47 protein-coding genes and 2 pseudogenes (2 of these 49 only partly in view) are annotated in these 57,671 nt (G+C 71.0%); 22 read left to right on the top strand and 27 right to left on the bottom strand.

The window, feature by feature from the left end:
* Both OG357_RS35155 and katG read right to left on the bottom strand, forming a co-directional pair.
* A protein-coding gene (locus tag OG357_RS35155) for a translation initiation factor IF-2 (protein ID WP_329624954.1) crosses the window boundary here: on the bottom strand, positions 1–225 show its 5' portion. 510 nt of this gene lie to the left of the window's left edge; the window shows 225 of its 735 coding nt (coding positions 1–225); the start codon lies at positions 223–225; its stop codon lies beyond the left edge, outside the window.
* Positions 226–384: 159 nt separating this feature from the next.
* Positions 385–2,574, bottom strand: coding sequence for a catalase/peroxidase HPI (katG, locus tag OG357_RS35160; protein ID WP_329624955.1), 2,190 nt, complete (start codon positions 2,572–2,574; stop codon positions 385–387).
* Between the two features lie 258 nt (positions 2,575–2,832).
* Here katG and OG357_RS35165 point away from each other — a divergent pair, with 258 nt between their 5' ends.
* A complete protein-coding gene (locus tag OG357_RS35165; protein WP_443066774.1) occupies positions 2,833–3,060 on the top strand; it encodes a CsbD family protein in 228 nt (75 codons plus the stop codon).
* An 86-nt stretch (positions 3,061–3,146) separates the two neighbouring features.
* On the opposite strand, the gene OG357_RS35170 is transcribed toward OG357_RS35165, so the two are convergent.
* Entirely contained in the window at positions 3,147–3,569 is a 423-nt protein-coding gene (locus OG357_RS35170; RefSeq protein ID WP_329624956.1) for a MarR family winged helix-turn-helix transcriptional regulator, read from the bottom strand.
* 163 nt (positions 3,570–3,732) lie between these two features.
* Between OG357_RS35170 and eno the strand changes: the two genes are divergently transcribed.
* Positions 3,733–5,040: a phosphopyruvate hydratase gene (gene eno / locus OG357_RS35175; protein ID WP_329624957.1), complete on the top strand. Its 1,308-nt coding sequence runs from the start codon at positions 3,733–3,735 to the stop codon at positions 5,038–5,040.
* A 49-nt stretch (positions 5,041–5,089) separates the two neighbouring features.
* Here eno and OG357_RS35180 read toward each other — a convergent pair whose 3' ends face one another.
* Positions 5,090–5,866, bottom strand: coding sequence for a class I SAM-dependent methyltransferase (locus tag OG357_RS35180; protein ID WP_329624958.1), 777 nt, complete (start codon positions 5,864–5,866; stop codon positions 5,090–5,092).
* 631 nt (positions 5,867–6,497) lie between these two features.
* On the opposite strand from OG357_RS35180, the gene OG357_RS35185 reads away from it, so the two are divergent.
* On the top strand, positions 6,498–6,917 hold the full coding sequence (locus OG357_RS35185; RefSeq protein ID WP_329624959.1) for a TOBE domain-containing protein: 420 nt from the start codon (positions 6,498–6,500) through the stop codon (positions 6,915–6,917).
* A gap of 160 nt (positions 6,918–7,077) precedes the next feature.
* Here OG357_RS35185 and modA read toward each other — a convergent pair whose 3' ends face one another.
* The 4 genes and pseudogenes from modA to OG357_RS35205 form a co-directional block, all read right to left on the bottom strand.
* Positions 7,078–7,911: a molybdate ABC transporter substrate-binding protein gene (gene modA, locus OG357_RS35190; RefSeq protein WP_329624960.1), complete on the bottom strand. Its 834-nt coding sequence runs from the start codon at positions 7,909–7,911 to the stop codon at positions 7,078–7,080.
* 122 nt (positions 7,912–8,033) lie between these two features.
* A pseudogene (locus OG357_RS35195) lies at positions 8,034–8,120 on the bottom strand (MerR family transcriptional regulator); the annotation flags it as partial.
* 127 nt (positions 8,121–8,247) lie between these two features.
* On the bottom strand, positions 8,248–11,028 hold the full coding sequence (locus tag OG357_RS35200) for a molybdopterin-dependent oxidoreductase (protein WP_329624961.1): 2,781 nt from the start codon (positions 11,026–11,028) through the stop codon (positions 8,248–8,250).
* Positions 11,025–11,861, bottom strand: a complete 837-nt coding sequence (locus OG357_RS35205; protein ID WP_329624962.1) for an FAD binding domain-containing protein — start codon at positions 11,859–11,861, stop codon at positions 11,025–11,027. Before OG357_RS35205 ends, OG357_RS35200 begins: the two co-directional genes overlap by 4 nt.
* Before the next feature lie 238 nt (positions 11,862–12,099).
* Between OG357_RS35205 and OG357_RS35210 the strand changes: the two genes are divergently transcribed.
* Positions 12,100–13,674 carry a PucR family transcriptional regulator gene (locus OG357_RS35210; RefSeq protein WP_329624963.1) on the top strand — a complete coding sequence of 525 codons (1,575 nt, stop codon included), beginning with the start codon at positions 12,100–12,102 and terminating at the stop codon, positions 13,672–13,674.
* Between the two features lie 23 nt (positions 13,675–13,697).
* On the opposite strand, the gene OG357_RS35215 is transcribed toward OG357_RS35210, so the two are convergent.
* Together OG357_RS35215 and OG357_RS35220 are read right to left on the bottom strand one after the other, a co-directional pair.
* The gene (locus tag OG357_RS35215) at positions 13,698–14,096 is read right to left on the bottom strand and encodes a TOBE domain-containing protein (RefSeq protein WP_317601780.1); all 399 of its coding nucleotides are present in this window, start codon (positions 14,094–14,096) and stop codon (positions 13,698–13,700) included.
* Positions 14,097–14,279: 183 nt separating this feature from the next.
* The gene (locus OG357_RS35220) at positions 14,280–17,198 is read right to left on the bottom strand and encodes a glycosyl hydrolase family 95 catalytic domain-containing protein (RefSeq protein WP_329624964.1); all 2,919 of its coding nucleotides are present in this window, start codon (positions 17,196–17,198) and stop codon (positions 14,280–14,282) included.
* Between the two features lie 392 nt (positions 17,199–17,590).
* Between OG357_RS35220 and OG357_RS35225 the strand changes: the two genes are divergently transcribed.
* A complete protein-coding gene (locus OG357_RS35225) occupies positions 17,591–19,342 on the top strand; it encodes a glycoside hydrolase family 35 protein (protein ID WP_329624965.1) in 1,752 nt (583 codons plus the stop codon).
* Positions 19,343–19,436: 94 nt separating this feature from the next.
* Here OG357_RS35225 and OG357_RS35230 read toward each other — a convergent pair whose 3' ends face one another.
* Positions 19,437–21,884: an RICIN domain-containing protein gene (locus OG357_RS35230; RefSeq protein ID WP_329624966.1), complete on the bottom strand. Its 2,448-nt coding sequence runs from the start codon at positions 21,882–21,884 to the stop codon at positions 19,437–19,439.
* Between the two features lie 195 nt (positions 21,885–22,079).
* Positions 22,080–23,516, bottom strand: coding sequence for an RICIN domain-containing protein (locus tag OG357_RS35235; protein ID WP_329624967.1), 1,437 nt, complete (start codon positions 23,514–23,516; stop codon positions 22,080–22,082).
* Between the two features lie 375 nt (positions 23,517–23,891).
* On the opposite strand from OG357_RS35235, the gene OG357_RS35240 reads away from it, so the two are divergent.
* The 8 genes from OG357_RS35240 to OG357_RS35275 all read left to right on the top strand — a co-directional run bounded on the left by OG357_RS35240 (position 23,892) and on the right by OG357_RS35275 (position 33,148).
* Positions 23,892–24,875, top strand: a complete 984-nt coding sequence (locus tag OG357_RS35240) for a LacI family DNA-binding transcriptional regulator (protein WP_329625794.1) — start codon at positions 23,892–23,894, stop codon at positions 24,873–24,875.
* A 71-nt stretch (positions 24,876–24,946) separates the two neighbouring features.
* Positions 24,947–25,312, top strand: coding sequence for an iron chaperone (locus OG357_RS35245; protein ID WP_329624968.1), 366 nt, complete (start codon positions 24,947–24,949; stop codon positions 25,310–25,312).
* A 315-nt stretch (positions 25,313–25,627) separates the two neighbouring features.
* Positions 25,628–26,554 (top strand): carbohydrate ABC transporter permease, encoded by a 927-nt coding sequence (locus OG357_RS35250; protein WP_329624969.1) that lies wholly within the window; start codon positions 25,628–25,630, stop codon positions 26,552–26,554.
* A 151-nt stretch (positions 26,555–26,705) separates the two neighbouring features.
* Positions 26,706–27,569 (top strand): carbohydrate ABC transporter permease, encoded by an 864-nt coding sequence (locus OG357_RS35255; protein WP_329624970.1) that lies wholly within the window; start codon positions 26,706–26,708, stop codon positions 27,567–27,569.
* Between the two features lie 88 nt (positions 27,570–27,657).
* A complete protein-coding gene (locus OG357_RS35260) occupies positions 27,658–28,998 on the top strand; it encodes an ABC transporter substrate-binding protein (RefSeq protein ID WP_329624971.1) in 1,341 nt (446 codons plus the stop codon).
* 380 nt (positions 28,999–29,378) lie between these two features.
* Positions 29,379–30,425, top strand: coding sequence for a substrate-binding domain-containing protein (locus OG357_RS35265; protein WP_329624972.1), 1,047 nt, complete (start codon positions 29,379–29,381; stop codon positions 30,423–30,425).
* 93 nt (positions 30,426–30,518) lie between these two features.
* Positions 30,519–32,111, top strand: coding sequence for a sugar ABC transporter ATP-binding protein (locus OG357_RS35270; protein WP_329624973.1), 1,593 nt, complete (start codon positions 30,519–30,521; stop codon positions 32,109–32,111).
* The gene (locus OG357_RS35275) at positions 32,108–33,148 is read left to right on the top strand and encodes an ABC transporter permease (protein WP_329624974.1); all 1,041 of its coding nucleotides are present in this window, start codon (positions 32,108–32,110) and stop codon (positions 33,146–33,148) included. The genes OG357_RS35270 and OG357_RS35275 overlap by 4 nt, the downstream gene beginning before the upstream one ends.
* A 66-nt stretch (positions 33,149–33,214) precedes the next feature.
* Here the strand turns inward: OG357_RS35275 and OG357_RS35280 are convergent, their stop codons facing one another.
* The 3 genes from OG357_RS35280 to OG357_RS35290 all read right to left on the bottom strand — a co-directional run bounded on the left by OG357_RS35280 (position 33,215) and on the right by OG357_RS35290 (position 37,320).
* A complete protein-coding gene (locus tag OG357_RS35280; RefSeq protein ID WP_329624975.1) occupies positions 33,215–35,140 on the bottom strand; it encodes an NAD-binding protein in 1,926 nt (641 codons plus the stop codon).
* Positions 35,141–35,372: 232 nt separating this feature from the next.
* A complete protein-coding gene (locus OG357_RS35285) occupies positions 35,373–36,611 on the bottom strand; it encodes a cytochrome P450 (protein WP_329624976.1) in 1,239 nt (412 codons plus the stop codon).
* Positions 36,601–37,320 carry a tRNA-dependent cyclodipeptide synthase gene (locus OG357_RS35290; protein WP_329624977.1) on the bottom strand — a complete coding sequence of 240 codons (720 nt, stop codon included), beginning with the start codon at positions 37,318–37,320 and terminating at the stop codon, positions 36,601–36,603. Before OG357_RS35290 ends, OG357_RS35285 begins: the two co-directional genes overlap by 11 nt.
* 296 nt (positions 37,321–37,616) lie before the next feature.
* On the opposite strand from OG357_RS35290, the gene OG357_RS35295 reads away from it, so the two are divergent.
* Positions 37,617–38,177: a DM13 domain-containing protein gene (locus tag OG357_RS35295; protein ID WP_443066775.1), complete on the top strand. Its 561-nt coding sequence runs from the start codon at positions 37,617–37,619 to the stop codon at positions 38,175–38,177.
* A gap of 149 nt (positions 38,178–38,326) precedes the next feature.
* The gene (locus OG357_RS35300; protein WP_329624978.1) at positions 38,327–39,889 is read left to right on the top strand and encodes an amino acid permease; all 1,563 of its coding nucleotides are present in this window, start codon (positions 38,327–38,329) and stop codon (positions 39,887–39,889) included.
* 31 nt (positions 39,890–39,920) lie between these two features.
* Here OG357_RS35300 and OG357_RS35305 read toward each other — a convergent pair whose 3' ends face one another.
* The gene (locus tag OG357_RS35305; RefSeq protein ID WP_329624979.1) at positions 39,921–40,607 is read right to left on the bottom strand and encodes a TetR/AcrR family transcriptional regulator; all 687 of its coding nucleotides are present in this window, start codon (positions 40,605–40,607) and stop codon (positions 39,921–39,923) included.
* 204 nt (positions 40,608–40,811) lie between these two features.
* Here OG357_RS35305 and OG357_RS35310 point away from each other — a divergent pair, with 204 nt between their 5' ends.
* Genes OG357_RS35310 through atzF form a run of 4 tightly spaced genes read left to right on the top strand, consistent with a single transcriptional unit; the run spans position 40,812 to position 47,564 of the window.
* The gene (locus OG357_RS35310; RefSeq protein WP_329624980.1) at positions 40,812–41,648 is read left to right on the top strand and encodes an urea amidolyase associated protein UAAP1; all 837 of its coding nucleotides are present in this window, start codon (positions 40,812–40,814) and stop codon (positions 41,646–41,648) included.
* Positions 41,645–42,328, top strand: a complete 684-nt coding sequence (locus OG357_RS35315; RefSeq protein ID WP_329624981.1) for an urea amidolyase associated protein UAAP2 — start codon at positions 41,645–41,647, stop codon at positions 42,326–42,328. The genes OG357_RS35310 and OG357_RS35315 overlap by 4 nt, the downstream gene beginning before the upstream one ends.
* Positions 42,325–45,912, top strand: coding sequence for an urea carboxylase (uca, locus tag OG357_RS35320; protein ID WP_329624982.1), 3,588 nt, complete (start codon positions 42,325–42,327; stop codon positions 45,910–45,912). The genes OG357_RS35315 and uca overlap by 4 nt, the downstream gene beginning before the upstream one ends.
* Positions 45,909–47,564, top strand: coding sequence for an allophanate hydrolase (atzF, locus tag OG357_RS35325; protein WP_329624983.1), 1,656 nt, complete (start codon positions 45,909–45,911; stop codon positions 47,562–47,564). Before uca ends, atzF begins: the two co-directional genes overlap by 4 nt.
* A 96-nt stretch (positions 47,565–47,660) precedes the next feature.
* Here atzF and OG357_RS35330 read toward each other — a convergent pair whose 3' ends face one another.
* The 3 genes from OG357_RS35330 to OG357_RS35340 all read right to left on the bottom strand — a co-directional run bounded on the left by OG357_RS35330 (position 47,661) and on the right by OG357_RS35340 (position 49,771).
* Positions 47,661–48,833: an amidinotransferase gene (locus OG357_RS35330; protein WP_329624984.1), complete on the bottom strand. Its 1,173-nt coding sequence runs from the start codon at positions 48,831–48,833 to the stop codon at positions 47,661–47,663.
* 94 nt (positions 48,834–48,927) lie between these two features.
* Positions 48,928–49,185 carry an SDR family oxidoreductase gene (locus tag OG357_RS35335; protein WP_329624985.1) on the bottom strand — a complete coding sequence of 86 codons (258 nt, stop codon included), beginning with the start codon at positions 49,183–49,185 and terminating at the stop codon, positions 48,928–48,930.
* Between the two features lie 40 nt (positions 49,186–49,225).
* Complete coding sequence (locus tag OG357_RS35340) at positions 49,226–49,771, bottom strand: PadR family transcriptional regulator (protein WP_329624986.1); 546 nt, start codon at positions 49,769–49,771, stop codon at positions 49,226–49,228.
* A gap of 104 nt (positions 49,772–49,875) precedes the next feature.
* Between OG357_RS35340 and OG357_RS35345 the strand changes: the two genes are divergently transcribed.
* Positions 49,876–50,643 carry an alpha/beta fold hydrolase gene (locus tag OG357_RS35345; RefSeq protein WP_329624987.1) on the top strand — a complete coding sequence of 256 codons (768 nt, stop codon included), beginning with the start codon at positions 49,876–49,878 and terminating at the stop codon, positions 50,641–50,643.
* A gap of 137 nt (positions 50,644–50,780) precedes the next feature.
* Here the strand turns inward: OG357_RS35345 and OG357_RS35350 are convergent, their stop codons facing one another.
* The 4 genes and pseudogenes from OG357_RS35350 to OG357_RS35365 all read right to left on the bottom strand — a co-directional run.
* Positions 50,781–51,212, bottom strand: a complete 432-nt coding sequence (locus OG357_RS35350) for an SHOCT-like domain-containing protein (RefSeq protein ID WP_329624988.1) — start codon at positions 51,210–51,212, stop codon at positions 50,781–50,783.
* Positions 51,213–51,244: 32 nt separating this feature from the next.
* Complete coding sequence (locus OG357_RS35355; RefSeq protein ID WP_329624989.1) at positions 51,245–51,505, bottom strand: hypothetical protein; 261 nt, start codon at positions 51,503–51,505, stop codon at positions 51,245–51,247.
* Positions 51,502–51,867, bottom strand: coding sequence for a DUF2089 domain-containing protein (locus tag OG357_RS35360; RefSeq protein WP_329624990.1), 366 nt, complete (start codon positions 51,865–51,867; stop codon positions 51,502–51,504). Before OG357_RS35360 ends, OG357_RS35355 begins: the two co-directional genes overlap by 4 nt.
* 111 nt (positions 51,868–51,978) lie before the next feature.
* A pseudogene (locus OG357_RS35365) lies at positions 51,979–52,086 on the bottom strand (RidA family protein); the annotation flags it as partial.
* Between the two features lie 349 nt (positions 52,087–52,435).
* Between OG357_RS35365 and OG357_RS35370 the strand changes: the two are divergent.
* The gene (locus OG357_RS35370) at positions 52,436–53,041 is read left to right on the top strand and encodes a maleylpyruvate isomerase family mycothiol-dependent enzyme (RefSeq protein ID WP_329625796.1); all 606 of its coding nucleotides are present in this window, start codon (positions 52,436–52,438) and stop codon (positions 53,039–53,041) included.
* A 214-nt stretch (positions 53,042–53,255) separates the two neighbouring features.
* On the opposite strand, the gene OG357_RS35375 is transcribed toward OG357_RS35370, so the two are convergent.
* Complete coding sequence (locus tag OG357_RS35375; protein WP_329624991.1) at positions 53,256–53,564, bottom strand: hypothetical protein; 309 nt, start codon at positions 53,562–53,564, stop codon at positions 53,256–53,258.
* Between the two features lie 137 nt (positions 53,565–53,701).
* Here OG357_RS35375 and OG357_RS35380 point away from each other — a divergent pair, with 137 nt between their 5' ends.
* Complete coding sequence (locus OG357_RS35380; protein ID WP_329624992.1) at positions 53,702–54,205, top strand: GNAT family N-acetyltransferase; 504 nt, start codon at positions 53,702–53,704, stop codon at positions 54,203–54,205.
* A gap of 314 nt (positions 54,206–54,519) precedes the next feature.
* On the opposite strand, the gene OG357_RS35385 is transcribed toward OG357_RS35380, so the two are convergent.
* The 3 genes from OG357_RS35385 to OG357_RS35395 form a co-directional block, all read right to left on the bottom strand.
* Positions 54,520–55,914, bottom strand: a complete 1,395-nt coding sequence (locus OG357_RS35385; RefSeq protein WP_329624993.1) for a M1 family metallopeptidase — start codon at positions 55,912–55,914, stop codon at positions 54,520–54,522.
* 74 nt (positions 55,915–55,988) lie between these two features.
* Positions 55,989–56,888, bottom strand: coding sequence for an ABC transporter permease (locus OG357_RS35390; protein ID WP_329624994.1), 900 nt, complete (start codon positions 56,886–56,888; stop codon positions 55,989–55,991).
* On the bottom strand, positions 56,885–57,671 hold the 3' portion of the coding sequence (locus OG357_RS35395) for an ABC transporter ATP-binding protein (RefSeq protein ID WP_329624995.1). It continues 338 nt past the right edge of the window; the window shows 787 of its 1,125 coding nt (coding positions 339–1,125); the start codon falls outside the window, past its right edge; the stop codon is at positions 56,885–56,887. The genes OG357_RS35390 and OG357_RS35395 overlap by 4 nt, the downstream gene beginning before the upstream one ends.

The raw sequence follows: 57,671 nt of genomic DNA on the forward strand, positions 1-57,671 counted from the left end.
GTCGTGGGTCGAGGTACCCGTCAGCCGCAGTACCTCCACCCCGTCGATGCCGGAAGCGGAGCGCCCGACCTCCTCCGCCGTGCGAGGACGCTGGCTGTGGAGGCGCTCGCTCGCCTTTCTGGCCACCTCCCGTGCGACGTCCGCCGCATCCTCATCGGAGGGCTGCACGACGCCGCAGCCGGCGATGGACAGCAACAGCGGTGCGAGCAGCAGCAGTCGGCGCATGTGTCCACCTTTCCGGCGCCGCGCGCGGCGGGCGACCGTCCGCGTACTCAGACCGGCGTAGGTGATCGTACTCAGCCCCGGTGCGGGCCCATCGGCCAGACCGGATCGTGACGATGTCCCGGTTCGCCGACGGGCGGCGGACCGGGACATCGGTCGGACTCAGGCGAGGTCGAACCGGTCGAGGTTCATCACCTTGTCCCACGCCGCCACGAAGTCACGGACGAACTTCGCTCCCGCGTCCGCGGACGCGTAGACCTCCGAGACCGCCCGGAGCTGGGAGTTCGAACCGAAGACGAGGTCGGCTGCGGTGGCCGTCCACCTGGCCTCGCCGGTGGCGCGGTCCCGGCCCTCGTACACGTTCTCCTTCGACGCCGACGGCTTCCATTCCGTGCGCATGTCGAGCAGGTTGACGAAGAAGTCGTTGGTCAGAGTCTCCGGCCGCTGCGTGAGGACACCGAGCGGGGACCTCCCGAAGCCCGTGTTCAGCGCCCGCATGCCGCCGGTCAGGACCGTCATCTCGGGAGCGGTCAGGGTCAGCAGGTTGGCGCGGTCCAGCAGGAGGGTCTCCGGTGACAGCTTCTCTCCGGCCCGGAGGTAGTTGCGGAAGGCGTCCGCCCTGGGTTCGAGCACGGCGAACGACTCCACGTCCGTCTGCTCCTGCGAGGCGTCCGTGCGCCCCGGCGCGAACGGGACCGTGATGTCGTGCCCGGCGTTCCTCGCGGCCTGCTCGACGGCCGCGCATCCGCCCAGGACGATCAGGTCGGCGAGCGAGACCTGCGCACCGCCGGAGTGCGCGCTGTTGAAGTCCTGCTGGATCCGTTCGAGGCCGCGCACCGTATCGGCCACTTCGGGCAGGTCGTTGACCTCCCACTCCTTCTGGGGGGAGAGCCGGATCCGGGCCCCGTTGGCCCCGCCGCGCTTGTCCGTGCCGCGGAAACTTGCCGCCGACGCCCAGGCGGTGGTGGCCAGTTGGGAGACGGACAGTCCCGAGGCGAGGATGCTGCTCTTGAGGGCGGCGATGTCCTCGTCCCCGACGAGCGGGTGATCGACCTCGGGGACGGGGTCCTGCCACAGCTGCGGTGCCGGGATCCACGGGCCGAGGTAGCGCGAGAGGGGCCCCATGTCGCGGTGCAACAGCTTGTACCACGCCTTGCCGAACGCGTCCGCGAGCTTCTCCGGGTTCTCGTGGAAGCTCTTCGAGATCGGCGCGTAGACCGGATCCAGCTTCAGGGAGAGGTCCGTCGTCAGCATCATGGGAGCGTGGCGCTTCGACGGATCGTGAGCGTCGGGCACCGTGCCCTGCGCCGCGGGATCCGTCGGAGTCCACTGCTGCGCGCCGGCCGGGCTCGTCGTCAGCTCCCACTCGTACCGGAACAGGTTGTCCAGGTAGCCGTTGTCCCACGTCGTCGGCGCGGAGGTCCATGCGCCCTCCAGCCCACTGGTGAGCGCGTCGACGCCGCTGCCGCTGCCGTACGTGTTCCGCCAGCCGAGACCCTGCTGTTCGACGGGGCAGGCCTCGGGCTCCGGACCGATGTACTCGGGATCGACCGCGCCGTGGCACTTTCCGAACGTGTGACCGCCGATGATGAGCGCGACCGTCTCCTCGTCGTTCATCGCCATGCGCGCGAACGTCTCGCGAATGTCCTTGGCGGCCGCGATCGGATCGGGGGTGCCGTTGGGCCCTTCGGGATTGACGTAGATCAGGCCCATCTGTACGGCACCGAAAGGACCGGAAAGGTCCCGGTCGCCGCTGTAGCGTTCATCTCCGAGCCAGGTGTCCTCGGGCCCCCAGAAAATCTCCTCGGGTTCCCAGATATCCTCTCGGCCGAAGCCGAATCCGAACGTCTTGAATCCCATCGATTCCATGGCGCAGTTACCGGCGAAGACCAGAAGATCGGCCCAGGAGATCTTCCGTCCGTATTTCTGCTTGACCGGCCAGAGCAGGCGGCGTGCCTTGTCGAGACTCGCATTGTCCGGCCAGCTGTTGAGGGGGGCGAAGCGCTGAGCGCCGGAGCCGCCACCGCCTCGGCCGTCGGCGATGCGGTACGTCCCGGCGGCATGCCAGCTCATCCGGATGAAGAGCGGCCCGTAGTGCCCGTAGTCGGCCGGCCACCAGTCCTGCGACGTCGTCATCACCTCGATGACGTCGCGCTTCAGCGCGTCGACGTCGAGGGTCGCGAACTCCTCCGCGTAGTCGAAGTCCGCGTCCATCGGATCGGACTGGGGCGAGTGCTGGTGGAGAACCTGAAGGTCCAGTTGATCGGGCCACCAGTCCCGATTCGTCTTCGGCCGGGTCGGCGTGGGCGTGGGGGCGGGGATTACCGGGTTCTCGCTTTCGCTGCCGGACACGTCCGTCCTTCTTCCTGTCTCGGTGTTCTCGTCTGCCGTCTGCTTGCTCTGAACGCTGTACGACCGCGTCAGCGTCCGTATGGTCGCGCACCATGGACCGCACCGTCAGGGGAACACGCAGAGGGCCCCGCATAACACGGTCAAATTCCCAGGGGCGGTGGATCTTCTGATCATCGTGAGAGCGCAACGGAATTGCGAGCGGCGTTCCTCGCGCTTCTCGACGGGCGGGATTCCCGGTGCGTGACTAGCGTGACTAGCGTGACGTGTGGGATCGATCCGCAGGAAAGGGGTGACCCCGTCATGGCCGGCAAGGGCATGGAGAAGGCGAAGGGCAAGCTGAAGGAAGCCGCCGGAAAGGTGACGGGCAACAAGCGCCTGGAGGCGGAAGGCAGGACGGACCAGATGAAGGGCAAGGTCCGGGAGGCGGTCGAGGCGGTACGTGAGCGCGCCAAGGGCGTCCGCGACTCCCTGGGCCGCGACAAGTAGACCCGGCGAGCGGTTGACGCGTCGGTGCCGGCCGCCCCTGCCTCCCTGTGTGAGGCGGGGGCGGCGTCCGTCCGCGACTTCCTGTCCTAGCGCGTGGCGAGTCGCTCCAGGAGGGCGGCGCTCCGTGCCAGCAACTCGCGCTCCTCGTCGGTGAGTTCGGCCTCGATGGCCTGGGCCAGCCAGCCCGCCCGGCGGCCGCGCTCCGCTTCGAGGGCGGCCCGGCCCGCGTCCGACAGCTCGACCAGGGTCTTGCGTCCGTCCGTGGGGTGCGCCCGGCGCGTGATCAGGTTCTGTTCCATGAGCAGGCCCACCGACCGGGCCATCGACTGGGGGCGTACGCGCTGATCGGCGGCGAGGTCGCTGGTGGTCATCGCGCCGTTGCGGTCGAGTGCGCCGAGTACGGCGGCCTGGCCCAGCGGGATGCGGTCCTCGTGCTTGACGCGTCGGGTGAGCTTGCCCATCGCGGTACGCAGTTCGGCGGCGATGGCGGCGGCTTCCGAGGTGGGCATAGGGCACTTTACCCCGCTGGTCGGCAGAGCTGTGCCCCTGACCTGCACAGCAATGCTGTACAGCAAAACTGAGCAGCATTGCTGTAGGATTTGGGCTTGCCGGGCTCAGCGTCAGCGTCGTCGCAGCCGGGGCCACGGCACACGACAACGGGGAGGAACTCCCATGTCCACAGAGGCAGTCGACACCATCGAAGCCGCCATCCAGTCCGTCACCGCCCGCCGGATCATCGACAGCCGGGGTAACCCCACCGTCGAGGTCGACGTCGTCCTGGCCGACGGATCCCTGGGGCGCGCGGCCGTCCCCTCCGGCGCCTCCACCGGCGCCCGGGAGGCCGTGGAGCTCCGCGACGGAGACTCCGGGCGCTGGCACGGCAAGGGTGTCGACCGTGCGGTGGCCCACGTCAACGGGGAGATCGCGGCGTCCGTGCGGGGCAGGGACGCGGCGGATCAGGCGGGTCTCGACGCCGCGCTGGTCGCCCTCGACGGCACGGCCACGAAGTCCCGGCTCGGTGCCAACGCGATCCTCGGTGTCTCCCTCGCCGCCGCCAAGGCCGCCGCTGCGGCCCACCGTCAGCCCCTCTACCGCTACCTCGGCGGCGCCGACGCCCACCTCCTGCCGCTGCCGATGATGAACATCGTCAACGGCGGCGCCCACGCCGACAATCCGCTGGACTTCCAGGAGTTCATGATCGCGCCCGTGGGTGCCGACACCTTCGCCGAAGCCGTTCGCATGGGCAGCGAGGTCTTCCACACCCTGCGCCGCGATCTGCTGGCCGCGGGGCACTCCACGGGCGTCGGCGACGAGGGCGGCTTCGCGCCCGCGCTGCGTACCGCCGAGGAGGCGCTCGACTTCGTCATGGCCGCCATCGAGCGCACCGGCTACCGTCCCGGCGCTGACATCGCCCTGCTCATGGACCCGGCGTCCTCGGAGTTCTTCCACGACGGTGTGTACGACTACAAGGGCGAGGGAGTGCGCCGCACCCCCTCCGAGAACGTCGACTACCTCGCCAAGCTCATCGACACCTACCCGATCGTCTCCATCGAGGACCCGATGGCGGAGGACGACTGGGACGGCTGGCGCGAGCTGACCGCCCGCGTCGGCGACCGCTGCCAGCTCACCGGCGACGACCTGTTCTGCACCAACGGGACGCTGCTGCGCGAAGGCATCGACACCGGCGCCGGCAACTCGATCCTGATCAAGGTCAACCAGATCGGCACCCTGACCGAGGCGCTGGCCGCCGTGGCGACGGCCCAGGACGCCGGCTGGACGGCGGTCATGTCGCACCGCTCGGGCGAGACGGAGGACACCACCATCGCGGACCTGGCGGTGGCGACCGGCTGCGGTCAGATCAAGACCGGCTCGCTCTCCCGCTCCGACCGCACGGCGAAGTACAACCAACTGATCCGTATCGAAGAGGAGTTGGGTGGCTCGGCGCGCTTTGCGGGTCGCTCGGTCCTGCGCCGGTCGTGAACAGCGGGCGGGGGCACTGGCTGCGCGGGGCCTCAGGGGGCAGCGCGCCTCAGGGAGTGGACCGTACGACGACGAGTGAGCCCTCGTAAGCCGGCCGGGAGCGCAGGTGGCCGAAGCGCTCGTCCCAGGCCCCGGATCGCAGGTCGTCGCGGAGTGTTCGGTCGAAGCGTTCGCGGACGCCGTCGTCGACGAAGCTCCAGGCGGAGCACGCCTGGCGGGCGCCGGGGTCGAGGAGCATCTCGGGGCGGCCGTAGTACGCCTCGTTGAAGGCGTCGGTGCAGTCGAAGGGGATGGGGACGGCGTCGACGGTGACCACTCCGCCGAGGGCCGCGGCGATGTCGTCGACGAGCGGGTAGCGGCGGGCCTCGATGTCGAGGGCCTCGGGGGCGTAGTCGTACAGCCAGAAGTGGCGTACGAGTGCCGGGTCGCACGTGAGGACCACGACCGGACCTCGGGTCACGCGCCGCATCTCCCGCAGGCCGGTGCTCACATCGCTCCACTGGTGCAAGCTGAACAGCGTCATCGCCGCGTCGAACTCGCCGTCGGGGAACGGCGGGTCCTCGGCGGCGGCGTCGATCGCGCGAGGGAGTCGGTCCGGCCGCCGGGCCCGCATCAAGGCGGACGGTTCGACGGCGGTCACCGCGCCGGCGATACTCTCGTACGATCCGGCGCCGGCGCCGACAGTGAGGACGGTGCGCGCCTGCCCCAGGCCCTTGGCGACGAGTCGGGCGATGCGTCCGTCCGGACGGCGGTGGGCGGGGTGGCCGGAACCGATCGTGCTGTGGTCGACGTCGCCGACGCTGCCGTCGTACGTACGTGTCGTCATCTGCCTTACCTCGCCTCGTGAGCAGGAACAGCGCAAGCGGACGCGGGGCTCGGGCATGGGAGCTCCGCGCAACCGCCTCAGCTCGGACGGCCACGCCATCCATCCTGCATCTGCGGGCCCAGGATCACAATTGCCTCACGAATGCTTGGCTGATCAGCCATGACGGCAGGTAGATGTGGTTTGGAGGTGCGGACGGGCGTGCAGGCTGACGCCCGTTGGTCGCTCAGCCCTGCAGTTCGGCGCGCGCCAGGAAGTGGCCGACGGAGTGGATCGACGTCGGTCGCCGGGGTCAGGACGATCGCCCCGCGCCGCTCCGAGATGGGCGGGGTGCGGAAGGGCGCCGTATATGCGGTCCGCATCGCCGAGCATCCGCTCATGTGCATTTCATGGAAATAGCCCCCGCGTGGTGGGCGGATGCTTGGTTGCCGAAGTGAGTCCCAGGTCAGCGGGCTCGTGGGGCTCAAGGCAAGGTTCGCGAAACCTTCGTGGAATGAGCGAGGCAGTGGGGTCTGAAAGGCTGGTGAATGCGATGCGCGTTGCCGGCGGGGAATTTCCTTCCGGTAGCGTCGATTGGGACGCAGGCCACAGAAGTGATGACTGTTCGTTTCCGGCTTTGTGAGGCGTGTTCTCCATGACCCTGTCCATTCGCAACCAGCTCCCCGGTACCGTCACGGCCGTCACCACGGGCGAGGCCATGGCGTCCGTGAAGGTGCGCCTGGCCGGCGGCCAGGACATCACCGCCGCCATCACCGCCGATGCCGTCAAGGACCTGGGCCTGACCGCAGGTTCCGCGGTGAAGGCGCTGGTGAAGTCCACCGAGGTCGCCCTCGCGACCGGTCCCGTCGAGGGCATCTCCATTCGCAACCAGCTCGCCGGATCCGTCACCGAGGTGTCGACCGGCGGCGCCATGGGGTCGGTGAAGGTCTCCGTCGAGGGCGGGGAGCTGACCGCCGCGATCACCAAGGAAGCCGTCGAGGACCTCGGTCTGAACGCCGGGACTTCCGTTGTCGCCCTGATCAAGTCGACCGAGATCTCCCTCGCCTCCGCCTGATTCTCCTGCTGTACGAGAGGGCCGCGCACCCGCCCGGGGAGCGTGGCCCTTCCGCATCGGACGGGCTCACAGGCCGTCCATGCGCTCGGTGAACCGACCGGAGCAGCAGGGACCGTCCCCCGGTACGGGCAGCCCTCACCATCCGGCCGGCGCCGGTCGGTTACGGCTTCTGGAAGCCGGCGTCCTGGAGGATCTTCTGGCCCTCGGGCGACGACAGCCAGGCGACGAACGCGGCCGCGGCCTCGGCGTTCTTGGAGTCCTTGAGTGTGGCGGCCGGGTACTTCGCGATGGCGTTCTGCGCGTCGGGGATCTCGACGGCGTCGACCTTGTCGGCTGCGGAGGCGGCGTCGGTCTTGTAGACGAGGCCGGCGTCGGCTTCGCCCAGCTCGACCTTGCTGAGCACGGCGCGGACGTTCGGCTCCTGCGAGACCGGCTTCACCGTGACCTTCTGGGCGTCCAGGACCTGCTTGCTGTACTTGCCCGCGGGCACCTCGGGGGCTGCGAGGACGACCTTGAGCTTGGTGTCGGCAAGGTCCTTCAGCTCGTCGACCTTGAACGGGTTGCCCTCGCCGGTGGCGATGACGAGCCGGTTCTTCGCGATGATCGCCGGGGTGCCGGTGTCGGCCTTGACCTTGTCCATGCTCTTGGTGTCGGCGGTGACCAGGACGTCGGCGGGCGAGCCCTGCGACACCTGGGCGACGAGCTCCTGCGAGCCGGCGAACGAGAAGGTGATCCTCGTGCCCGGGTTGGCCTTCTCGTAGGCGGCACCCGCCGTCTTGAACACGTTGGTGAGGGACGCCGCCGCGAGGACGGTGAGGTTCGCCCGGGGCGCGGCGCTCGCGGAGCCGGAGGGTGTGGAGCCGGAGGGTGTGGAGCCGGCGGTGTCCTTCTTGGTGTCGTCGTTGTTGCCGCACGCGGTGAGGGGGACCAGCAGGGCCGCGGTGAGGGCGGCAGCGGCGGCACGGCGTCTGGTGGGGGCGAGGGTGAAGGTCATGAGGGTCTGAGCTCCTTGGGGACGAACGAGGAGTACGGGGATGGCAGGCCGCGCCGACTGCCGAGGTGCTGCGGTGTCGCAGCGAGGTGGTGCTGTGGTGCTGTGGTGCTGCGTGAGGGTGGTCAGGTGCGATCGATGTGCACGCTGGTCGACTTCACGCGGGCGGTGGCCTGCATGCCGACTTCCAGTCCCGGCGCCTCCACGGCCTGACCCATGGAGGTGAACTGCATGTGCCACACCGTAGGGCGGACTGGATCTCATATGCAACAAAGCTGTGGGACTCTCCATCGCGAATGAGAGAGAGGCTGTAGGAATCGACGAGCGGCGCCGGATCCGTCACCCGACGCTCCGCGCCTCCCGGTCCAGGGCGAGCCAGACGCGGTCGCGGGTGACCGGCAGTTCGGTGAAGCGGATCCCGGTGGCGTCGCGCAGCGCGTTGGCGAAGGCGGGGGCGACGGGGTTGAAGGGGCTCTCGCTCATGGACTTGGCGCCGAGCGGGCCGATCGCGTCGCTGGTCTCCGTGAAGTGGACCTCGGTGCGGGGGACGTCCGCGTACTGGGGCAGCCGGTAGCGGCGGAACGCGGCCGTCGTGACCTCGCCGCGCTCGTCGATCCGGACCGTCTCGAAGAGCGTGGCGCCGAGGGCCTGGGCGACTCCGCCCTCGACCTGGCCGCGGCACTGCATCGGGTTCATGACCTTGCCCGCGTCGGCGGAGTGGACGCTGCGCAGGATGCGGATCTCGCCCGTCCCGGGGTCGACGGCGATCCGGAACCACTGGGCGTTGAAGGCGACCGAGCGGGGCGAGCCGCCCCAGTGTCCGTCCGCCGCGAGCTCCTCCGCGGCACCGAGGGCGTACCCCGCCTCGTACAGCTCCTTGAGGGTGACGAGCCGGCCCGCGCAGTCGACGGCCTCGGCGCCGAGCACGCACAGGTGCCGGGCCGTGCCGGTGTGGCGGGCCGCCAGCGTGCGCAGCCGTTCCGCGAGGGAGGTCGCGGCGAGCAGGACGGCCTTGCCGGCGACGACGGTGCCGGCGGAGCCGAAGGCCCCGGTGTCGTGGCGTACGACGTCGGTGTCGGACTGGCGGATGGTGATGCGGTCCTCGGTGGTGTTCAGCGCGCCCGCGGTGATCTGTTTGTGGACGGTGGTGGTGCCGTTGCCGAACTCGGCGGTGCCGACGGCGATGTCGTACGTGCCGTCGTCGAGGAGCGAGACGCGGGCGTCGGCGTAGTGGCCGCCGGGCGGTCCGGTGGCGATCATGGCCATGCCGGTTCCCTGTCCGACGAGCCACCCTTCGGGAGCCTCCTCCGCGCTGCGATCCTCCGCGATGGCCCGGCGGACGACCTCCAGGCACTGGTCGAGGCCGTACGAGGCGATGTGCAGGTCCTCCTCCTCGCCGATCGGGCTGTGCATGGCATCGCCCGGGCCGATGATGTTCCGCTCGCGGAAGGCCAGCGGGTCCATGCCGAGACGCCGGGCCAGTTCGTCCATGACGGACTCGACGGCGAAGGTGACCTGGCCGAGGCCGTATCCCCGGAAGGCGCCCGCCGGGACGACATTGGTGTAGACGGAGTACGCGTCGACCTTCTTGTGCGGGGCGCGGTAGACGGCGAACGACTCGCCCACGCTGTGGAACATGACGGCCGGACCGTGGTTCCCGTACGCCCCGGTGTTGGACACGACCCGCATCTGTACGGCGGTCAGCGTGCCGTCGGCGCGGGCTCCGACCTTGATCCCGATGGTGAACGGGTGCCGGGTGGTCGCTCCGTAGAACTGCTCGGCCCGGGTGTACTCCAGCTTCACCGGGCGGCGCAGCTTCAGCGCGGCGAGGGTGACGATGTCCTCGGTGAGCATCTCCTGCTTGCCGCCGAAGCCGCCGCCCACCCGGCCGGCGACCACCCGGACCTCGTCCTCCGGCAGCTCGTACAGGGCACACAGCGCGCGCCGGGTCAGGAACGGCGTCTGGGTGGAGGAACGGACGGTGAGGCGTTCGCCCGTGCCGTCCTCCTTGGGCTCGAAGTACGCCACACAGCCGTGGGTTTCGAGGCTGGCGTGCTGCACGCGCTGGGTGCGGAACGTCTCCTCGTACACGACGTCGGCCTCCGCGAAACCCGCCTCGACCTCACCGATCTCGCCGTGCACCTCGCCCGCCACGTTGTCGTCGACGCGGGCGATGCGGACCTCGGGGCCCTTCCCGGCGTGGATGACCGGTGCGCCCGGCCGCATCGCCTCCTCCGGGTCGGTGACGTACGGGAGTTGCTCGTACTCCACCTCGATCCGCCGGCATCCCTCCTCGGCGGCCTGCTCGCTGTCGGCGACCACGGCGGCGACCCGCTGCCCGACGAAGCGGACGACGTCGTCCAGGACCCGGGTGTCGTCGGGGTCCTCGGTGGGGTGCTCGTGGCGTGCGCTGGAGTACAGCGTCCCCGGGGCGTCCTCATGGGTGAGGACGGCATGCACACCCGGCACGCGCAGCGCGGCGGACGTGTCGATGGAGACGATCCGGGCGTGCGGGTGCGGGGAGCGCAGCAGCTTCATGTGGAGGAGGCCAGGGACCTCGACGTCGAAGGTGTAGCGGGCCCTGCCGGTGACGACATCGGGACCGGCCGGGGCGCCGACGTTCCTGCCGACGGCCTTGCCCGCGCAGGGGCGTTCGGTGTGCTTCACACCCCGTACGGCGTCCTCGATCGCGCGGTAGCCGGTGCAGTGGCAGATGTTGCCCTTGAAGGCGCGGGGCAGGTCGTCCAGCTTGCCGTCGTCGTGCGTGGTGCCCCGCTCGGCTTCGAGGGCGGCCGTCGTCATCAGGAACCCGGCCGTGCACATGCCGCACTGGTAGCCCTGTGCGTCGAGGAACTTCCGCTGTACGGAGTGGAGTTCACCGTCAGGAGAGGCGAGGCCCTCGACGGTGGTGACGGCACGGTCCTCCGCCCGAACGGCCGGATACAGACAGCTGTGGACCGGTTCGCCGTCGACGTGGACGGTGCAGGCGCCGCAGTCGCCCGCGTCGCACCCCTTCTTCACACCGAACCAGCCGCGCTCGCGCAGATAGGTGCGCAGGCACTGGCCGGCGCGCGGCTCGTCCTCGAAGGCACGGTCGTTGACACGGATGCGGAAGCTCATCGGGCCCTCTCTTCGAAGCTGTGGGTCAGTTCGCGGCGGACCTCTTCGGCGAGGCGCAAACCCATGTGCCGCCGCCACTCGGGCAGCCCGTGGATGTCGTCGAACCAGTCCTCGTCGCCGACGGTCCCCTCGATGGCCCGTCGCAGCTGCTCGGCGTCGGGCGGCAGCGGGAACCAGAACCGGAACGGGCGTACGGTCGCCGCGCTGATCGTCACCGCCAGCGAGCCGTCCACCGGATCGAGTGTCCCGATGACCAGCGCACCCGAGCGGCCGAGCCCGTACAGCGAGGCCTGCCGGAACGCCGTACGGCATTCCAGTGCCCGGCCGGGGAGCGTGACGGAGCGCAGCAGCTCGCCCTCCGCGAGGTCCTTGCGACCGGCGCCCGTGATGAAGTCGACCACCTTCACCTCCCGCAACGAGCCGTCCTGCGCCTGGAGAAGACAGCTGCCGTCGAGCGCGGCGGTCAGCGAGATCATCGGCCCCGCGGGCAGGCCGTTGCACAGGTTCCCGCCGAGGGTCGCCATGTTCCAGATCTTGAACGAGGCGAGGAAGGCCCGGCAGCACTGCTCGAAGAGCGGCGCCGCCGGGGCGTCGAGGGTGTGCCTTCCGAAGCGGGACAGCTGGGCGATCGTGCAGGTCGCCGCGATCTCCAGCGAGCCGTCCGCGTGCCGGGTGAGCGGTTCCCACCCGGTCCGGCTCAGATCGATCAGCCGGCGCAGGTGCGGCTGCGGCTCGGAGAACAGATACGTGCCCCCGCCCAGCCACGCGTCACCCGGCCGCCACGGCTCGCGGAGCCGGGCGTCCCTCACGTCCGTGATCGTGTTCAGATCCATCCCCGCGCCCCCATGCCCTACGCCTTCCGACCGATGCCTTCCGGCCAGTGAAGCCCGGGGGAGGCGGGCGGCACGACTGGTCGCGAAGCCGGAAAACCACCACCCCGGAACACCGGGTACTGGAGGATCAACCAGGAGCTGTTTTCTGCCTGAGTCCGGGCATCTACGATGTCCCGACTCGCATTCGCCTCGTGAATGTGGGGTGCGGGCTCGTCCCGTGATCGCACAAGGAGCCCGTATGCACGTCGACCATCTCCTCCGACTCGACCGTCTCGACCTCTCGCTCGTCTGGGGCGACGAGGCGTTGCTCGGCCAGGAGATCCGCGGCGTGACGGCGACCGACCTGGAGGCTCCGGCGCGGTTCCTCCAGCCGGGGGAGGTCGTGCTGAGCGGACTCGTGTGGTGGAGCCCGGACGGCGGCTCGGACAAGGCCGACAGTTTCGTCTCCGCGTTGCGCGGTGCCGGGGCGGTGGCGCTCCTCGCCGGCGAGGAAACGCACGGCGAGGTGCCCGGCGAGCTGGCGGCAGCCTGCCGGAGGCATCGGATCGCGCTGATCGCCGTACCGGCGCACACGAGCTTCCGGGCGATCACCGAAGCCGTGTACCTCCGGCAGTGGGGCGAGCTCAGCCGCCGTCCCGACGACCACTTCGCGCTGCCGGAGAACGTCCGACTGGACCTCGACCGCGCCCTGGAAACCGACGCGACGGCAGGCGAGTTGCTCGACCGGGCCTTCGGCCACCTGGGCACGCCCGCCTGCCACCTGCTGACCAGCAGCGGCCGGACGGTCGCCCGCACCACCGGCTCGACGGAACTGGCCGCTCCGCGGGCCGCGGAACACCTGCGCGGTGCGCACGGCACGACGGTGCGGGTCGAGGCGGACGACACGGTCTTCGACGCCTGGCACCTCCATCTGCCCGAGCCGGGGCAGGTGCCTCCGCGGGTCCTTCAGGAGATAGCCGAGCTCCTCGGCCGCCACCGGCGCCGCCAGGACCGCCACCGGGCGGCGCGCATCGCGGCGGCCGCGGAGCTGATGGACGCCGTGGGTGCTCCGCGCGTCGATGCCCGCCGATTGCACGGCGCGCTGGCGTCCTGCGGTCTGGGCGACAAGGCGGCGTACACCGTGGTCGTCGCGGATGTGGGGCCGCACGGCGAGGCCGGTGCGGATGCCGTCGCCGCGCTCACGGAGGCGCTGCATCACCTGTCGTCCGTCTCCGCATCCGTCTCCTTCGCCGTCGCCGAGGGCGGCGTCGGCGGTGAGACGATGGCGGTCGTGGCGCGCGAGGAGGCCGGGACTGGGGACGGGGACGGGCGCGGGCGCGGGTTCGGCGTCCGGGAAGTGCTGGGCGAGGTATGGCCGTTGGTCCACGCCTGCCGCCCGGCCTCCACACCGCGTGCCGGTGTGAGCGAGCCCGTCACCGCCGCGGCGGGGTTGAACAGCGCACTCGCCCAGGCGCGTTACGCGCTGTCGGCGGCCCGCACCGCGGCACCGTCGGCGGCGCGTGTCGCCGGCCTCGGCGACCTCGTCGGTCTCGAGATGTTGATGGCCGGCATCCCGGCCGACGTACGGGCCGTCTACCGGGAGACGGTCCTGGGTCCGCTGCTGGGCTCCGGGCGGGCTTCCCGCGCCATGCTCCTGGAGACGCTGGAGGTCTTCCTGGCGAAGGACTGCTCCTGGGCGAGGACCGCCGAGGCCCTGCACGTCCATGTGAACACGGTCCACTACCGCGTCGAGCGCATCGAGGCGCTCACCGGCCGGGACCTGTCCCGCCTCGACCGCAAGGCGGACCTGCGGGCGGCGCTGCTCTGCCGCTGACGGTCACGTCCGGAGCGGGGTGGTCAGGGTACGTCGATGTGGACGCTCGTCGACTTCACCCGGGCGGTCACCGTGACGCCGACGTCGAGGCCGAGCTCTTCGACGGCCTCGCGCGTCACGAGGGACACCAGCCGATGCGGGCCGGACTGGACCTCCACCTGCGCGGCCACGTCGTCGACGCGTACGGCTGTCACGATCCCCACGAACGAGTTCCGGACGGAGGTCGGCACGTCGTCGTCCGGAACGGCGTGCAGTCCCGCACCCCGCTCCTTCGCGAAGCGGGCCAGGGCCGCACCCTCGATGACCCGTTTCCCGGCCCCGTCGCGCTCCATGCCCAGCTTGCCGCCGTCCGCCCACCGGCGAACGGTCTCCGAACTCACTCCGAGCAGGCTCGCTGCCTGCCCAATGCTGTACGACGACACCCCCGCACTCTAGGTCATGCACACACGCGTTCGCGTTGCCGCGCGGCTCGGAAACCGCGTGGCTGCCGGGTTTGCGGTGCCGGTATCGTCCGGGCTTCCGACCTCAACGCCCACATGGTCGGCGAGGTCCAGGTCGTCCACGAGTTCCGCTGAGGCTGTTCCGGTGACTGTGTGGCGACCTGGTCAGAGGGCGACGAGCGCCCATTCCTGGCCGGCGGAGCCGTCGGCCGGCATCTGGACGATCCTCGCTCCCTCGCTCGTCGAGCCGTTCTCCACGGCCGCGCGGAGACCGCTGGAGCCGTTGACCAGGTGGTAGTGACCGCTTGTCCCGGCCGGCACCAGCTTCCACCACTGGTTGGGGCTGTCCGTGTCCGTCCACTGGTCCAGCGGCTCACCGGGGGACGTGGAGGCCCCCGGGTTGTCGAGGACCTTGCCGCTGTTCACGTTGGACAGCCGGAAGGACCCGTCGTAGTCGGGGAGCAGCCGCCACTGCTGGTTGGTCCCGCCCGACCAGGGCCACTGGATGACCGGAGAGCCGTCGGCCGTGGAGTGGTTCGCCACGTCGAGGACCTTGCCGCTCGCGCGGTTGACCAGGCGGAAAGTCCCCGTGAGCAGGCCGATCGTGACCTGGGTGCGGGCCCCCGCGGTGAGGGACAGTTCCCTGGCGTGGTCGCCGAGCGGGGACGGGGCCGTGGGCGCCGTGGTGGACAGCGACGTGATGCCGCGGCGGCAGACGAACGTGATCGTGTGGCTGATGGCCGAGACGAGGCTGACGGTGGCGGTGCGGGCAGCGGTGTCCCAGGTGAGGCTCTCGACGAGGACCCGGTTGCGGCCCCGTACGCCGCGGATCGTGCCACGGGCCAGCTGATCGGGCAGGGCCGGGAGGATTTCCAGGAGTCCCGGCCGCGTGCAGACCAGCGACTCGGCGACGATCGCCGGCAGCGCGTTGGCGGCGTCGGTGTTGTAGATGTGCAGGTCGGGGTTGTGGGAGGTGACCAGCGAGCGCCACACCATGTTGCTGCCGAGGACCTTGCGGAGGTTGTCGTAGACGCCGGCGCCGTCCTTCAGCCTGCTCCAGGCGAGCGCGCGGTGGAGGCTGCCGTGGGCCGAGCGGTTCTCGTCGCCGCGCAGCCGGAGCGCCTTGCGCGCGGAGCGTACGAGGTCGGGTGCGTCCTCGGGGTTGATCTCGTGCAGGGGCCAGGCCCCGTACAGGTGCTGGACGTGCCGGTGGTTGTAGCGGTCGTTCAGCCCGGGCCAGGACCACTCGGCCAGCGCGCCGTCGCCGTTGACCGTGTACTCGGGCAGCTGGGCCAGCAGCGCCGTCCAGCGGGCCACGCCCTGGCCTGAACCCTGTTCCACGTTCAGCCGGTTGGCGGCGTCGACCGCGGCCTGCAGGGCGTGGCGGCCGGCCATGATGTCGCCCGTGGCGTTGACCGACAGCATCTGCCCCGTGTTGGAGGGTGAGTTCTCCATCGAGAACGACGGAACGAAGATCTTCTTCCCGTGGGAGTCGGTCCGCGTGAGGAAGTCCTCGTAGAACAGCGCGAGTTCCATCAGAGCCGGCCCGAGCTTCTCCCGCAGGAACGCCGTGTCGCCGGTCACCTCGTAGTGCTCCAGGAGCGGGTACAGCATCCAGTCGGCGCCGCCGGTCCAGCACTGGCCCGGGAAGTCGCCGCCGTTGAAGTGGAGCATGTGGCCGTACTCGCCGTCGGTACGGGAGGGCGCGAGGAAGCCCCGCGCGCCGTAGAGGTTCGTGGCGTTCCTGCGCCAGTCGTCGAGCTGTCCCAGGACGAGGTCGAAGTACCCCTGCATGGCGTCGCCGTGACTCAGGATGGTGCCACCGGCCACCTGGAGGTTGATGTTGGCGTCGGTGGTGAAGTCGTCGGCCCAGGCGCCGTTCCAGCTGCCGGCCCACAGCCCGGTGAGGCGTGGGGGCAGGACGCCGCTGGAGCACACGAACAGGTAGCGCCCCGAGTCGTACATCCGTTCCAGGAGTGCGAGGTCGACGACCGACCGGTCGTCGTTCTGCCGCGCGGTCAACTCGGACGTGGACAGTTGCCGGTCGGTGGCGGAGACGCCGAGGTCCAGGCTCGAACCGTCGAACATGGCCTGGTGCAGCGGCGCGTGCCGCCCCAGAAGCGTGGCGTAGTCGGCGGGGAGCGCGGCCAGGGCGGTCTGCAGGGGCTTGGCGTTCCAGTCGCCCGCGTTCTCGTACCGGCCCAGCTTGGTCAGCAGCAGGACCTTGGTCGCGCGGGAGACGACCAGCGTGTCGCCTCCGGCCGACGACACCGACGCCTTGGTGCCCGTGACGACGACCCGGGTGACGCCCTCGTAGCCGTACGCCCCCTGGCCGGCCGGGTAGGTGGCGCGGAGGTCGAGCTGGCCCGTGCCGTTCGCGGCCGTCGCGATTGTCGTGAAGCCGACGTCGGAGGGTACGCCTTCGAGCGCGGTGTCGACCCTGATCGTCGTGTCGACGGTACGGCCGTCGGCGGGGAGCAGCTCGTGGACGACGACCTTGTCGGCGCGGGAGACGAAAGCGCGCCGCTTCCAGACGCCGGCGCTGTCGGTCCAGCTGTGGGTGACCTCGCCGGTACGGAAGTCGGTCGTCCTGGCGTAGTCGTCGGCGGTGGTCGCGCCGGGCGTGCTCAGCACCAGCTCGTACCCGGGGTGGAAGGTCTGGGTCCAGCGGAGGGACCAGCCTTCCGCGAAGGTGCCCGCGGCCCCCCAGTAGTCGCCGGCCAGAGCCCTGTCCCGCACCGACTCCAGACGGTCGGCGAGCACGGGCGGCAGCACGTCGCGGGTGCCGTTGGGCAGGACGAAGCGGTGGTGGTTGAGAACGATCCTCTCCAGCTGCGGCGTTCCGTGGAACACCGCACCGTACTCGCCGTTGCCGCTGACGAAACCGTCGGTCCACGCCCATGCCGGGGCGGTGTCGTGGATGCCCCGCTGCGGGAGCGCGACCTGCGACGGGACGGCGGCCTCGGCCCTCGTGGGGAGGAGGCCGCCGGGGAGCGCGACCGCGCCTGCTGCGGTGAGCGCGGCGGCGGCGAGGAAGCCTCTGCGGTCGAGGGAGGCGGCGCGAGAGGCGTCGGGGGAGGGCATGCATGACTCCTTCATCAGGAGGAGATGGGGGAGGGGGGAAGACGGCTTGCCGGGGCAGCTGGTGAGCGGCGGCGAGTGACGCGGCGTCCCCTCCGGCGTTACTCGTGCGCAATGTGAACGTAAACATTCAGCCCGGGGTCAGTGCAGCATGCGCCGCGACGGCGCGTCAATATCTGTGCGGATTCCCTTGAGGCTTGGGGGAATTTCCCGTCGGTCCGCTTCCGTGATGCGTGCCGACGCCTCGTGAGCGGGGGTTGGGCTGGGGTTGGGCGGGGGTTGAGTCGGGGTCGGCGGAGGGTTGCCAGGCATGCTGTGTTTACGCAAACATAGCCGCATCAGGATCTTCCCGTTCCGCGACAGCGCCCGTCACCCCAGCACAGGAGCATCCGTCCATGCCTCTTCTCCAGATCGACGAGGGCGGCTTCACCCTCGATGGCGAACCGTTTCGGCTCCTGTCCGGCGGTCTCCACTACTTCCGCGTGCACCCCGACCAGTGGGCGGACCGACTCCGCAAGGCCCGGCTCATGGGGCTCAACACCGTCGAGACGTACGTCCCCTGGAACCTCCACCAGCCGCGGCCCGACCGCTTCACGCTGGACGGCGGCCTCGACCTGCCCCGGTTCCTCGACCTCGCCGCCGCCGAGGGCCTGCACGTCCTCCTCCGCCCCGGCCCGTACATCTGCGCCGAATGGGAGGGCGGCGGCATCCCCTCCTGGCTGCTCGCCGAGCCGGACATACGCCTGCGCTCCCGAGACCCCCGCTTCCTCGCCGCGGTCGACGACTACTTCGACCGGCTCCTCACCCCGCTCCGGCCCTACCTGGCCTCCCAGGGCGGCCCCGTCCTCGCCGTCCAGGTCGAGAACGAGTACGGGGCCTACGGCGACGACACCGCCTACCTGGAGCACCTCGCAGGAACCCTGCGCCGCTGTGGCGTCGACGTCCCTCTCTTCACCTGCGACCAGCCCGCCGACCTGGAACGCGGCTCCCTGCCCGGCGTCCTCGCCACCGCGAACTTCGGCAGCCGTTCCGCCGAGCACCTGGCCGACCTCCGCGCCCGGCGCCCCGAAGGCCCCCTGATGACCACGGAGTTCTGGATCGGCTGGTTCGACCGCTGGGGCGCGCACCACGTGGTCCGCGACCCCGGCCAGGCGGCCCGCGAGCTCGACGAACTCCTCGCCACCGGCGCGTCGGTGAACTTCTACATGTTCCACGGCGGCACCAACTTCGGCTTCACCAACGGCGCCAACGACAAACACACCTACCGGCCGACCGTCACCTCCTACGACTACGACGCGCCCCTCGACGAGGCCGGCGACCCGACGCCGAAGTACGCCGCCTTCCGCGACGTGATCGCCAAGTACGCGCCCGTGCCGGACGCCCCCGTCCCGCCGCCCGGCCCCAAACTCGCCCCGCGGACCGTGCCCCTGACCGAGACCGCAGGCCTTCTGGCCCACGCCGCGGCCCTCGGGAGCGCCGTCGAGGCGCGCCGGCCCCTCACCATGGAGGAACTGGAACAGGACTTCGGGTTCGTCCTGTACGAGACGACTCTGCCGCTCACGGGGCCGGCCCTCCTGGAGGTCGAGCACGTCCGTGACCGGGCCCAGGTGTTCGTCGACGGCCAGCCGGTGGGCGTCCTGGAGCGGGAGAACCACGAGCACGCCCTCGCCTTCACGGTGCCCCGGGCCGGCAGCACGCTCACCGTCCTCGTCGAGAACCAGGGCCGGGTGAACTACGGCCAGGGCATCCACGACCGCAAGGGCCTCCTCGGGAAAGTCCTGCTCGACGGCACGGAGCTCGCGGGCTGGACCAGCCGGGCGCTCCCGCTCGCCGACCCGCAGGACGTCCCCTTCGCGCCCGCCGCCGCGACGGTCGTCGGACCGGCCTTCCACCGCGGCACCTTCGAGGTGACCGACCCCGCCGACGCCTTCCTGCACCTCGACGGCTGGACCAAGGGAAACGCCTGGGTCAACGGCTTCGCACTCGGCCGCTACTGGTCCCGCGGCCCGCAGCGCTCCCTGTACGTGCCGGCGCCGGTGCTCCGCTCCGGTACGAACGAGGTCGTCGTCCTGGAGCTCCACGCGGCGCACCGGGCCCGTACGGTCCACTTCCGCGACGCGGCCGACCTCGGGCCCACCGAGGAGTAGCCACGACGGGCGGCGCGAGAAGAGCCGGGCTCCGACCCATCGGTCGGAGCCCGGCTCTTCCGTCCGAGCCCGGCTCTTCGCCTGTCAGCTCAGCTCAGCTCAGCTGCTGTGCGGCGGCGCCGTCGCACGTCCGCTGTTCCACGACCGCGCCGTCCGCCGTGGAGGCGCCGCTCACTGCCAGGCACTTGGCGCTGTGCCGGGCCGTCAGGGTGAGGTGCCCGTCGCCGGTGCTCCGGACCGCCCACTCCTGGTTGCGGCCTCCGTTGCAGACGTACTGGAAGACGTCGGCGCCGTCGGCTGTGGACAGGCCGCTCACGTCGAGACACTTGCCGCTGTGCCGGGCGACGACGTTCACGTATCCGCCGCCGGTCGAGCGCAGCGACCACTGCTGGTTGGACCCGGTGTTGCAGCCGTACTGGACGACGGACGCGCCGTCCTCCGCGCCGGCACCGCTGACGTCGAGGCACTTGGCGCTGTGCCGGAAGGACAGCGTCCGCCAGGCATCCGGTGCGGTGCCCGGGAAGGTCCAGGACTGGTTGGCGCCGGTCGTGGGCTGGTGGACCCCGACGGGTGCCCCGTCGGCGGTCGAGGCGCCCGTGACGTCCAGGAGCCGCCCACTGGCCACGTTGATCAAGGTGCTGTGGCCGTCGCCCGTGGTCGAGCGGATCCACTGCTGAGCCGTGGACGATCCGGGCGACACGAAGGTCAGAGCGCCGCTGGAGACGGCGAGCGCCTTGCCGGTCCTGGCGTTGGTGATCCGATAGGCGGCGGTGCTTCCCCAGTCGGCGGCCGACAGCTTGGTGAAGGTCCACTGCTGCGCGCTGTCCGCCGGGGCCGAGGTGCGCTGGACGGCCGTGCTCTTGCCGCCCACGGTGGCGACGGCGAGCGCTTTGCCGCTGTTGTCGTTGAGCAGCAGGCGCGGTGTGCCGGTGGGCGCGATGGTCGTCGCCGGGTTCACGCCGGTGACGGTGGGCAGGACGAACGTGGTGACGGAGCCGGGGCCGACGGTGGCCTTGAGCGTCCGGCCGCTCACGGCCGCGTCGCCGTCCCGCTGGAGGTTCTTCGTCGCGTCGGTGGTCCACCGCTCGACGGGCCCGGCCGCGGCCGTCTGGAAGCCGTCGAGGTTCAGGGTCACCTCGCGCTCCTCACCGGTCGGGTTGGTGTGGACGACGACCACGCCATTTCCGCCCGGCCGCACCGCCGCCAGCGTCTGCGGGTCGTCGGTGTTGACGATGCGCGCGCCGGGGCGGACGAAGCGGCTGTAGTTCGCCATCGCCCAGTACTTCTTGTTCTTGCGCAGGGGCTCGGTCGCCGCGTCGTCAGGGGTGAAGTCGGTCTGGATCAGGCCCCAGTTGGAGTTCTCGCGGCCCGGCGTCATGTTCTCGTAGTCCTCGACGGCCTGCCAGAGCACCCAGGCGCTCGGTTCCAGCTCACGGATGTCGTCGTTGATGCGCTGGGCGAGGTCGAGCGCGGGGCTCATGGAGGTGAAGCTCTGGGGGACGCTGCCGCCGAGATCGACCTCGGACATCCAGAGGGGCGTGGTCTCGCCCTTGGCGATGTCGCGGACGCCGGTGCGGCCGTTCGTTCCGTACGTGTGCGTGTTGAGCCGGCCCACCGTGTCCCGGACGGCGGGGGCGTACGACTCCCAATTGGAGCGGAACTTCCCCGGGTTCGTCTCGTCCATCCCGGCGATCGGGGTCGTCACGCCCTTCGCGTCGAGCGCGGCGCGCAGCGTCGTGATCATGCGGGCCTGGGAGGCCGGGTCCCAGTGCGAACCCTCCTGGCGGCCGCCCGCGTGCCAGTAGTCCGTGTCCGGCTCGTTGACCGGCGAGAGGGAGTCGAAGGTGACGCCCGTGGCGGACTGGGCCCGCTGGAGCGAGCCCGTGAGGTACGCGGCGAACCGGTCGTACTGGTCGGAGCGGAGGTTGTCCTGCCAGCCGTTGGCCGCGCCCGAGACCAGGCCGCTGTTGGTCATGAAGTACGGCGCCGAGTTGGAGAAGGCCTCGAAGGTGGTGGCTCCGCGTGCCTTGGCGGCGGTGAGCCACCAGCGCTGGTTGGCGTCGGCGCCGGGGTTCCAGTGGTCGGCGCGGTTCGGGTCCCACCAGTCGGGGGCCTCCGCGCCGGGCCGGTTCCAGTAGCCGGGCACGGCCGCGCCGACCCGCATGTAGGGGGTGGTCTCGGGGCTGTCGCCGCCGCCGATGTTGTAGCGGGCGATCGTGAACCCCAGGCCGTCGGCGCCGTAGAGGGCGTCCGCGAGCGCGTCGCGCTGGGCGTCCGGCCATCCGCCGGTGACGTTGGCGAACCAGGCGAGCGCGGTGCCCCACCCCTGGAAGGCGGGGTGCTGGTAACCGGGGTCGAGCCGTACGGTCAGGGCCGCGGCGGGGGTCTCCGCGGCGTTCGCCGGCGTCGAGCCGGGTCCCACCGTGCTGAAGGCCGTGGCGGCGAGGGCCGTGGCGGCGCCGAGGGCTGCCAGGCGCGTGGTGGGCCGAGGGCGGCGGAGTGACGCCGTTCGGTGGCGGGCTCGGTGGTGGGTGGGGAACACGACCTGCTCCTTCGAGAGGGGGGAGAAGGGGGGGGGGGGGGGGGATGAGGGGCGGTGACGCGGGGCGGCCGGGGACGGTGGCCGCCCCGCGTCGGTCTCACGGCGTACGCGCTGGTCTCACGGGGTACGAGCCGGTCTCGCGCGGTACGAGCCGGTCTCATGGGTACGAGGGCGGCCTCACGGCGTACGCGGCGGTCAGACCGCCGAGCGCCGCCACTTCTGGTTGTCGCCCGTGTTGCAGGTCCACTGCGCGAGGGCGGCTCCGTCGGCGCCCGACCAGTTCGACACGTCGAGGCACTTGCCGCTGTGGCGGGCGACGAGCTCGACGTACCCGGCGACGTCCGTAGTCCGGACCTTCCACTGCTGGGAGGCCGAGCCGTCGCAGGTGTTCTGTACGGCGAGCGCGCCGTCCGCGGCCGAGGCCCCGGCGACGTCGAGGCACTTACCGCTGTTCCGGGCCATGATCTGGACGTATCCGGTGCCCAGCTTCTTGATCCAGAAGTGCTGGTTCACACCGCTTCCGCAGCCCCACTGGACCAGTTGGACGCCGTCGGCCGAGTCGAAGTTCGCCACGTCGGCGCACTTGCCGCTGCTGCGGGCGGCCAGCGACTCCCACGGCACGTTCATGCCGCTGACGGTCCCCGCCGCGGCGTCGACGGTGATCTGAGGGGAGTAGTCCATGGTCATGGTGGTGCTGGTGGGGAAGGAGAGCGGCAGCCACACGTACTGGGAGTCGTTGACCGTCCCGCCCATGGAGTTGCCCCAGCGGTCTCCCATGTAGAGGTAGCTGGTGCCCTTCGTGCCCTGGACCGGCAGGACGTAGGCGGTCTGGCTGCGGAAGGTCGTCCCGTCCCCGACGTCCTTCAGGTCGCTCCACGAGCCGGTGATGCTGGTGGCGGTGGCGTACTTCTGCTGGTTGGGGGCCCAGCCGGTGGCGCCGGAGGTCAGGAGGAAGTACACGTCGCCCCGCTTGAACATGGCAGGGGCCTCCCGCCAGTGACCCGCCCACAGCCGCTGGACCTGCGACTCCACAGCCGTGTAGTCCGGGGTCAGCCGGTAGACATGCAGGTCGGCGTTCTCGTTGGCGGCGGAGATCATGTAGCCGGTGCCGTCGGTGTCGACGAAGGTCGTGATGTCCCGGGACATGTGGCCCAGGGGGCGGAAGCTGCCGCGCCAGGTGTAGTCGCCGTCCACCGTGGACGAGACGGCGACGGCGGCGCGCGCCTCCCCGTAGTCCGAGCCGTTCTCCTTGTGCATCCACATGACGAACTGCTGGGTGGAACTGTTGTAGACGACCTTGGGGCGCTCGATGTTGGCCCAGTCGAGCTCCGGATCGGACGCCTCGGTCAGGACGTGGTTGCGGAACTCCCAGGTCTTCAGGTCGGTGGAGCGGTAGGCGGAGACGTAGCGGAAGGTGTTGTCCGTGTTCCGGTTCTCGCCGAACCAGTAGTAGTACTGGCCGACCTTGAGCACACCGCCGCCATGGGCGTGCACGGGGTTGCCGGCCGGATCGGTGAACTGGGTGCCGTTGGCGATGGGCACCGGGGCGGCGTGGGCGGTGCCCGCGGCGGTGACCAGGGACAGGAGGAGGGCGCACAGGAATGCCGCCGTCCCGGAGATCTTGAGTCGCATGGCGCGATACCTCGTGGTGTTGCGTCGGACCGGGCGCTCCGCGCGGAGAGTGCGGCGGACGACCGCGCCGGAGGGGGTCCGGAGCGGTGAGGCGCCTGGAGGGGGACACCGGTCGTTCAGACCGTGTGGAACACCGCGGCCTACGTAATGTTTTCGTAAACACGGTGTAGCCGGAAGTTTCGGAGGAGCCCGGGAGCCTGTCAAGGATTCGGACGAAAGAGATCAGGGTTTTGACCCCGGGACCCTGTTTGCGTCAACATGGCTTGATGGGGCGCGTCGGCGTGCGTCCTCGAGGCCCCGGGGAAGGAACGGTCGAACGTGGCGGACAAGGCAACGAGAACGCCCCGCTCGCGTCCGCCCCGCAAGTGGCCCTCCATGGCGGAGGTCGCGGCGCGAGCCGGAGTCTCCTCGCAGACGGTCTCGCGCGTGGCCAACAACCACGACAACGTCGACGAGACGACGCGCGCCAAGGTGCTGGCCGCGATGCAGGAGCTCGGCTACCGCCCCAACGCGGCGGCGCGCGCCCTGGTCACCGGCAAGTTCGGCGCGATCGGCGTCGTCAGCTTCGACGTGGGCGCGCACGGCAACGCCCGTACGCTCGGAGCCATCGCGGACGCGGCGCGCGAGGCCGGCTTCTCGGTCAACTTCATGGGCATCCGGGCGCAGACCGAAGCCGCCGTACGGCAGGCCTTCCGGCACCTCATGCTCCAGTCGGTCGACGGCATCGTGCTGGTCGAGTCGCAGATGCTCGACACGCCGTCGCTGCACCTGCCGCCCACGATGCCGGTGGTGGTCGCCGACGGCGACACGGGGCACGAGTACCCGAACGTCGACTTCGACCAGGCCCGCGGCACCCAGAGCGTCGTCGGCCATCTGCTGGAGCTCGGGCACCGGACCGTCTACCACGTCAGCGGCCCGCGCGACTCCTTCGCCGCCCGGCGGCGCGCCGAAGCGTGGGAGCGCACGCTCGTCACGGCCGGCGCCCCGGTACGCCCGACGCTGTACGGGGACTGGACCGCCGAGTCGGGCTACCTGGCAGGGCGGACGCTCGCGCAGATCCCCGACGCCACGGCGGTGTTCGCGGCGAACGACCAGATGGCGCTGGGCGTCCTGCGTGCCATGCACGAGGCGGGGCGGTCCGTGCCGGGCGAGATCAGCGTGGCGGGCTTCGACGACGTTCCCGAGGCTCCTTTCTTCGAGCCACCTCTGACCACGGTCCACCAGGACTTCGACGTGGTGGGCCGGCACTGTGTGACCCTGCTGCTCGAACAGATCGAACGCCGAGGCAACGGCCCCCGGCGACTCGCCGTGGAACCCACCCTCGTGGTGCGGGGCAGCACAGCACCTCCGCCCGCCTGACGGACCCCGGCGGCGCCGGGAAGGCGGGCGACCTGTTGATGGCTGCTTCCCATCCGGCATAACCTCACGGAATGGTGCAGAGCGAGGCGAGTGACGTCGACGGCTACCTGACCGAGGTCCCCGAGGAACGCAGGGCCGTGCTGACCAGGATGCGGCGGCTGTGCCGAGAGGAGCTGGTGGGCTTCGGCGAGGTCATGGCGTACGGGATGCCCGCATACGAGCGGGACGGCACGTGCGAGATCGCGTTCGCCAGCCAGAAGCAGTACATCTCCTTCTACCTCATGCGCAGTGACGTGCGTGAGGCGTTCGACGAACGGCTGGCCGGTCACGACATGGGCAAGGGCTGTCTGCGGTTCCGCACGCCGGAGAGCGTCGACTTCGGCCTGCTGCGGGAGCTCCTCATGGCCACGGCTGCCCGGCCCGGCGAGATCTGCTGACACCGCTGGGCAGGCGAGTACCGCTCCCACCCGTTCCGACCTGCGGTCCTTTCTCGCGCCTTCGCCGAGTCGCCATGTGCCGCGCGGCCGCCATGACGGCATGAATCCGCGCCCCGGCGGCGTTCGGCGGCCGAATTCCGCCTGATCGCTACGTCCTTGTGCTTGACGCCCATCTGGGGGTGGTGCAAACATCAGGCCATCGATGATTACGTAAACATCGACTCATCGGCTCAGACTCCTTCCAGCCTTCCGGCCCGGAGATTCTGCTTCCCCGCTCCGTTCCCGACCGGTCGGTCACCGACGCAAGGAACCACCATGACGCTCCTGTCGACGTCAGCACAGGCGGCCCCGCCGCCCCGCCGCCGAGCGCGCTCCCGTCTCCGCAAGGAGGCCTTGGTCGGATGGGGGTTCGCCGGCCCGTTCGTCGCCGTCTTCGGCCTGGTGTTCCTCGCGCCGATCGGATACGCCCTGTACCTGAGCCTCTTCAAGGACCGGCTCATCGGCGGCACCTCCTTCGTCGGCCTCGACAACTACGGCGAGGCGCTCACCGATCCGCGCTTCTGGGACGGACTGGCCCGGGTGGGCCTGTTCCTCCTGATCCAGGTGCCGGTCATGCTCGGCATCGCGCTGCTCGTCGCCCTCGCGATCGACAGCGGCCGGCTCTACGGCAAGAGCTTCTTCCGGGTGGCGGTCTTCCTGCCGTACGCGGTCCCCGCCGTCGTCGCCAGCCTCATCTGGGGCTTCATGTACGGCACGCGGTTCGGTCTCGTCGGCAACATCAACGACGCGTTCGGGATCACGCTGCCCGACCCGCTCTCGCCTTCACTGGTCCTCGCGTCCATCGGCAACATCGTGACCTGGGAGTTCGTCGGCTACAACATGCTGATCTTCTACTCGGCGCTCAAGGTCGTGCCCCGCTCGCTCTACGAGGCGGCGGCGATCGACGGCGCGGGGGAGTGGCGCGTCGTGACCTCGGTCAAGCTGCCGGCGATCCGCAGCGCGCTCGTCATCGCCACGATCTTCTCGATCATCGGCAGCTTCCAGCTGTTCAACGAGCCGAGCATCCTCCAGAAGCTCGCCCCGAACGCGATCACCAGCGACTTCACCCCGAACCTCTACACCTACTCGCTGTCCTTCGCGGGCCAGCAGCACAACTACGCGGCGACCGTGGCGATCGTGATGGGCGTGATCACCGCGATCATCGCCTACGCGGTCCAGCTGCGCGGCATGCGGAAGGGCTGAACCGATGACCACCTCCCTCGCGACGACGGCGTCCAACACGGCCTCCGACACAGGGTCCAGTACGGGATCCACGGGGTCTACGGGATCCACTACGGGCTCCGCCGACGGCTCCGCGTCAGCCGCACCGGCGGCCGGGCGCCGGAAGCGGCGGATGCCGCCGCGGACCCCGCTCAACCCCCGGCCCAGCATCCCGCTGACCGTCGTCACCGGTCTGGTCCTCGTCTACACCCTGCTCCCTCTCGCGTGGCTCCTCGTCAACGCCACCAAGGACCAGAACGGACTGCTCGACTCCTTCGGTCTCTGGTTCGCCGACGACACGCACCTCTGGGACAACATCACCCGCACCCTCACGTACGACGACGGCGTCTTCGTCCGCTGGCTGCTCAACACCCTGCTGTACGTCGCCGCCGGCGCGGGCGGTGCCACGGTCCTCGCCGTCCTCGGCGGGTACGCCCTCGCCAAGTACCGGTTCCCGGGCCGCCGGGCGGTCTTCGCGGTGGTCCTCGGGGCCGTGGCCGTGCCCGGCACCGCGCTCGCCGTCCCCACCTTCCTGATGTTCAGCAACATGGGCCTGACCAACACCCCATGGGCGGTGATCATCCCGTCCCTGATCTCGCCCTTCGGGCTCTACCTGATGTGGGTCTTCGCCGCCGAGGCGGTCCCCACCGAGCTCCTGGAGGCCGCGCGCATCGACGGCTCGGGCGAGCTGCGCACCTTCTTCACGATCGCGCTGCCGCTGCTGATGCCGGGCACCGTCACGGTGCTGCTGTTCTCGATGGTCGCGACCTGGAACAACTACTTCCTGCCGCTGATCATGATCAAGGACCCCGACTGGTACCCGCTGACGCTCGGCCTCAACGCCTGGAACGCCCAGGCCCAGACGGCCGGAGGCGAGGCCGTCTTCGACCTCATCATCACCGGCTCCCTGCTGACGATCGTCCCGATCGTCGCGATCTTCCTGCTGCTCCAGCGGTTCTGGCAGTCCGGCCTGGCCGCCGGCAGCGTCAAGGAATGACGGCTCCACCCCCTCCCTCACTCCCGGCACCGCCCTCCCGCACACCCTCCCTCACGCCCGCCCGCACCACCGACCAGGAGCACACCCCATGAGCACTCGCACCACCCGCAGACTCCTCGCCGCGCTCGCCGCCGTCTCCGCCCTCGCCCTCACCGCCACGGCCTGCGGCTCCGACGCCTCGGACGGCGGCGGTGCCGCAGGCGGCCCGAAGGATGTCACGGCAGCTCTGGAGAAGGGCGGCAAGGTGACGGTGTGGGCCTGGGAACCCACGCTCAAGAAGGTCGCCGAGGACTTCGAGAAGAAGTACCCCAAGGTCGACGTCGAGCTGGTCAACGCCGGTACCGGCGACAAGCAGTACACCGCCCTGCAGAACGCGATAGCCGCCGGATCCGGCGCCCCCGATGTGGCGCAGATCGAGTACTACGCCCTCGGCCAGTTCACGATCGGCAAGTCCGTCGAGGACCTTTCCCCCTACGGCGCCAAGCGGTACGCCACGGGCTTCACGCCCGGCCCGTGGAACGCGGTCTCCGACGACCAGGCCATCCACGCGCTGCCCATGGACTCCGGTCCGATGGCGTTCTTCTACAACAAGAAGGTCTTCGACAAGCACGGCATCAAGGTGCCGACCACCTGGGACGCGTACGTGGAGGCGGCCCGCGCGCTGCACAAGGCCGACCCGAAGATCTTCATCACCAACGACACGGGCGACGCCGGTGCCACCACCAGTCTCATCTGGCAGGCCGGTGGCCGCCCGTACAAGACGGACGGCACCGACGTCACCGTGAACTTCGGCGACGAGGGCACCACGACGTACACCGCCACCTGGCAGAAGCTCCTCGACGAGAAGCTCGTCGCGCCGATCAGCTCCTGGAGCGACGCCTGGTACAAGGGCCTGGCCGACGGCTCCATCGCCACCCTCTCCATCGGCGCCTGGATGCCGGCCAACCTCACGTCCGGCGTCGCCTCCGCCTCCGGCGACTGGAGGGTCGCCCCGCTCCCGCAGTGGACGGAGGGCGCCAAGGCGAGTGCAGAGAACGGCGGCAGCTCACTCGCCGTGCCGAAGGCCGCCAAGAACAAGGAACTCGCCTACGCCTTCACGGAGTTCGCGACCACGGGAGCCGGCGCGAGCGCCCGAGTCGCCGAGGGCGCCTTCCCGGCCACCCGCGCCGACCTGGAGTCGAAGGAGTTCCTCGACGCCGCGTTCCCGTACTTCGGCGGCCAGAAGGCCAACCGGATCTTCGCAGAGTCCGCCCGTAACGTCGGCGCCGACTGGAACTACCTGCCTTACCAGGTGTACGCGAACTCGATCTTCAATGACACCGTCGGCAAGGCGTACGTCTCCCCGACCAAGCTCACCGACGGCCTGAAGGCCTGGCAGGACGCGAGCGTCACGTACGGGAAGGATCAGGGCTTCGCCGTCAACAAGTAGGCGTGTTCATGGCTCCGGTCTCCCCGGGAGGGGCGGCCGGAGCCGACCGGGTGCGTTGAATGGTGTTTTCTGTTTGATTTTCAGGAATTGATGTCATGGGCACGTCATTACGCGCGTCGTGTCAACTCCTCTATTCAGTATGACCATTGATGGGTCGAGGCCGGAGATTACGGACGCATCTCGGCCTTGTTGAGGCCCTTGACGGCGCGGGCGTTGCGTTGTGTCATGGAGTCGAGCGTTTGAATTTGTTTGAGTTCGAGGGATTGTGATGCCCTAGTGAGGCGCCCCGCGCCTCCCGGCCCGTTCCTCTCCTCCCTCCCCGACCGGCCCCGCACGTTCCCCCGCGCGCGCCGGTCGCTGCCTGCATCAAGGAGCCCCCGATGTTCCGATCCGCCCCCCGTCGCACGGCCGCCGCCGCCGGACTTCTCGTCACGCTCGGACTGAGCACGGCCTGCTCGTCCGGTCAGACGGCGAGCAGCACCACCGGAGACCAGGTCGCCAAGGTCGACGGCAAGATCTCGATCACGTACCTCCAGAAGCAGGGCGACCAGGAGTACTTCATCGGCGAGGCCGCCGGGGCGAAGGCGAAGGCCGCGGAGCTCGGCATCGACCTCAAGGTCGTCAACCTGGGCAACGACGCCAACAAGACCGTCAGCGAAGTGCAGTCGGCGATCGCCCAGAAGACGAACGGCGTCATCATCGTCGTACCGGACCCGGCCGTCGGCCCGCAGGTCGTCCAGACCGCGAGGGACGGCAAGGTCGCGCTCCTGACCTCCGACGACCAGATCTGCACCACCGGCCCCGACCCCGCCGCCTGCGGCAAAAGCGACCTGGTTCCCCGGATCGGATTCAGCGGTGCCCAGATGGGCGAGGAGGTCGGCAAGCGCGCCGCCGCCGAGTTCGCGAAGGCCGGCTGGAAGGCCGCCGACACCCGGGTCGTCTCGGCCTGGAAGCAGGACGTGACGGTCTGCGGTGACCGGGTCGCGGCCGCGAAGAAGGCGTTCGACGCGGCCGTACCCGGCGTGAAGACCATCGACGTGCCGACCGACAACACGCCCACCGGAGCCCAGGACAAGATCGCCGCGACGGTCACCGCCAACGCGGGCGTGAAGAACTGGGTGGTCTGGGGCTGCAACGACGAGAACGTGATGGGCGGTGTCACCGCGCTCGCCAACGCCGGAGTGAGCCCCGACCACGTCGTCGGCGTGGGGCTCGGCGCCTATCTGGCCTGCAAGGAGTGGCAGTCGGACAAGCCGTCCGGCATGAAGGCCGCGCTGTTCATCAACGGCAAGGACGTCGGTGCGCTGGCCGTCCAGACCATGTACGACAAGCTCAAGAACGGCAAGGACTTCCCTGTCGAAGCCTTCGCCCCGACCACCATGGTCGACAAGGGCTCGTGGAAGAGCGCCGGACTCACCTGCGGGTGAGCGGTCCCGGCCGGCGGCCACCACGGAAGCGCCCGCCGGCCGGGTGACCCCCCTACCTGCCTTCTACCTTCTGCCTTCGAGGTGAACCGAGACATGAGCCCATCGCATCACCCGGCCTCCGCCGCGGGATCCCACGACGGCCCGCCACCCGCGGGATCCCCCTCCTCGTCCGTCGGGGTGTCCGGCATCGTCAAGCGCTTCGGCGAGGTGCGGGCGATCAGCGGCGTCACACTCGACTTCCCCGCCGGACAGGTCACCGCCCTGATGGGAGAGAACGGCGCGGGGAAGTCCACGCTGCTGAAGATCCTCACCGGCGACCACCAGCCCACCGAGGGGCACGTGCTCGTGAACGGAGAGCCCGTCGCGCTCGACTCACCGGCCCGTGCCCGAGCCGCCGGCATCAGGATCATCCCTCAGGAACCCGAGATCGTCCCGCACGTCTCCGTCGCGGAGAACGTCTACGCCGGGGCCCTGCCCCGCAAGCGGGGGCGCGTCCTGGACCGGGCGGAACTCGACCGGCGGATCAGGGCGGACCTCGACCGGCTGGGCTTCGCGCACGTACTCGACCCCGACCTGATCGGCTCTCAGCTCACCCCCGCTCAGCGGCAGTTGGTGGAGATCATGCGTGCGCTGACCGGTGCCACCACCGCCCGGATCATCGCGTTCGACGAGCCCACGTCCTCGCTGTCCGAGCACGAGGTCGACGCACTGTTCGCGCTCATCCGGCGGCTGCGCGACGAGGGCATCGCGATCGTGTACGTCTCGCACCGCATGCAGGAGATCTTCCAGCTCGCCGACCGCATCGCGGTCCTGCGCGACGGCAGCCTCGTCGGCGTCCAGGACGCCCGGACCACGGACGAGAGCGAGCTCGTCCGCCTGATGGTGGGCCGTGATCTCTCCGCCCTGTTCGTACGGCAGCGGGTCGCCACGGACCGGCTGGTCCTCGACGTCCGGAACCTGACGACCGACGACGTGACGGGCATCTCGCTGCGTGTGCACGCCGGTGAAGTCGTGGGCCTGGCGGGCCTGATCGGAGCCGGACGCTCCGAACTGGCCCTGGCGCTCGCGGGCGACCTGCCCGTCCGCGCCGGCACCGCCACGCTGGACGGAGTGCCGTTGCGCAGCGGCCGACCGGGGGACGTCATCCGCGCCGGACTCGGTCTCGCGCCCGAGGAGCGCAAGGCGCAGGCGCTGTTCCTTCAGCAGTCCGTCAAGGACAACGCCACCCTCGTCGTACTGGACCGGCTGCGGCGCTTCCGGTTCGTCCGGCGGACGGCCGAACGCCGGCTCGCCCAGGAGTTCTCCGACCGGCTCAGGGTGCGCACCCCGTCGATCGACCACGAGGTGCGCAAGCTGTCGGGCGGCAATCAGCAGAAGGTCGTGCTGGCCCGGTGGCTGGCACGTAAACCGAAGGTGCTGATCCTCGACGAGCCGACGCGTGGCATCGACGTCGGCGCGAAGGCGGAGATCTACCAGATCATCGCCGACCTGGCCGCCGAGGGCGTCGCGGTGCTGGTCATCTCCTCCGAACTCCCCGAACTCCTCGGTCTCGCCGACCGGGTCGTCGTCATGCAGGGCGGCCGGATCACCGGCGAACTCGACCGCGGCGAAGCCACCGAAGCAGCCATCCTCGAACTCGCCATGGCCGACGACATCGTCGGCGCCGGCACCGGAGCATCGTCATGACCCTCACCAGCACCCCCGTACCGGCCGCGAAGGACCCCCGGGGCCGTGACGGCCGCGCCTCGCGCCGGCCCAGGTTCCTTGCCGGCGTCGACGGCCAGAACATCAGCCTCATCGGCGCGCTCGTCGTCGTCCTCGCCCTGTTCGGCCTCCTCAACGACAACTACCTGAGCCTGTCCAACATGCAGGTGATCGCCGAAGCGGCGACCATCACCGGACTGCTCGCCATCGTGCAGACCGTGGTCATCATCTGCGGCGGACTGGACATCTCCGTCGGCTCGCAGGTCGGCGTCGCGTCGGTCGTCAGCGCCATGGTGTTCACCACGACCGGATCGAGCGCCCTGCTCGGCATGGCCGCCGCCGTCGGCGTCGGTGTTCTCGTCGGTGCGCTGAACGGCCTGGTCATCGTCTACGGACGGGTCAATCCCACCATCGCCACGCTCGCCGGCCTCGCCGCGTACAAGGGCCTCGCCCAGCTGCTGTCCGACGGCCGCGCGCAGGGCTACGTCCTCAACGACGACATCTTCGTCTTTCTGGGGCGCGGCAAGATCGCCGGCATCCCGGCCATGGTCTGGATCCTGATCGTCGTGGCCGCGACGGTGCACCTGCTGCTCAAGTACACCGACATCGGTCGCAACCTCTACGCGATCGGCGGCAACGACACCGCCGCACGGCTGGCCGGCATCAGCATCAACAAGTACCTGATCTGCGTCTACACCCTGATCGGTGTGGTGGCCGCGGTGGCGGGCATCCTGCTGACCGCCCGTACGGGCTCCGGTCAGCCGGTCTCCGGGAGCGAGGGCCTCGAACTGAAGGCCATCACCGCCGCGGCGCTCGGCGGCGCGGCCCTCAAGGGCGGCAAGGGCGGCATCGGCGGCACCCTGCTCGCGGTGGCCCTGCTCGGATGTCTGGAGAACGGTCTGACGGTCGAGGGCATCAACACCTTCTGGCAGAACGTCGCCCAGGGCGCGCTGCTGGTCATCGCCGTCGTCATCCAGCAGCGCCGCAGCGGCGAACGCGCGGTCGGCCTGCCCCACTGACCGCCTTCCCGACCTCCCCGCCGACGGCCTTCCCGGCCTTCGGCTCGGTGGTGTCGCCGTCCTTCTTCACCGGGTGGTCCGCCTGGACGACGCGGAGGGGTCGAGGAGCTCCGCGAGTCCTCGGCGCGTGGCGGCGATGACGACACGGTCCTGGGGTTGCAGGACGTGTCCCGGGTGGAGGTCCCACAGGAGCGAGGGGTGGCCGTCCTGGCCCATGTTCGCGAGGTCGGGGGAGCGGGCTTCGGGCCCCGCCGTGTCGAGTGCCAGGACCCGCCACGCACCGGCCCGGAAGGCCTCGGTGACCGTACGGCCTTCGAACTGGTGATGTCCGGCGACGGGGAGCGCGGCGAAAAGGAGCACCTTCCGCTCGACGGAGATCGCCCCGATGATCTGACGCCCCATCATGGCTCCGGCGAAGGCCGGGGCGGCCAGGTGGGAGACGCTGCGGCTGCGGGTGACGGCTTCGGGGTGGGCGGAGCGCAGCGTGCGGTAGACCGCGGTGGCGAAGTCGTCGTCGTACAGCCGGAGCGCGACCCGCACGTCGCCCTTGATGACCCGGGCGGCGAGGGTGGCCTCCAGGTTCGTGGTGTCGGAGCTGGTGAGGGCGAGGAGGGCGGCGGCGCGATGGACGCGGGCCGCGTCCAGGACACCGTCCTCGGTGACGTCGCCGACGACCACCGGCACGCCCAGGTCGCGCGCGAGCGCGATGCCGCGCGCGTCGGGGTCCTTCTCGACGCAGACGACAGGGATGTCGAGCTCGCGCAGCCGGGCCAGGACGCGCGCCCCGACCTTCCCCAGGCCCAGCAGCACGATGTGACCGGACAGCCCGCGGGGCGGGCGGCGCAGTGCCCCGGTGGTGCGGAAGGTGCCCAGGGCCTCCAGGGCACCGGCCACCAGGAGGGGCAGCAGGGCCAGTCCGACCAGGCCGGACAGGAGTTGCAGGACCTGCCGGGTGGTGGAGTCCTCGAGTGCGGGGTCGTTGATGGAGAACAGGTCGAGCAGGGTCAGGTACGTGGCGTGTACTGGGTCCGCGTCCGTGAGGACCGTGGTGGTGACACTGAGGGCGAGCACCGCCGCGACGATGCCGGCGAGCGCCCATCGCAGCCGGGCCGAGACCAGCTCCCCGAGTGGCACGCCCCGTCGGGACAGGCGTCGTGCGGGCAGGGCGGGTCCGTCGCGACGGACCGCCTCCAGGACGACCGTGCCGCGCGCGGAAGTGCTTTGTACGGTCCGGTCGTCGGGGAGGAGCTCCGGAGCGGGCGTCCCGCTCGTTTCCGAGCCCTCGGCGCCCGCCGGGTCTGCCGCCGTCGAGGACAGCAGAGCCAGCGTGCACAGTCCCGGATCCGGTACTTCGCCCCGGCCCGGCACCGGGCGCTCGGCGGCGCGCAGGAGCAGACCGTCGGCCTGGACCACCTTGTTGGTGTCGGCGATGGCGGTGGCCACGAGCGCCGGCGCGGCGGTGTCGGCATCGGAGAGCACGGTCGTGGAGGCGTCCAACGCGGCCCTGTCCATGCCGGGTACGGCCACGAGCGCGGCCTCGTCGAGCAGCTCCTCCAGGTGCTGGCCGAGCTTGCGGTTGTACATGCGGACCACGAGACGCAGACCGGGGCTGAGACGACGGGCGGCGAGCGCGGCACGCAGGTTGGTCTCGTCGTCCTCGTACAGCAGCGCGAGGGCGGCGGCGCTGTCGGCCTCCGCGTGGAGGAGCACCTCCGGCGTGGGGGCCCGCGCGGTCTCCACCCGTATGGGGAGGACCATGGCGCCGCTCATCGTGTCGGTCACCGACGGTCCGGCGGCGGCCACGTGTTGCCCGGCTTGCCCGGCGTGCTCGGCGTGCTCGGCTTGCTCGGCGGGGATGACGAGCACCACCCGCTGGCGGTAGACCTCCCGTAGTTCGGAGGCGAGCCGGCGCGCCAGCCCGTCGTCTCCGCACACCACCATGTGCCCCCTGGCGCGTGGCTCGCCGTTTCCCTGGCGTGGCAGTGCGACCATGTCTCCCCCGTGACGTCGAGTGGTGTCCGCCGGGTCGATCCTCCCGTGTCACACGTCCGTCGGCACTGCCTCGCGGTGGAAGAGAGTCCGGCCGGTACGGTGCCGCTTCTCGGCAAGTCCCGTTCCGCCGACGCCGGATGGGCCGTCGCCGGAACCGAGGACCAGGAGCCGTGTCGCATCGCACCGCACCGCCCGGACAGGTATCCGCCCGCCTGCGTTCAGGCGGGGCGGGCTACCACATCACCGGCAGGCGCTCCGGGAGCCGCTTCATGAAGCGTGTCCGCCACACCAGTTGGTCGACCGGCACCGCGAGTCGCAGTTCCGGCATCCGGTCGAGCAGCGCCTCCAGGGCGATCTCGGCGTGCTTCTTGCCGAGCGCGGTCGCCGGGCAGTAGTGGCCGCCCAGCCCGAAGGACAGGTGCGCGTGGTTGTTCGGCCGTGTCAGGTCGACCTTGTGCGGGTTCTCGAACACCTCCGGGTCGAAGTTGGCGGCCTCGACCAGGACCAGGACCAGCTCACCCTTCCTCACCAGGACGTCGCCCAGCTCCATGTCCTCCGTGGCCAGCCTCGGCAGCCCGTCGGCAATGGACAGGTTGATGCGCAGCAACTCGTCGACCGCTGCCGGGATCTTCGACCGGTCCGCCAGCAACTCCGCTTGGAGCTCCGGGTGTTGCATGAGCGCGAAGACCGCCATGGTGAGGAAGCCCATCGTGGAGATCACACCGGCGCCGAAGAAGGTCACCCCGACCGTCGCGAGCATCTCGTCGGTCAGATGCGCGTACTCCGGGTCCTCGCGCAGCGCGGCGAGCTCGGCCATCAGTCCCGTGGTGGCGGGGTCGTCCAGCCGGTCCACCATGTAGGCCATGTCGCGGTCCCAGTTGAGCCGGGCGCCGGTCACCGGGCAGGCCGAGTTCATGAACGCGATGTCCAGACTGGCCGCCAGCCTCGGCGCGTCCTCGAACGGGATGCCGAGGATCCGGCAGTGCAGCGCCTCCGAGAACGGCCCGGTGAAGGCGGCGCGCAGGTCGGACGGCGCGCCGCTCGCGACGATCTCGTCGATCAGCCGGGCGGCGTCCGCGCGCATCCAGTCGACCAGGCCCTCGGCCTTCGGGTTGATCGCCTTCAGTACGGCCTTGCGCAGGCCGGCCCCGGTGATGTTGCCCATGTTGTTGACGACCTCGGGTGGAATCGTCAGGGCGTACTGCCGGGGCGCACCCGGCGACGAGGTCTCCTTGAGGCTGAATCTGGGATCCTCCAGGACCTGCTTGCACAGGGCGTAGGAGGACACGAGCCAGGCCTCGTCGCCCGCGATCGTACGGACCTTCTTGACCGGCTCCGAGCGCAGCGCCTCGATCTCGGCGGGAAGCCGGTCACCGCGCCAGTCGAACGGGAAGTCGATCGGGGCCTCGGCGGGCCTCAGGGCATCGGGGGACGCCAGGCCCTCGGGGGACGTCAAGGTCTCAACGGACATCGGGGGCTCCTTCGGCGGGCGTGATGACGGCGTGGCCCTGGTTGCGCGAAGCGCGCAGGCCGGCGCCTCGGGAGTACAGCAGCTCTGCCATCGGCAGGAGCTGGTGGTAGCAGTTGAGCGAGGACGGGACCCCGAAGATCGCGGGGGTGTCCAGGAACAGCGGGGCCTCGGCGCAGATGTAGTCGAGGCAGACCTCGCGCTGCCGCCGCGTGCTGGGGCCGTCCGCCTTGGTCGACAGGAAGTACGTCGCGAGTTCCTCACAGGTCCGGCGGAACTCGTGGTCGGAGTCGAGGAGCCGCAGGATCCGGGCGTGGATCTCGCGGTACGCGTCGTGGTCGGCGAACTCGGACAGGGCGCGGGCCCGGACCGTGCCGTCGCCCTGATCGAGGGCGGCCGCCGCGTTGTTCACCTTGGCCCGGACGCCGCGCAGGTTCTTGACGGCCTTGCGCTGGGCGTCGATCGGGTCGTATCCGAAGGCCTCGTACATCTCGGCCACGTACAGGTCGGTGTAGAGGATGTCGACCCGGCCGAAGTTCTCGGCTCCCCAGCGGCCGAGGTCCAGGACCCGCTGGGCCGAGAAGTAGCTGTTGCCGGGCGATATGCCGATGAGGGCGTGGTCCCCCGCTGCCTGGATCACCTGGCAGTGGGGGGTGAAGGGCCGAACGTCGAAGAGTTCGGCGGAAGGAGGTGTGGTTGTCGCGATGGTCAACGTCGTCAACGGAGAGTGTCCTCCGCGTCGCAAGTCCCGATGGAGCCCCGTGCTCCTGGTGTGGCGACGACGACGTGAAGTTAGCTATCGAGTACGGAGCGTGTCAACGCTGTCTCAGGAGACGTGAGTTGCCTGTGATCACCAACTTCCCGTGTCACCGTCGACGAGCTAGGGATCCCGGCGGCCGGATGACCGTGCCGGGCCGTCAGACATCCGTCATCGGGCCCGGTCTCCCGCGCCGCCGCCCCGTCGCGTTGGATGGCCGGAGCAGTGGCAGCGAATGAAGGAGGTGCGCCGTGGGGCGTGTCGTGCGGAAGCGGTGGTGGGCCGGGGCGGCGGTGCTGGGTGCGGCCGTCGTGGTGGCCGGGTTGATGTGGTTCAAGCCCTGGGCTCTCTGGGTCGACGAGACCGTGCACGAGGCGCTGCCTTCCGCGCCGGCGAACGCGAGTGCGACCGCGAGTGCGACCGCCAGCGCGACGGCGGTGGAGCCTGCCGCGCCGGCCGGCCCGACCATCGTGGCGCAGGGCACCTTCATCAGCCACGAGCACACGACCTCCGGGACGGTGAAGCTCATCCGGCTGGCCGACGGCTCGCACACGGTGCGTCTGGAGAACCTCGACACCAGCAACGGCCCCGACCTGCGCGTCTGGTTGACCGACGCCCCCGTAAAGGAGGGCACGGCCGGCTGGCGGGTCTTCGACGACGGTACGCACGTCGCTCTCGGCAAGCTGAAGGGCAACAAGGGCGACCAGAACTACGCCGTTCCCGCGGACGTCGATCTGACCGGCCTCACCAGCGTCACCATCTGGTGCGACCGCTTCGACGTGTCCTTCGGCGCCGCCGAACTGGCCGCCTGACGGGTTCCGCCGACCCCGGGGAGAGCCGCCCGGAGAGGAGTCACTAACGGCGGATTCACGGTCGCGATACGCGGCGGAAACCGGCCGTCCCTAATTTCTGTCATCCGACAGGTATTCGCAGGCACTCGCCTTCGCGACAGGGGACCGCCATGACCGTCACCACCGATCCCACTCCGCCGGCGCCACCCTCGCCCGACGCCGCGGGCGAGGGCTCGCTCGCCGCGTTCGGCTACCCCCAGGAGTTGCGGCGCCGGATGGGCCGGTACGCGTCCTTCGCCGCCGGGTTCTCCTTCATCTCCGTACTCACCACGGTCTTCCAGTTCTTCTCCCTCGGCTTCTCCTTCGGGGGGCCGCTCTTCTTCTGGACCTGGCCCGCCGTTCTCGCCGGCCAGCTCCTCGTCGCCGCCTGTTTCGCCGAACTCGCCGCCCGGCTGCCCATCGCGGGGGCGATCTACCAGTGGGCGAGCCGACTCGGCAGCCCGGCCTTCGGCTGGTACGCGGGCTGGATCATGGTGACCGGCCGGATCGTGGTCGTGGCGGCCGCCGCGCTCGCTCTCCAGGTCGTCCTGCCCGCCGTCTGGCCGGGCTTCCAGATCGTCGGCGGGGACCCGTCACCCACGACCACCAGCGGCGCCGCCAACGCCGCCGTCCTCGGCCTCGCCCTGCTCGCGCTCACGACTCTGCTCAACGTCCTGGACAACCGCGCGCTGTCGGCCGTCAACACCGTCGGCGTCACCGCCGAGATCGCCGGCGTCGCCCTGATCGTCACCCTCCTCGCCACCCACGCCGAGCGCGATCCCGGCATCACCCTGCACACCGGTGGCCAGGGCGGCCTGATCACGGCGCTCCTGGTGGGCTCCTTCACCGCCGCGTACGTCCTCATCGGTTTCGAGAGCGCGAGCGAGATGAGCGAGGAGACCGTCAACCCCCGGCGTGTCGCCCCTCGTACGACGCTCAGCGCGCTCACCACCTCCGGCGTCTGCGGCGGGCTGCTGCTGCTCGGCGGGCTGCTCGCCGCGCCCAGCCTCACCGACGGACGCCTCGCGGGCGAGGGCCTGGGGTACGTGCTCACCAGCACCCTCGGCGACGACCTCGGCAGGGTCCTGCTCGCCGACGTGGCCCTGGCCATCTGCGCGGCGACCCTGGCGATCCAGACCTCGGCGACCCGCATGCTCTACTCCATGGCCCGCGACGGCGTCCTCCCGTGCTCGGCGCGGCTGGCCCGGGTGCCGCGGCGGACCGGGATGCCCGGCACGGCCGCGGTGGTGGTCGGCGTCGGCGCGGCGCTGCTGCTCCTGCTCAACCTCGCCTCGCCGCAGGCGTTCCTGGCCATCGGTACGACGTGCATCGCGATGGTGTACCTGGCGTACGCGATGGTCACCGGCCCGATGCTGGTCCGGCGGTTGCGCGGCGAGTGGCCGCCGGCGGGCGAAACCGACCGTGACGAGCTCGGCAGGCCGCTGTTCTCCCTCGGCCGCTGGGGACTCCCCGTCAACGCGCTCGCTGTCGGCTACGGCCTCGTCATGACGGTCAACCTCGCCTGGCCGCGCGCCGAGGTGTACGACCCGGAGGGCGGCCACTGGTACTTCCAGTGGTTCACCGTCCTGGTGGTCGGCGCCACGGTCGCGACGGGTGCGGCGTACCGCTGGTACCGGCGCCGCAGGGGAGCCGGTCAGGAGGAGTCGAAGGAGGACTCGCGACTCCGGGCGTGACGCACCGCCCGATGGATCGCCCGATGCCGGGTCACGCATCCGCCGCGAGGAGCCGCTGCCCCTCGCGGCGCAGCCGTGCCAGGGAGCGCTGCGGCACGCCCGCCACTCGAAGCGCCGCGTCGGCCGTCGCCTCCGCCAGGGCCCGCGCGTCGCGCGCCGGGTCGGCGCGCCGGATGAGGATCACGCTCTCGGTGAGGCCGAAGAGAAGGTCCGTGCGGAGCGCCAGGTCCTCCGCGCCGAGTGCCGCCCCCGGCTCCGTGGCGGCCAGCAACTCCCCGTAACACTGCTTGAGTTCGGACCGGACCCGGTGGAAGGCGTCGAAGCGGTCCGTCCGTACCTCGGGCAGCAGGTAGAGCGCCCCTAGGTTGTAGGGTCCGCTGCACAGCAGCGCCGCGTCGGAGTGGCACAGGGCCCACAGGCGTGCCTCCGGGGCCGCCTCCCCGCCGGACACCAGCCCGCGCGCCACGTCGAGCGAGGGGCGGACGGTCCCTTCGAGGAGCTCCGCGAGGATCGCTTCCTTGCCGTCGAAGTAGTGGTAGAGGGAAGCCTGCCGCAGCCCGGCGCGCTCGGCGATCGTGCGGGTGGAGGTCGCCGTGTAACCACGGGTCGTGAACAGCTCGGCCGCCCCGGCCAGGACTTCGGCGCGCGGCTCCAGGCCGCTCGCGGGGCGCTCCTGGACCCGCGGCCGGCCGACTTTTCTGCTGGTGGGCGTGGTCACTCCGTGATCCTCGCACAGGGCCGGCGGCTCCCTCCGGGCCGAGCCCTCGGGTGAGTTTCCGGTAACCGACGCGAAACGCACGGGCAATGGCCGCGAAGCGCCCGGTCCCTAATTTCTGTCAAGCGACAGAAATCAGTCCCGACCGGAGGTTGAGCGATGGCGACACCGTCAGCGACAGCGTCGACGCCCTCAGAGGCAGCGTCGATGCCCTCAGAGACAGCGTCGACGCACGGCGCGCGCGACCATGCCCGCGCCCAGGAGGGCACAAGGGTGGACGCCATGCCCGTCCTGCCCGCGAGCAGCTGCCCGGCGCCTCCCGACGGCGTGGCCGCCGAGGACGTCGTGTGGGCCGAGACCGTGGCGGGCGGCAACTACACCCACAAGGTCCTTGCCCGGGGTACCGAGCTGCGGCTGACCGACCTCACCGGTGCCGCCTGCGCGCACCTGCTGCTCCACAGCGCCGACCGCCCCTGGGAGCGGCTGAACACGGCCGACACCGTCAAGGTGCTCTGGAACGCGTACCTCGGCGAAGGGCATCTCCTCCTGTCCGACCAGGGCCGGGTCCTCGCCTCACTCATCCAGGACACCTCCGGCCGCCACGACGCCCTCACCGGCACCTCCACCCTCGCGCGCAACACCGAGCGGTACGGGGACGGGACCCCGCAGTCCGCCTCACCGGCCGGGCGCGAGCTGTTCAAGCTCGCCGCCCTGAAGAACGGCCTGGCCCCGCGCGACCTCCCGCCCTCCGTCTCCTTCTTCCAGGGCGTACGGGTCGACGACGACGGCACCACCCGGTTCACCGGCTCCGCCGGCCCCGGAAGGACCGTGACGCTCCGCGCCGAACAGGACGTCACCGTCCTCGTCGCCAACGTCCCGCACCCCCTGGACCCGCGCCCCGACTACCGCTGCGGGAACCTCGGCGTCCTCGCGTACCGGGCCGGCCCGACCGCCCCCGGCGACCCGCTGTGGAACGCCACCCCCGAAGGCCGCCGCGCCTTCCTGAACACCGCCGACCACCTCACCGCCCGGGGGATCGCATGACCACCGCCATCAGCCCTCCGGGCCGCGTCGTCTCCGACGACATCGTCCCCGCCCGCGCCGCCTGGTCCGCGGTCGTCCGCAAGGGCCACACGCTGACCGTCACCGACCTCCACGGCAACCAGGCCGCGGACTTCCTCCTCTACGACGCGCACGACACCTCCGTGCGCTACAGCGCCCCCGACACGATCCAGGCCCAGGGCAACCTCTTCCTGACCACCGGCTCGGTGCTGCTGTCCAACGAGCACACCCCGCTGATGACCGTCGTCGAGGACACCTGCGGACGGCACGACACCATCGGCGGTGCCTGCTCCAAGGAGTCCAACACCCTCCGCTACGGCCACCACACCTGGTCGCAGCACGCCTGCGTGGAGAACTTCCTCGCCGAAGGCGCCCGGCACGGGCTCGGCAAGCGCGACCTGGTCTCCAACATCAACTGGTTCATGAACGTGCCGGTCGAGCAGGACGGCACCCTCGGCATCGTCGACGGCCTCTCGGCCCCGGGACTGCGGGTCGTGCTGCGCGCCGAGACCGACGTCCTCGCGCTGCTCTCCAACTGCCCGCAGATCAACAACCCCTGCAACGGATTCGAACCGACGGCCGTACGGATGACGATCACCGGGCCGCACGAGAGCGGCCAGAGCGGCCAGAGCGACGAGAGCGACGAGGTCGGCACACGATGACATTCGACACCCTGCTGGTCGCCAACCGCGGCGAGATCGCGGTACGCGTCATCCGCACCGCCCGGCGGCTCGGTCTGCGTACCGTCGCCGTGTACTCCGACGCGGACCGCGGCGCCGAGCACGTCCGGCTGGCCGACGAGGCCGTCCGGCTCGGGCCCGCGCCCGCCAAGGAGTCCTACCTCGACGCCGACCTGGTCCTGAGGGCCGCCAAGGACACCGGCGCCGGCGCCGTCCACCCCGGCTACGGGTTCCTGTCCGAGGACGCCGACTTCGCCCGCCGCTGCGCCGACGCCGGCATCGTCTTCGTCGGCCCCACCCCCGGACAGCTGGAGCTGTTCGGCGCGAAGCACACCGCACGCGCCGCCGCCCAGGCGGCCGGGGTGCCGCTCGCGCCCGGCACCGGGCTTCTCCCCGATGTGGCCGCGGCCCTCGCGGCGGCCGAGGACATCGGCTATCCGGTGATGCTCAAGGCGACCGGCGGCGGTGGCGGCATCGGCATGCGCGCCTGCCACGGCGCGGACGACCTCGCCGACGCCTGGGAACGGGTGCAGCGGGTGGCCGCGGCCTCCTTCTCCTCCGCCGGCGTCTTCCTGGAGCGGCTCGTCGAGCGGGCCCGCCACGTCGAGGTGCAGGTCTTCGGCGACGGGCACGGCAAGGTCGTCACCTTCGGCGACCGCGACTGCTCGCTCCAGCGCCGCAACCAGAAGGTCCTGGAGGAGGCTCCGGCGCCCGGCCTGCCGGACCGTGTCCGCCGCGGACTGGCCGAGGCCGCCCGTGACCTGTGCGCCTCCGTGGACTACCGCTCCGCCGGCACGGTCGAGTTCGTGTACGACGCCGCCCGCGAGGAGGCGTACTTCCTGGAGGTCAACACCCGGCTCCAGGTCGAACACCCGGTCACCGAGGAGATCCACGGCGTCGACCTGGTCGAGTGGATGCTGCGGCTCGCCCAGGGCGACACCGCGGTCGTCACCGAACCCCCCGCGCCCGCGGGACACGCCGTCGAGGCCCGCATCTACGCCGAAGACCCCTCCCGCGACCACCGCCCCAGCGCCGGCCTGCTGACCCGGGTCGCCTTCCCCCCGGGCGTCCGCGTGGACACCTGGGTGGAGACCGGCACGGAGGTCACCACCGCGTACGACCCGATGCTCGCCAAGGTCGTCGCGCACGGCGCCGACCGCGCCGAGGCACTCGACCGGCTGGACGCGGCGCTCGCCGCGACCCGTGTCGACGGCATCGAGACGAACCTCGGCCTGGTGCGGGCCGCGCTCCGGGACACCGCGGTGCGCTCCGCCGTGCACTCGACCGCCTCGCTCGCGACGATCGGCGACCCGACGCCGCGCATCGAGGTCGTCGCGCCGGGCACCCTCACGACCGTGCAGGACTGGCCGGGGCGCACCGGCTACTGGCAGGTCGGCGTCCCGCCGGGCGGCCCGATGGACGACCTGTCCTTCCGGCTCGGCAACACCGCGCTCGGCAACGACGAGGGCGCCCCCGGCCTTGAGTGCACCCTCCAGGGCCCCTCCCTGAGGTTCACCCACCCGACGACGGTCTGCGTCACCGGCGCCCCCGCGCACGTGACGATCGACGGCACCTCCGTGCCGCAGTGGGAGCCGGTCACCGTCGACGCCGGACAGACCCTCGCCGTCGGGGCCCCCGACGAGCGGGGCCTGCGCACGTACGTGCTGTTCGCGGGCGGCCTGGACGTACCGGAGTTCCTGGGCAGCGCCGCCACGTTCACCCTCGGCCGGTTCGGGGGACACGGCGGCCGCGCGCTGCGCGCCGCCGACGTCCTGCACGGCGGCGAGGCCCGTACGGAGACCTCCGTCGTCCCCCTTGACGAGCGCCCGGTCCTCGGCGGTACGTGGCGGATCGGCGCGGTCGAAGGGCCGCACGCCGCACCCGAGTTCTTCACCGAGGACGACATCCGCGACTTCTACGCCGCCGACTGGAAGGTGCACTTCAACTCGGCGCGCACCGGCGTCCGCCTGGTCGGCCCCAAGCCGCGCTGGGCACGCGCGGACGGCGGCGAGGCGGGCCTCCACCCGTCCAACATCCACGACACGCCGTACTCCGTCGGCGCCGTCGACTACACCGGCGACATGCCCGTCCTCCTCGGCCCCGACGGGCCCTCCCTCGGCGGCTTCGTCTGCCCGGCGACGGTCGTCACCGGGCAGCGCTGGAAGCTCGGCCAGCTCCGGCCCGGCGATACGGTCCGCTTCGTCCCGGTCACCGCGGAGGAGGCCGGCGAGCTGCGCCGTCACCCCGCCGCGGCACCGCGGGCCGACCGTGAGGCCATTGTCGACGGCGGAGTCCTCGCGCGTCTGGCGGAGAACGACGGCCGCCCGGCGGTCACGTACCGGCGCAGCGGCGACGACAATCTCCTCATCGAGTACGGGCCCATGCAGCTCGACCTGGCGCTGCGCATGCGCGTCCACGCGCTCGCGGAGGCACTGGCCGCGCGCGGGCTGCCCGGCGTCGTCGACCTGACCCCGGGCATCCGCTCTCTCCAGATCCAGATCAACCCCGACGTGCTGTCCCAGCGGGCCCTCCTCGACGCCGTGCTGCGCGTGGAGGAGGAACTCCCCGCCACCGACGAGCTGGTGGTGCCCAGCCGGACCGTGCACCTCCCGCTGTCCTGGGACGACCCGGCGACCCGCGAGGCCATCGCCCGCTACACGGCCGGCGTGCGCGACGACGCCCCGTGGTGCCCCTCGAACATCGAGTTCATCCGCCGCGTCAACGGCCTGGAGACGGCCGACGACGTGTACCGCACCGTCTTCGACGCCGAATACCTCGTCCTGGGCCTGGGCGACGTCTACCTCGGAGCGCCCGTCGCGACCCCTCTCGACCCCCGCCACCGGCTGGTCACGACCAAGTACAACCCGGCCCGCACCTGGACCGCGGAGAACTCGGTCGGCATCGGAGGCGCGTACCTGTGCATCTACGGCATGGAGGGCCCCGGCGGCTACCAGTTCGTCGGCCGCACCACGCAGGTGTGGTCGGGCTGGCAGCAGCGCGGCGCCTTCGAACCGGGCAAGCCCTGGCTGATGCGCTTCTTCGACCGGATCAAGTGGTACCCGGTCGGGGCCGACGAACTCCTGGAACTGCGCGCGGACATCACCTCCGGCAGGTTCGTGCCGAAGACCGAGGGAGGCACCTTCTCGCTCGCCGACTACCGCGCCTTCCTCGACGAGAACGCCGCGTCGATCGCCGCGTTCCGCGTCCGGCAGAGCACGGCGTTCGGCGCCGAACGCGACGCCTGGGAGGCCGCCGGCGAGTTCGCCCGTGCCGAGGCCGCCGCCGAGGTCACGCCGCCGACCGCCGACATCACGGTGCCCGAGGGCGGCCGCCTGGTCGAGGCCGAGTTCACCGCCTGCGTCTGGCAGGTCGACGTCCAGGTGGGGGACCGGGTGTCGGCGGGTCAGCAGCTGGTCGCGCTCGAGGCGATGAAGATGGAGGCGCCGGTAGCGGCGCCCGCCGACGGCATCGTCGCGGAGATCCTGATCAAACCGGGCAGCCAGGTCGAGGCGGGAACCGCGCTCGTCGTCCTCGCTCCCGTCGAGACCGCGGAGGCGACAGCATGATCACGGCAGTGGAGCGGGTACGGGCCGCGTACGCCCGCATCGCGCGGGCGGACCGGCCTGAGGTGTGGATCGACCTGCGCGCCCGGGAGGACGCGGAGGCCGACGCCGCTGCGGTCGACGCGAGAATCGCGGCCGGCGAGCGGCTGCCGCTCGCCGGGACGGTGTTCGCGGTCAAGGGCAACATCGACGTGGCAGGACTTCCGACGACCGCCGGCTGCCCCGCGTACGCCTACCGGCCGGCAGCCGACGCCCCGGCGGTGGCACGTCTGAAGGCGGCGGGCGCGGTGCTCCTCGGCACCACGAACCTCGACCAGTTCGCGACCGGCCTGGTCGGCACGCGCAGCCCGTACGGCGCCGTCCGCAACGCCGTCGACCCCGCGTACGTCTCCGGCGGCTCCTCGTCCGGATCGGCCGTCGCGGTCGCTCTCGGCATCGCGGACTTCGCGCTCGGCACGGACACCGCGGGCTCGGGCCGGGTCCCGGCGGCCCTGAACGGCATCGTCGGTCTCAAGCCGACGATCGGCCTGGTCCCCACGGACGGTGTCGTCCCGGCCTGCGCGTCGCTCGACTGCGTGACGGTCTTCGCCCGCACGCTCCCGGAGGCCGAGCGGGCCCTGTCCTTCATGGCGGCGCCGTCCGCGCGCGAGCTCCCCGCCCTTGAGCAGCGCCGCCCGGGGCCGTGGCGGATCGCCGTGCCCGACCCCGGGCAGCTGGGCGAACTCGACAAGGGGTGGCCGGAAGCGTTCCGGTCGGCCGCGACCCGGCTCGCCGACGCGGGCGCCGAGATCCTGCCCGTCGACCTGACGCCGTTCACCGAGGCGGCCGCGATGCTGTACGAGGGGGCGTTCGTCGCCGAGCGCTACACCGCCGTCGGCACCTTCGTCGACGCGCGTGCGGGCTCGGCGGACCTCGACCCGACGGTGGCTGGCATCATCTCCCGCGCCCGGGACATCCCCGCCCACCGGCTGTACGCGGACCGGGAGAAGCTGTCCGCCCTCCGTACGAGAGCCGTGGTCGCTCTCGGCGACGCGGACGCGCTGCTCCTGCCGACGACACCGGGCCACCCGACCCTCGCGGAGGTCGCGGCCGACCCCGTGGGCACGAACGCCCGGCTCGGCCGGTTCACCAACTCGACCAACCTGTTCGACCTGGCGGCGGTCGCCGTCCCGGCCGGCGAGGTGAACGGCCTGCCGTTCGGCGTCATGCTGATCGGCCCGGCGTTCACGGACGAGCGGCTCGCGCGCGTCGCCGGTCTGCTCACCACCCCACCGCTGCGTCTCGCGGTGGTCGGCGCGCACCTGTCCGGGCAGCCGTTGAACGGGCAACTGCTCGCCCTGGGCGGGCGACTGGTGCGCACGACCACGACCGCGCCCGCCTACCGGCTGTACGCGCTGGACACGGTCCCGCCGAAGCCGGGCCTTGTCCGGGCCCGCGAAGGCGGTGCCGCGATCGAGACCGAGGTGTGGCAGCTGCCGGCCGAGGGGCTCGGCGCGCTCCTCGCGGCGCTGCCCCGACCGATGGCGCTGGGCAGCGTCGAACTCGCGGACGGAACCTCCGTACCCGGCTTCCTCTGCGAGCCGGAGGCGCTGGACGGCGCCCGCGAGATCACCTCGTACGGAGGCTGGCGCGCCGCCCTCGCCGCGACTTCGTAGGGGCGTCTGTCTGTCGTGCTGCGCCCGGACTGCGCGCGCCTGCTGTTCCCGGCCTGAGGAAGGCCCGCCGCGACGGCGGGCCTTCGCCTGCCTTGTCTACCTGGTCGAACTCTCGGTGGAGCCCAGGTACTTGCCGGGCCCTCCGTCGCGCACGGTGTCGAGGGTCACGCAGTGGAACGATCCGCCGAAGCTGTAGACGTGCCGGAAGTCCACCGGCACGCACCTGAAGCCCCAGGCGGTCAGGGCGTCGATGAGCGGCTGCTCCTGGCGCTCCACGACGACCGTCTCCGGATCCAGGGACAGCACGTTCATGCTCACCCACGGGCTGCAGAAGTACATCGGCCAGTCCGACGGCAGCGTCGGAGCGGGCGCCGGCAGGATCTCCCAGCCCTCGAACAACGTGTGAGGGACGTACCGTTCGGGATTCACCAGCAGCTTCCCCGGGGCCAGCGGAGCGAGGGTGGCGTCGATGTGCATGGCGTGCGGGTCATCGGTCTCGATGACCGAGACGGTGAACTCCGGCCCCAGGGCCCGCCGGACCCAGTCGATGCCGAAGTCGTTGGTGACATGGCTGCGCTGTACGACGATGTCCTGGCCGAACCGGAGGAAGTCGGCGGCGTCGAAGACCGGTTCGAACTCGGTGACGGCCCAGCGCTCCCTGTCGGGAGAGTCCGCGCCGCCGGGCGTCTGGTACAGCTCGTCCGTCAACTGCGGCCGGGGCGCCGGCATCCAGCGGGCCCCGCGCCGGAACCACGACTTGAGCAGCGTCCGGAAGGCGTCCCCTTCGTGGTACCGGCACCGCCAGGACATCGGCGCCTCGATGACGGCGTCCCCCACGACCATCAGCAGGTCCCGGGGCATGCCCGCGTACAGGCCGCCCGCGGACTCCCAGTGCGGAGTCCGGAACGGCCGCGCGTGATTGACCGCGTCGGGCCGCACCACACTGATGCCCTCGCCCTCCAGGACCTCGGCCAGTGCGTCCAGTTCCTCCTCGGCCGCCTTGAGGTGGGCGGCAGGGAACGGCAGCCCGCCCTCCTCCTTGCTGTTGCGCCACGCCGATTCGGGCAACGTGTGCGCCAGCGACTCCTGCCAGCCGGGGAAGACCCCGCCGGAGAGAGAGCCGACGACGACTTCGCGCAGCGGATCCCACTCGGTGTACGAGTTGAGCGCTACGGCGGACAGGTCGACCTCCTCGCCGGGCCTGGCGGTGGCGCGGCCGATCGCGTCTGCCCGCGCTCGTGTCCGTTCCCGTTCCTGTTCCCGTTCCAACTGTTCCTCCGTAGATTTTCGCAGGGGGAAGCACGGCGCCCCGTGCGGAGGACGCCGTGGGTGAAGTCGCTGTGCGGTCTTCGCCGCTCCGTGTCTAGCGCGCGCCGGCCAGTCCGCCCGCCGTCTCGCCGCCGTCGATCACGAAGGACGGACCGGTCACGAACGCGGCGTCGGGGGAGGGGAGGCAGTGGATCAGGGGGGCGATCACCTCGGGTGCGCCCAGGCGTTGCAGCGGTACGACCCCGGCCTGCTCGGCGAGCTGCCGCTCGCTGTACTCGGCCCGCTGCACGGGCGTCAGCACGTGACAGGGGCAGGCCGCGTTCACCCGAATGTGGGGCGCTGTGCGCCCCATGCCCCTGCGAAGGGGCGCTCGACGAGGCCGACCGCGCTTCTTACGGCGCCGACGCGCCGGGTCGGTCGTCCAAGGTGCCGATCATGTCGTGCAGCCAGGCGAGTTCGGCCCGGGACGTCGCCCGGGCGATCAGCAGGATGCCGCTGCGGAACGGGTCGGTGATCTCCTCGGCGCCGAGCGGCCGTGCCTCGTCGTAGAAGAAGCTGGCGGGCTCTTCGAGGAAGGCGAGTCGGCGGCGGAGTACGGCGGCCTGCTCGGCGGAGTCGTCGAGGTGGCGGAGGAAGGCCAGCACGGTGAACCAGCGGTTCTCGTCGCTGATGTCCAACTGCTCGGGCGTGCGCAGCCGTTCGAGCAGCGCCGCCCGCCCGGCCGGGGTGAGGTGCAGGGTGTGCCGGGGCGCGGCGGTCGATCCGGGCTCGGTCTCGCGGACGAGCAGGCCGTCGGCTTCGAGGCGCTTGATCGCCGGGTAGAGGGTGCCGTCACTGAGCGGGCGGATGTGGCCGGTCAGCGCGGACAGGTGCCGGCGCAGTTCGTAGCCGTGCATGGGTCGGTCCCGAAGGAACCCGAGAATCGCGAGCTTGAGCATGGGCTCATGCTGTCAGATCCTTGATGCGACCGAGGTATATCGATTCCGCTATACCTCGATGTCGAGGTATCGTCGAGCGTCATCCCACGAGCAAGGAGTCGGCCATGCGCCATGCCCCCGTCACCCCGAACGGCGACCGGATTCGATGGGTGGAGATCCCCGGCGCCGAGCCCACCCGGCTCTACCTGCACGGACTCGGCGCCACCTCGCCGGTGTACTGGGCCGCCGCTGCCGCGCACCCTCTGCTGACCGGCCGCCGCTCACTCCTGCTCGACCTGCTCGGCTTCGGTATCAGCGACCGGCCCACGGACTTCACCTACACGCTGGAGGCCCACGCGGACGCCGTGGCCGCGGCGCTGGAGGCCGCCGAAGTGACGGGCGTCGAGGTCGTCGCGCACAGTCTGGGCGGGGCGGTGGCGATCCTGCTCGCGGCCCGGCATCCGCGGCTGGTCGCGAACCTGGTCCTCGTGGACTCCGTCCTGGATCCGGCCCCGCCGGTGCCCGCACCCGGCAGCAGCGGCATCACGGCCTACACGGAGGAGGAGTTCCTGGCCGACGGCTGGCAGCGGACCGAGGAGCGGGTCGGTTCGTTCTGGTGGTCCACGATGCGCCTCGCGGGACGCGAGGCCTTGTACCGCACCACCGTCCATCGGTCTCGGGGAACCGCCCCCTCCCTGCGCGAGCATCTGGCGGGCCTGACCGTCCCCCGCACCTGCCTGCACCCGGAGGCCGACGGCGAGCCGGCCGACGCGGCGGGACTGCGGGCCTCGGGCGTGACCGTACGGGCGATCCCGGACTGCGGCCACAACATCATGTTCGACAACCCCGAGGCGTTCGCGCGCGCTGCTGCCGACGCCCTGAACGGCGGCTGACGCCATCCAGGGCGGCGCACGCTGATACGGTGTCGGAGCGCGCCGCCTTGTAGGGGTGGGGCACGATCAGGCCGCCAATGCTCCGGTGCCGGCCGCCGCCCTCGTGGTCGGGGCGGGCGGCCGGCACCGTGGCGGGGTCACTCGCAGAACACCTGCACCTTGGCGTCGGGGTCCTCGACGTCGACGACGATGTCGTCGAGGTGCTCGATGAGCTCCTCGAGGTGCTGCGGCTTGAGCTCGGTGAGGTCGATCGGTACGCCTGACCTGTTCAGCTCCGCGTTGACCTTGGCGACCGCCTGCGGAGGGAGAAGGCTGGTGAGCCGGACGCCGGCGCGCAGCAGCTGGAGCGGGACGCGGATGTTGACCCGGCTCGCCCCGTCGCCGCCGGTTTCGTCCGCCGAGTCCACCACGACGCGCAAGTACTTGGGGCGCGCTTTCGGGGTGGACGAGGCGCCCGGAGGCGGCTCGGGCTGGTCTCGTTCCAGGGCGTCGATCAGCCGTTCGGCCTCGTCGGCGGTGATGGTGCCCTCCGCCAGCATCTGCAGGACCTGTCGGCGCTGCTCGTTCATGGGAAGCTCCTCGCTCTTGTGGCTGTTCTGCCTCATCTGACGCTTACGAGTACGGCGGTTCGGTCCTGCTCGAACTCGAACAGGGTGCCGGGCAGCGCCCACAGCAGTCGCCCGGTGCCGCGCAGCGCGCTCACGGGGTCGACCCGTGTGGCGAAGCAGGCGATCAGTCCGGCCGGCGCGGCGAGCAGCAGTAACGGTGACAGTACGAGCGCCACCGGCAACACCGGGACGTGCAGCCGCCTCAGGCGGCCGCCGGGGCGGCGGTAGCGCACCGTCACCAGCTGCGGGATCATCGGGTCTCCTCCAGCTCGGCCAGCGCCTCTTGGGCGCTGATCTCCCCTCGCCGCAGGCGGTCGACGATGTCGGCGGCGCGGGTGGGCGCGGGGTCGGTGTCGACGAAGTCGAGGTGCTCGGCGATCCGCTTGAGCCGGGACTTGATCGTCGGGTAGCTCACCCCGAAGATCCGCTCCATCTCCTTGATCGAACCGTGCGACCGTACGAAGGCGGCGACGAACACCTGGTCGTCGATGCCGAGCTGGGCCAGCTGAGGCGGCTCGAACCGCCCCTCGATCGCGATCCCGCTGCCGGCGAGACGGACCCGCTCGACCACGAACGGCTGCCCTTGTGTCAGGTCCGTCAGTTCCTGCCAGTCCACGCTCGGCTCCCTTGCTTTCGATGTCGAGCCTGTTATTCATTTGTACATTGAGATTCTTAAGGCAACAACGCATGGACATGAAGATTCTCAATCCAGCCTTCGGATTGGCTGGTTGACGACGTAGACGGTCGGTTTCGCCACGTCCTCGAACGAGGTGCCGACCTCTGTCGGTGCGGTACCGACGTCGAGGTAACCGCGCTCGACCTGCGCGGCGAGGTCGGCGTCCCTACGGCCCGTCGCACTTCTCGTGCCACTGTTGCCCCTCGCATCGCGGCCGGATTCAGTGTGGCGACCGTGTGCGGAACAACGTCCTCAGCCGCTCTCGCAGCGGGCACGGAGACCACAAGTCCCGTCCGGAGTGCGGGACCCGACCGGGCGCGAGCTCGTCCGACACGCCGCACCGGCGTCGCCATCCCGCGGGATGGGCGCTGCGGACCGATGATCGGAAGGAAGCTGCTGCCGCGGGTGTGCCGAGCCCACCGAACGATGAGTTCTCGCTGATCCCGCAGTCCCCCTGGTACGCATTCTGGCCGACGAAGGAGAAGCCGTGACGGATGACGTCTGGTCGATGGTCCATGCCGAGCGCGCGGCGCTCATCGAGGACCTCTCGCACCTCGATGACCGGCAGTGGGAGCAGCCCTCGCTCTGCGACGGGTGGACGGTCCACGACGTGGTCGCCCACCTGGTCGACACGTACCGGACGACACGCCTCGGCTTCGTCGTCGGCCTCGCCCGGGCGCGGTTCGACTTCGACCGCCAGAACTCCGTAGGTGTGGCGCGCGAGCGCGGGACCACACCGCAGGAGACCCTGGAGCGGCTTCGGCGGGTGGCCTCGCGGACGTCGACCCCGCCGGCACCCCTCGACAGTCGGCTCGTCGAGGAGGTCGTTCACGGGGAGGACATCCGGCGCCCCTTGGGCCTCACCCGTACCTACCCGCCGGAGGCCGTGGCCAGGTCGCTCCGCCTGCAGACGCGGACACCGGCTTCGTTCGGCGGTGCCAAGGAGCTGATGGCCCGCGTCCGGCTCACGGCAACGGACGCCGACCTGACGGTCGGGACCGGCCCGGAGGCGAGCGGCCCCGTGCTCTCCCTGCTCCTGGCCGTATCCGGGCGCCGGGTGGCCCTGGGCGACCTCAGCGGGCCGGGGGTCGCCGCGCTGGCGGAGGATGGCTGACGCGCGGCCCTTGTCGACCCCCGCGCAGGGGACCCGGATTCTCTGCGCGAACGCCCCGCGTCCGCACCGACGGACGAGCGTGATCCACACGGTCCCCGCCGCCGGCGCCACCGAGTAGCCCATACCCCAACCTGGCCCTGCGACCGACTAACGGATCGCCTGGGCAACCGACTTCAACGGAGGCGCGGCCATCAGCGAGGCGTACCCGACCCGTTCACCGCGCGATCTCCACCCAGCAGGCCAAGACCTGCGTGGCGCCTCGACGGACATCCGCCTCCCGGTCCACGGCCAGCTGCCCGCAGACCTCTGCGAGGCCCGGCGCGCTGTCCACCGTCCCCACCCGCATCAGCCCCTCGGCCGTCTGCAGGGTCACGGCCGTGTCCTCGGGGTCGAGCGGCAGGCCCACCAGCGCTTCCGCCGCTGCCGGGACATCGGCGAAGGGAGCGAGCTGCTGCCCCGCGCGGACGCGACGCAGCCACATGGGGGAGGAAGCACCGTCCAACGCCGCCCGCATCCTGCTCATCTCGTCCGACACCCCGGGACCCTCTGACGCAGGGACACCCTTCCCGGCGTCAATCCTGTTGCCGGTGCCGTCGACGACGGTCTACCGTCGGCCGGTCCCGCACCGCTCGTGCCCCGCTCCTGCCTGGGAGACCGCCCGTGCCCGTCCGCCCCGCCGCCGCTCGCGATGCCGACTTCCTGTGGCGCATCCTGCGGGAGGCGTACAACTGGAACGGCGAGCAACGGTTCACCGTCGAAGAACTCGCCATGGACCCGCACGCCGCGCGCTACCTCGCCGGCTGGCCCCGCACCGACGACTTCGGGTTCGTCGCCGAGACCGATGCCGGCGAACCGATCGGCGCGGTGTGGGCGCGGCGCCTGCCCGAGGACGAGCCCGGGTACGGATTCGTCGCGACGGACGTCCCCGAGCTGACCCTCGGCGTGTCGTCCGGGCACCGGGGCGTCGGTCACGGCAGGACGCTCATGGAGGCGCTGATCCGGGCCGCCGCCGAGCGGCCGGAGCCGGTCACCCGACTCAGCCTCAGCGTCGAGGACGGCAACCCCGCCGCGCACCTCTACACCTCCCTCGGTTTCACCCGCGTCGGGCGCAACGGCGACTCGGACACGATGCTCCTGGACGTCCCGGAATCACGACACGTCTAGGACCTGTCCTCCCCCTGTCCCCACCCACGCGTGAAGCCGGAGAGCCTCGCAGCCGACAAGGCATGGCTCACGCGGGGAACGGCCACCGGGATGCAACACCATGACGCCCAGGAAGAGGGGAACAACACCCAGGATGACGAGTGCGATCTTGACACCACCTCAAGTGCCACGAGCCGTACTACTGAAACGGGCCCGAGGTGTATCGACCCGCAGGGTTGTTGACGCGGGTGATGGGCGGGTATGCGTTAAGGGCGGTGTGGCAGCGGTGGTGGCTGTAGGTGCGGAGGACGTCAAGGCGAGAGGCCGGTCGGCGGTCAGGAGATCCTGTGCTCCGTCCAGAACGGGCCGAGGTCCTTCGTCGTGGCGGCCTGTGCCGCGTGCTTGAAGGCCGTGGTGGTGGAGACGCCCAGCCAGTGGTCCCGGACGTAGCCGCGCAGCATGGAGGCCATCGCCGGGGTGCCCAGAGTGCGTTCCAGGTCGTGGAGGGCGCAGGCGCCGCGTGTGTAGACGACTCGGACGTACTCGGTGCGGTGGCCGTCCGCGTAGTAGGCCATCGAGCGGGTGAGGGCCGCCGTGTCGCTGGGCCACGGGCCCTGGTCCTCCCAGCAGGTGGCCGTGGGCTCCCTGTAGTACAGCTGGGCCGCGTACTGGGCGAAGGACTCGTCCAGCCAGGGCGACGTGAACTGGTCGTTGCCCACGATGCCGTAGAACCACTGGTGGGCGATCTCGTGGACGGCGCCCGACTCGTCCCGTTCGGTCCACAGCAGGACCAGGCCCGGGAACTCCATGCTGCCGAAGTCGTCGAGGGTGTCGCTCATGACGAGGTCGAGCTCGCCGTACGGATAGCGGCCGAAGCGTTTGCCGAACTCGTCGACCGAGCCGACGGAGTCCTGCAGAGCCTTGGCGACCCCTTCGGGGGGCGTGGAAGCGGTCCAGTACGCGTTCAGCCGGACTCCGCCGGGCGTGGTCACCGTCTTCGACCGGAACGGCCCCGCCGCCCACGCGAAGTCCCGCACCCCGCGCGCGACACTGGTGGTGACCGTGCGGCCGGGTGCGCCCGCGTGCCGGGTGGTGGTGCCGGACGCGGGAACGACGAGCGCGTCCGGGTGGTCGAGGACGACCCGGAAGTCACCGGTCAGGGTGTGGAAGCTCTCGCCGAAGCCGACGTCCGGGTCGAGGTGCCGGCCCTGTGCGTCGCGTACGGACAGCAGGGGCAGCGCGTTGCCGAGGTAGCGGTGCGCGCCGTCCTTGCCGAAGCGGTGGACGCGGTCCGGGACGGTGATCGAGACGTCGAAGGAGATGCTCGTACGCGCCCCGTACGGCAGCGGCGCGGGCAGGTCGATCCGCAGCGCGGTGCAGCCGACCGTCAGCGGCCGCGGGGTGCCTCCCTCGACCCTGCCCACCCGGACCGGGGACGGCCTGTCCGAGGTCCCGCAGCCGTCGGAGCCGTTCCCCCACAGGCGCACGTCGACCGAACGCAGGGGAGTACGGGCGGCATTGCGGAAGGACACCGTCTGGCGGCCGGTCCAGTGCGAGCCGTCGGCGTCTCCGCTCAGCGACACGTCGTAGGCCGGGCGGTCCGGTGTCGCCGTCTCCCGTACCGGGGCGGCGGAGTGCGTGGGGTGCTGCGCCGCGGCCGTGTGGGGGACGATCAGCAGGGCGGCCACGAGGGCCAGCAGCGTCGCACGTCCGTACCTGAGAGAGGTCATGACAAGCACGCTAGGACTCCCGGATGCCCGGACGGGCGGGTTCCGGGCAGTCCCGAGGCTCCCGAGGCGGTGGGTCATTCCGGGCGGTTGAAGCGCCGTGCTGCCCACAGCAGGGCGACGGCGCCGCTCGTCAGCAGGACGGCGGCTTCGAGGAGGAGCGGGGGTTGCCGGCCCGCCCACTCGATGCCGGGGGTGGTGTGCCCCGCGGGTACGTGGTGGGCGATGCAGCGGCGGAGGAGGTCCACCGCGTACGCGAGAGGGTTGGCGTCGGCGAGTGTGTGGGCCCAGCCGGGCAGGCTGTCCAGGGGGAAGAAGCCGCCGGAGAGGAACAACAGCGGCATCATCACCAGGCCGAGGAGCGTGTGGAACGTCTCGGCCCTGCGGAGGGTCACGGCCAGGGCCAGCGCCAGGGCGGTGATCGTGAAGGACGCGAGGATCATGCCGGCGAGGAGCGTGGCCAGGAGGAGTGGGTCGTAGGGGAGACCGACCGCTCCGGCGAGGCCGAGCAGTACGGCCCCCTGGGCCGTGGCGGTCAGCGTGCCGCCGGCGCAGTTGCCCAGGAGGAGGGCCGAGCGGCTGACGGGGGCCATGAGGAGTTCTCGCAGGTAGCCGCTCTGCCGGTCGATGATCAGGCGGATGCCGACCATGATGGCCGGTGTCTGCACCGTCATCATCAGCATGCCCGGGAAGAGGTACGTCTGGTAGTCGACGCCCAGGGAGGCGCGGGGGATGAGGGCGGCCAGTCCGCCCCCGAGGACCAGCAGGTAGAGCACGGGGTGGAGCAGCATCAGCGCGGTGTGGGCGCGCTGGCCGGCCAGACGCAGCAGGTCGCGGTGGACCAGGGCGTGGATCGCCCGTAGTTCGTGCCGCAGGCGGGCCCGCCGTCCCCTGTGGGCGATACCGGCGGCCTCAGTGGCGTGAGTGGTGTGAGTGGTGTGAGTGGAGTTCGGGGCTTGCAGGGCTGACTTGGTCATGGGCCGCCGCCCGTTCCTGTCGTGGCTTCGCACGGGGTGCGGCCGATTCCCGCGGCTCTGTTCAGGCTGCGGCCGGTGTGGTGGAAGAAGACGTCGTCGAGCGTGGGCCGGGACGCGGCAGCGGCGTGGACGGCGATGCCGTGGTTCTCCAGCGTCGCGCAGAGGCGGGGAATCCACGCGCTGCCGTCCGGCACCCGCAGGCAGATTCCGCCGCTGTCCACGGTGACGGCACGGTCCGGCGGCGCGATGCCGCGCACGACCCGCCGTGCCGTCGCGTCGTCGCTCGTACGCAGCACCACCCGGTCGTCTCCGATCGCGGCCTTCAGGGCGAGGGGCGTTCCCTGTGCCACCAGGCGGCCGCGGTCGATGACGCCGATGCGATCGCAGTTCTCCGCCTCCTCCAGGTAGTGGGTGGTGACGAAGAGGGTGCTGCCGTGCCGGTCGCGCAGCGCGCGCAGGTGCTCCCAGACCTGGGCGCGCGCGTGGGGGTCGAGCCCGGTCGTCGGTTCGTCGAGGAACAGCACCCGGGGGGAGTGCAGCAGGGCACGGGCGATCTCCAGGCGTCGCCGCATGCCGCCGGACAGGGTGCGTACCGGGGCGCGTCGCCGGTCGGTGAGCCCGGCCGCCTCGAGTACTTCCGCGGCTCGCCGGCGGGCTTGGCGGCGGGGCATTCCGTGGAGACGCGCATGGATGTGGAGGTTCTGGTCGGCCGTGAAGTCCGCGTCCAGCGTGCTGTGCTGGAAGAGCATGCCGACGTGGCGCCGTACCTGGTCGGGCTCGGTG

The organism is Streptomyces sp. NBC_01255, assembly GCF_036226445.1.
GTDB lineage: Bacteria > Actinomycetota > Actinomycetes > Streptomycetales > Streptomycetaceae > Streptomyces.

Coding starts and splice junctions, on each gene's coding strand:
- OG357_RS35270 (WP_329624973.1), top strand. CDS start 30,519: ATGAGCCCATCGCATCACCCGGCCTCCGCCGCGGGATCCCACGACGGC.
- OG357_RS35250 (WP_329624969.1), top strand. CDS start 25,628: ATGACGCTCCTGTCGACGTCAGCACAGGCGGCCCCGCCGCCCCGCCGC.
- OG357_RS35345 (WP_329624987.1), top strand. CDS start 49,876: ATGCGCCATGCCCCCGTCACCCCGAACGGCGACCGGATTCGATGGGTG.
- OG357_RS35370 (WP_329625796.1), top strand. CDS start 52,436: ATGGTCCATGCCGAGCGCGCGGCGCTCATCGAGGACCTCTCGCACCTC.
- OG357_RS35375 (WP_329624991.1), bottom strand. CDS start 53,564: ATGAGCAGGATGCGGGCGGCGTTGGACGGTGCTTCCTCCCCCATGTGG.
- OG357_RS35280 (WP_329624975.1), bottom strand. CDS start 35,140: ATGGTCGCACTGCCACGCCAGGGAAACGGCGAGCCACGCGCCAGGGGG.
- OG357_RS35170 (WP_329624956.1), bottom strand. CDS start 3,569: ATGCCCACCTCGGAAGCCGCCGCCATCGCCGCCGAACTGCGTACCGCG.
- OG357_RS35350 (WP_329624988.1), bottom strand. CDS start 51,212: ATGAACGAGCAGCGCCGACAGGTCCTGCAGATGCTGGCGGAGGGCACC.
- atzF (WP_329624983.1), top strand. CDS start 45,909: ATGATCACGGCAGTGGAGCGGGTACGGGCCGCGTACGCCCGCATCGCG.
- OG357_RS35255 (WP_329624970.1), top strand. CDS start 26,706: ATGCCGCCGCGGACCCCGCTCAACCCCCGGCCCAGCATCCCGCTGACC.
- OG357_RS35210 (WP_329624963.1), top strand. CDS start 12,100: ATGCACGTCGACCATCTCCTCCGACTCGACCGTCTCGACCTCTCGCTC.
- OG357_RS35200 (WP_329624961.1), bottom strand. CDS start 11,028: ATGAGCTTCCGCATCCGTGTCAACGACCGTGCCTTCGAGGACGAGCCG.
- eno (WP_329624957.1), top strand. CDS start 3,733: ATGTCCACAGAGGCAGTCGACACCATCGAAGCCGCCATCCAGTCCGTC.
- OG357_RS35355 (WP_329624989.1), bottom strand. CDS start 51,505: ATGATCCCGCAGCTGGTGACGGTGCGCTACCGCCGCCCCGGCGGCCGC.
- OG357_RS35180 (WP_329624958.1), bottom strand. CDS start 5,866: ATGACGACACGTACGTACGACGGCAGCGTCGGCGACGTCGACCACAGC.
- OG357_RS35315 (WP_329624981.1), top strand. CDS start 41,645: ATGACCACCGCCATCAGCCCTCCGGGCCGCGTCGTCTCCGACGACATC.
- OG357_RS35385 (WP_329624993.1), bottom strand. CDS start 55,914: ATGACCTCTCTCAGGTACGGACGTGCGACGCTGCTGGCCCTCGTGGCC.
- OG357_RS35310 (WP_329624980.1), top strand. CDS start 40,812: ATGCCCTCAGAGACAGCGTCGACGCACGGCGCGCGCGACCATGCCCGC.
- OG357_RS35275 (WP_329624974.1), top strand. CDS start 32,108: ATGACCCTCACCAGCACCCCCGTACCGGCCGCGAAGGACCCCCGGGGC.
- OG357_RS35340 (WP_329624986.1), bottom strand. CDS start 49,771: ATGCTCAAGCTCGCGATTCTCGGGTTCCTTCGGGACCGACCCATGCAC.
- OG357_RS35300 (WP_329624978.1), top strand. CDS start 38,327: ATGACCGTCACCACCGATCCCACTCCGCCGGCGCCACCCTCGCCCGAC.
- OG357_RS35225 (WP_329624965.1), top strand. CDS start 17,591: ATGCCTCTTCTCCAGATCGACGAGGGCGGCTTCACCCTCGATGGCGAA.
- OG357_RS35235 (WP_329624967.1), bottom strand. CDS start 23,516: ATGCGACTCAAGATCTCCGGGACGGCGGCATTCCTGTGCGCCCTCCTC.
- uca (WP_329624982.1), top strand. CDS start 42,325: ATGACATTCGACACCCTGCTGGTCGCCAACCGCGGCGAGATCGCGGTA.
- OG357_RS35265 (WP_329624972.1), top strand. CDS start 29,379: ATGTTCCGATCCGCCCCCCGTCGCACGGCCGCCGCCGCCGGACTTCTC.
- OG357_RS35240 (WP_329625794.1), top strand. CDS start 23,892: ATGGCGGAGGTCGCGGCGCGAGCCGGAGTCTCCTCGCAGACGGTCTCG.
- OG357_RS35260 (WP_329624971.1), top strand. CDS start 27,658: ATGAGCACTCGCACCACCCGCAGACTCCTCGCCGCGCTCGCCGCCGTC.
- OG357_RS35335 (WP_329624985.1), bottom strand. CDS start 49,185: ATGGGGCGCACAGCGCCCCACATTCGGGTGAACGCGGCCTGCCCCTGT.
- modA (WP_329624960.1), bottom strand. CDS start 7,911: ATGACCTTCACCCTCGCCCCCACCAGACGCCGTGCCGCCGCTGCCGCC.
- OG357_RS35390 (WP_329624994.1), bottom strand. CDS start 56,888: ATGACCAAGTCAGCCCTGCAAGCCCCGAACTCCACTCACACCACTCAC.
- OG357_RS35245 (WP_329624968.1), top strand. CDS start 24,947: ATGGTGCAGAGCGAGGCGAGTGACGTCGACGGCTACCTGACCGAGGTC.
- OG357_RS35285 (WP_329624976.1), bottom strand. CDS start 36,611: ATGTCCGTTGAGACCTTGACGTCCCCCGAGGGCCTGGCGTCCCCCGAT.
- OG357_RS35185 (WP_329624959.1), top strand. CDS start 6,498: ATGACCCTGTCCATTCGCAACCAGCTCCCCGGTACCGTCACGGCCGTC.
- OG357_RS35205 (WP_329624962.1), bottom strand. CDS start 11,861: ATGGATCTGAACACGATCACGGACGTGAGGGACGCCCGGCTCCGCGAG.
- OG357_RS35220 (WP_329624964.1), bottom strand. CDS start 17,198: ATGCCCTCCCCCGACGCCTCTCGCGCCGCCTCCCTCGACCGCAGAGGC.